The organism is Nitrosopumilus cobalaminigenes (genome assembly GCF_013407145.1).
GTDB lineage: Archaea > Thermoproteota > Nitrososphaeria > Nitrososphaerales > Nitrosopumilaceae > Nitrosopumilus > Nitrosopumilus cobalaminigenes.
On the sequence record NZ_CP026993.1, the window covers coordinates 230,687 to 287,307 of the forward strand.

Genomic DNA, 56,621 nt, shown 5'->3' on the forward strand with positions numbered 1-56,621 from the left:
ATAGTTTGACAATCTTGTTTTGATAACCATGGAGATACAATTGCGCCTTTATCATTTGCACAGATTACATTTCCAAGTGCGTTAAATTTAGTATCTAAAACTCCAACTTCTAAATCAGTTTCAGCTTTCAAATAGTCATATTCATTTTGATAAGCTGTAGTTGGAAGTAAAACTCCTTTGTTATTCATAACAGACAATGCCCCAATTAATCTTGTATTTGCAATTGCAGTATGATGAATTTCAATATCTAGATATTTTGCAAGCTTGTCAGCTTTGGTCTGAGCAAATCCCATTGGAACTAATCCAATACTATCATTTACACTAATGTAAACTCCTAGATTTGGACCCCTATACACATCATACTTGATAATATCCATATCCAGAGAATTGATCCTTGATCGTTATGAACGTAAGGAAATCTTTCGTTCCTAATTGATCGATAATTTACTTGTCTGTTCATTACACAGCTATCTAGCTTTAAATAATAACTCTAAGAAAATTGTATCATGCCAATAGCAGAAAATTTTCCTGAAGGCCTAAAGCCAACTGGAAAAATTAGCCTTGATGATGGAAATTTCCATATCATGTGGGGTCCAGGTAAAACTACAAACACTGATGGTTCAAAAGCTGAAACATTAGCAGATGCAGATGTTGTTGCAGCTTATACAGCAAGAGGTGAAGAACAAGTTCCTCTTGGTGTTAGTGGAACAATGGTTGCAGTTGATTGGGATTCTTGTGTTGCAGATGGTGCTTGCATTGAAGCTTGTCCTGTACAAGTATTCCAATGGTACAGAACCGAAAAAGATATTCCAGCAAAAGATGTTGTTGGTCAAACCTTTGCAGGAACTGGCAGTGATGTAAAAGATGAACGAAAAGATCTAACCGATAAAGCAGATCCAATCCGAGAACATGATTGTATCTGGTGTATGGCATGTGTTTCAGTTTGTCCGCCAGCAGCAATCAAAGTCGATCAGTCAAATGTTGAAAAACATGAAAGTGCTGCAAAAACTTTGTAAATCTGTAATTTAGAACCTAGAAATTTTTAATTTTTATATTATTTTTAAATTTAGTCTCCACTAATTTTATCTAGATTTAAATATTATTTCAAAACATTATTTTTCATGGTAGATCTACAAATACCTGAAGACTTTTGTCACAACGATGTTAAACCAAAAGGACAAACTAACCATTCCGATGGTGAAAATTTCCACTATATTTGGGGTGACGGAAGAACTGATGGTGCAGCATTCTCAAACGAAGATGTAAAAGCAGCCTATGCAGACCGAGGAGAAGAACAAGTTCCTCTTGGAATTCATGGTACTACTGTTGCAGTCGATTGGGATTCATGCGTTGCAGCTGGTTCATGCATGAGTGTATGTCCAGTTCAGACATTCCAATGGTACAGAACCGAAAAGGATATTCCTGCAGACAAAGTTATGGGGGAAACTTTTGATGGTACTGGCTTGACAGAACAAGACGAAAGATTAGATTATACAGACAAATCACAACCAATCAGAGAACACGATTGTACAGTTTGTATGGCTTGTCAAGAAATCTGTCCTGAAGGAGCTATTCGAATTGAATCAGCTAACCAAGAATGGCACGAGAAAGCAGCCGGAACATATGTAATTATGAAATCTGGTTCTGAAAACCCACACGCACACGATTAAAAAGAATTTTTTCTTTTTTCTTATTTTTCTATTTTACCTCAACAGATTTTAACCGCTATTATACAAGATTTTTTGCAGAGGTCGCCTAGCTCGGTAGGGCGCGGGCCTTGAGAGCCTGTGTGCGCAAGCATACGGGGGTTCAAATCCCTCTCTCTGCGTTTTTAATTTTCTATTTTTGCTAGTTCTGCTAACATTGCAGATAATTGAATTTCAGAATTTGCTCCTACTAGAACTCTATAATCATATTTTGCAATTACCTCTAGGATATCAGATAATTTATCATGTTTTGATTTGAACACTGCAGAGTTTAGATATTTTAGAAAATCTGATTCTGACATTCCATAAACTTTGATTAACTCAATCATTTTCTCTCTAGCTTCTGGAACTTTTCCAGAAAGTGCAATTTTTAGAACTTCATCAACATCACTAGTCTTTGTCAATCCAGCTGATGATTTCACATTCTCTTCGGTAATTCCACCAAGACTTGCAGTTGCTTGCAATAAATTAATTGCATGCCTCAAATCCCCTTCTGAATAATCATAAATTGCTTTGAGGCCTTTTTTGTCTGACTTTACCTTTTCTTTTTTGGCAATTTCTTCGAGTCTACCAATTACATCCTCTTCAGGAACTGAAGTGAATTTGAATGTGGCACATCTACTCTGAATTGGATCAATGATTTTTGAAATATTATTTGCTATGAAAATAAACCTACAAATTTTTGCAGTATCTTCTATAATTCTTCTTAATGCAGTTTGTGCATCATTTGTCATTTCATCAGCTTCATCTAATATGATAATCTTGAATGGTACTTCGGCCATTCCAGCAAACCTTGAGAATTTCTTTACTTTCTCTCTGACCATGCCTATTCCTCTTTCGTCTGATGCATTTAGCTCTAATGTGTAGTCTTTAGCGTAATCTCCTAAAATTTGTCTTGCAATACATAATGCGACTGTTGTTTTTCCTACTCCTGCAGAACCTGAAAACATCAAGTGTGGCATATCTGTTGGATCTTTGATTAAAGCCTCTAAACTACCAATAATTTCAGTTTGGTTTACAACTTCAGAAAGTTTCATTGGTCGATATTTTTCTACCCACATACCTGTTGCAGACATGAGTATCAAGGGCTAATTCCCATTAATAAATCCGAATTGGTTATTGTGTAATGCTATATGTTAAAATCAAAATCGTGCATAAACTATGCGCGATCAGCCTGTGATTAATTAGGATCAATTGATCTCACTAAATTGTTAACAGAATTGATCGATCCGGTACTTGAGGGTCCAAATCAGATTAAGTGATCTCAAATGGAAATAGACAAAATAGAAAAAGTACATTCAATAGGATATCGCCTAAAGGATGCTAAGATTACAATAAATCAAGATTTCAAATATAATGTTGCTGGAATGAAAATTGAAGGCACACAAGGTGATACCAATAACATGCCTCAGTGGGTAGGGAAGATTCTCTCTGAAAACAACATAGGAACACTCAATTCCCCCGATATGATCACCCAACTAAAACAAGCATTATCAAAAGAAAAAATGGTTGGTGAATATCAGATTTCCACACTTGATCCTCATTTTTACATCCGATTAAAAGAGTCTATGAAGGAATTAAACAATGACGATTTTGATAAAGTTGAAAGTATGATGTTAGAACTATTTAGAATGAGAAGAGGCAAACTAGTAAAGATTGCAGATTCTATCAAACTAAATTCTGAATTATACAATAAATTAACTGTCGAGGAAAGCATCTTCTATAAAACAATCCATGAAAACAGTGTAGAATTTGAAAAACAGATAAGAGGAGAAAGAAACGAAAATGGCACAAGCTAGTACATTTACAGATTCAGCATTATCTGATAAGGTAAAGGAATTCTTAACAAGATTCAAGGATAGAGATGGCAATTACAAGTATGTAGATGCAATAGATGAGATGATGCCAAAGAATGCAAAATACATCATTGTAGATTACAATGACTTGGTAATTGAACCACAAATTGAAATTATGTTTTCACAAAATCCTGATAGGATATTTGATGCATTTGCTAGAGCAATCAAAGAAGCATTACAAACAAGATTCCCTGAATATGCTGAAAAAATCAAAGATGAAGTACGTGTAAGATTAATCAATTTCCCACTAGAGCGTAGTCTAAGACAAATTAATGCTGAAACAATTGGAAAAATTACCAGTGTTTCAGGAATGGTAGTTCGTGCATCTGAAGTAAAACCACTTGCCAAAGAACTAGTCTTCGTATGTCCTGATGAACATCCAACCAAAGTAATCCAACTAAAAGGAATGGATGTCAAGATTCCTATAGTTTGTGATAATCCATCTTGTAAACATAGAGATTTTGAGCTAAAACCTGAAGCAAGCAAATTTATCGATTTTCAAATTCTAAGATTACAGGAACTTCCTGAAGATTTACCTCCTGGACAATTGCCTCACTATATTGATGTCACAACTAGGCAGGATTTAGTAGATAATTCCAGACCTGGAGACAGAATTATCCTTACTGGTGTAGTGCGAGTGGAACAAGAATCAGTTGCAGGAGTTCAAAGAGGACACAGTGGATTATACCGATTAAGAATTGAAGGAAACAATATCGAATTTTTGAGTGGTAGAGGTTCTAAAACTGATAGAAAAATAGGCAGAGAAGAAATTTCCCCTGAAGAAGAGAAATTAATCAAATCCCTTGCTCAAAGTTCTGATGTATATCAAAGATTGATAGATTCGTTTGCTCCACACATTCAAGGTCAATCATTAATCAAAGAAGCTATTTTATTACTTATTGTAGGTTCCAACCAAAGATTACTTGGTGATGGAAGTAAAATTAGAGGAGACATCAACGTATTTCTTGTAGGAGATCCTGGTACTGCAAAATCTGAAATGCTAAAGTTTTGTGCAAGAATTGCACCAAGAGGTTTGTATACTTCTGGTAGAGGTTCAACAGCTGCTGGTCTTACAGCTGCAGTTGTTAGAGACAAGACAGGAATTATGATGTTAGAAGCTGGTGCAGTTGTACTAGGCGATCAGGGTCTTGTAAGTATAGACGAATTTGATAAAATGAAACCAGAGGACAGAAGTGCATTACACGAAGTTATGGAACAACAATCTGCAAGTATTGCAAAAGGTGGTATTGTTGCTACACTAAATGCAAGAACATCAATTTTAGCTGCAGCAAACCCAATGTATGGAAAATATGACCCTTTCAAAAATATTACAGAAAATGTTAATTTGCCAATCCCATTACTTACAAGATTTGACTTGATCTTTGTTGTAAGAGATATTCCAACTAAAGAAAGAGATATGCAAATTGCAAAACACATCATTAGAAGAAACACTTCGCAAGGTACAGACAAAAAATCTGTTATTGAAGTTGATTTACTAACAAAATATCTTTCATATGCAAAACGTGGAACCCCTGAATTAACTAAAGAGGCTGAAGCCAAAATACTCGATTATTATCTACAAATGAGAAATGTAGAATCTGAAGAAATGATTACAGTTACTCCTAGACAATTAGAAGGAATTGTTAGACTTTCAACTGCTAGAGCAAGATTACTCATGAAAGACAAGGTAGAAGAAGAAGATGCCGAACGTGCAATTTTCCTAATTCAGAGTATGTTGCAAGATGCTGGTGTTGATGTCAATACCGGCAAAGTCGATCTTGGTGTATTACAAGGAAAACCAAGAAGTGAAGTTTCAAAAATGCAATTGTTTATGGATATACTCAAAGGTCTTGAGGGTGATAACAAAGTTCCAGTTGAAGAGAAAACATTTGTCAAAGAACTCGAAAAGAGTGAGAAATTCACAGAAGAAGAGGCAAGAAACTATATCCGAAGAATGCTCAGAGAAGCATCTATTTATGAATCAAAACCCGGTCACTATAACCGAGTATGAATATAGATAAACTAAAACTTCCTGAATCTGCAATTGAATTTCTAAAATCACAAGGTTTTACAAAATTATATCCCCCACAAGCAGATAGCATAAAGTCCGGACTGTTAGATGGAAAAAGCATACTAGTTTCAGCTCCTACTGCAAGTGGAAAAACTTTGATTGCCATGCTTGCAATGCTTAGTTTTCTATCAAAAAACAAGGGTAAGGTAATTTATCTCAGTCCACTAAGAGCATTAGCTGCTGAAAAGTTTACAGAATTTAAAAAATTAGAAAAAATTGCCATAGGAAATAAAATAAAGGTTGCAATATCTACTGGTGATTTTGAAAACATTGAAAAAAATCTAGAGAAAAGTAACGTGTTAATTTTAACAAATGAAAAAATGGATTCCATAATTAGACATGGATCTGAATGGGTTGATGAGATTGGTCTAGTAATTTCTGATGAAGTCCATTTGATTGGTGATGAAAGTAGGGGTCCAACACTTGAGATGATTCTTACACAACTCAAACTCTTAGAAACAAAACCTCAGATTGTAGGTCTTAGTGCAACAATTACAAATTCTGATGAGATTGCAGATTGGCTTGAATGCAAACTGGTAAAAAATGACTGGAGACCAGTCCCACTATCTGAAGGAGTATGTGATGAAGGGCAAGTTACAATGAGTGATGGTAAAACCTTTGAAGTTGAGCGTAGTTTGATGGGCACGCCGATAGATTTAGGCGTACAATCCGTAAGAGAAGGAGGTCAATCCCTGGTATTTGCAGAGACTAGAACCCGTTCAAAATCTCTTGCAACAAAAGCATCTGATACAATATCTAAAATTTTAGAAAAAAAAGAAATTACCGAACTAGAAAAAACATCAAAAAAACTTCTATCTGAAAATGAACATACTGAACTAGTCAAGACATTGGCATCACTGGTAAAAAAAGGAGTTGCGTTTCATCATGCAGGACTAAATCAAAAATGTAGAGAAACAATCGAAACTGAATTTCGTAAAGGAACAATTAAACTATTATCATCAACTCCTACTCTAGCTGCTGGTGTCAATCTTCCTGCAAGACGAGTAGTAATTTCTAATATCAATAGATATAATGCAAAAGTTGGAGCAAATAGACCAATTAGTATTCTAGAATACAAACAACTTTGTGGAAGAGCTGGAAGGCCCCAATACGATGATTTTGGAGAATCAATTATTGTTGGAAATGGAAATACTGAAGATCTTATAGAATATTACATTAATGGAGAACCTGAACCAATTGAATCAAAAATTACAGATGACAAATCTTTGCGTACTCATATTCTAAGTGTCATAGTTACACATCCTGGAATCAAAAAAGAAGAAATTTTAGAATTCTTTTTACAAACATTAGGTGGACTACAATCAAGAAAGCCTACAATAAAATTTGCTATTGATATATCATTACGTTTTCTTTCAAGTAAATTTCTTATAATTAAAAAAGGTGAACGATATGCAGCAACTGAATTTGGTAAAAAGACTTCAATGTTGTATATTGATCCGTTAACTGCAACATACTTTAGCGATTCAATTGAGAATGTCTCTGAAGAAAGAAAACATACGTTTGGATATTTACATCTGATTACAAATTGTGAAGAATTTTTCCCAAAATTTTCACTACGACAAAAAGACTATGAAACTGCAAGTTTAATGATTGAAAACAATTCATCACAGCTATTAGAACCAATTTCAGAGTATGATTGTTCAAGAAGTCTTTTAGCTTTACAGTCATGGATTACTGAATCTACTGAATTATCTCTATCTGACAGCCTTGGAATTGAGTCTGGTGACATGCATAGAATGACTGAGAATGCAAACTGGCTATCTTATTGCCTCAGAGAGATTTCCAAGCACGTAGAGAGAGCAGATTTACTTGAAGAATTAGGTGATTTGAGAAATAGAGTGGTTTATGGAATTAGAGAGGAATTACTTGATTTGGTAAGAGTAAAAGGAATTGGAAGGGTTAGGGCTCGAATTCTCTTTAAACATGGAATTAAGAATCTAGATGATTTGAGGAAAATTCCAGTGAATAAATTAGCAGAAATTGATAAAATTGGTTCAACCATTGCGGATAACATAAAGGCAGAGTTACGAAAGGTTAGATAATTGATTGATTTACTAATTCCTGCAATATTTTCGTGCATTGTAGCATTTGTTGTAGTGTTTGTAATGATTCCACCATTAATCAAAATTTTAGAAAAAAGAAATTTTGCAGTTAAAGACATGAACAAAAAAGAAGATGTTATGGTAGTTAGGCCTGGAGGCCCTGCAATTATTGCAGGGATTATTGCATCAGAAATTGCTCTCTATGCATTTTTACAGATGAATGAAATTCTTGCTATACTCATTACAACCACGGCTGCATTTCTAATTGGATATGTTGATGATAGAAAAGTCATGGGAGGATGGTTCAAACCTGTCGCACTTGCAATAGCTGCAATTCCTATTATTGCACTTGGAACGTATGATAGTAATCTTGCTTTTCCATTATTTGGAACTGTACAAATTCCTGCATTATATCTGGCATTAATTATTTTCATGATTCCAATCACTGGAAATACCATTAATTCTATTGATGTCCTAAATGGTGTTGCCAGTGGGTTTATGGTGATTGCTAGTTTTTCATTATCGATTTGTCTCTTTATTGTACAAAACTATGAGATTGCAATAGTTAGCTTGCCTCTTGGATTTGTATCATTGGCATTTTACAAATATCATAAAATTCCCAGTAGGATTTTCCCTGGAGATTCCGGCGCTCTTACTTTAGGTGCAATGTATGGTGCAATTGCAATTGTTGGTGGTGTGGAAATTATTGCAGCAGTTGCGCTATTACCTGCAGTAATCAACTCATTTTTGTTCCTATCAAGCGTAAAACGGGTTGTAGAACATAGACAAATCAAAGGAAAACCTGTAGATCATACAGAAGATTTCAGATTAAAGGCAACTAATGACAAGAAAGCTCCTGTTACGCTGGTAAGATTAATTCTTGCAGGCGGACCAATGTCTGAAAAACAAGTTGGTTTTGCAATTTTCAAATTAGCAATTTTTTCAGGAGTTTTAGCAGTAATTACTGCATTTATGATGGGAGTGTCACTTTGAAATCTGATCTCTTTGGATTTTTGTTTGCAATGTGGGGATTAATTATTGTTGGAGGTGGAATTGTAGTGACACTTCTTGGACCGATTTCAATTTCTGGATTTGGTGAATTTAATTGGTTTATTGCATCTATGATTAAAGCAGTAATTGCACTAATTCTAGTTGTAGTTTGGATTTTGATTTTATCAAAATTAAAGAATTGGATTTTCAAAAAAGAAATTAAACTCTAACTTTCTTTCCACTGTCTTTGTTTCTTGTCATATTCTTCTCTGGTGTATCTGATAGAAGCTGGTGATCCCATCACAACAGAATTTTCAGGAACATCTCTCGTTACAATCGCACCCATTGCCACTACACTATTTTTTCCAACTGTGACTCCTGCTTTGATTACTGCACGTGCACCAATTATTGCATTGTCTTCAATAGTTACTCCTATCATTTTGTTACACATTGGATAAGGATCATTTGTTAACACTGCAGCTGGACCAATGAAAGCATTCTTTCCAATTCTTGAAAGTGGGGGAATGTATGCTTGACCTTCAATCTTTGTATTTTCTCCAATCTTTACATCATAATCAATATGAACAAGTGAGCCAATCTTGACATTATTTCCAATCTCTACGTTATCTCCAACATATGAAAAATGCCAAATCTGAACATTTTTTCCAATCTTTGCTTTTTCTGAAATAAAATTAGTGACCATTATCTTACAAATGCCATGGGTTTGCCATTGTAATAATTTTTTCAGGTAATTGATCCTTGAATTTTTTCAGAAATTCTATCTCTTGTTTTTTATCTCGTAATTCGTCAGGTAGCATTATTGGAATTTCTTCAATTATTGGGTAGAATCTAGAACATTTTGGGCAAAAAATTACTCCCTCAGATATCACACTGTTTTTTTCCTTAATCTCAAATAATTCTAAAGGATTATTTTTGTCAATTGGACATGCCAATATATCCATCATTGTTTTGTTCATTTTAGATCCAGATAGATAGGAATTCCTTTTTGACTAGATAAAAGTGCAGCTTCAGCAATCTTAGTTACGTTGACTGCTTCTTGTGATTTGACTACTTGTTCATTATTCCCTTCAATAGCTCCTAGAAAGCTTTGAATTTCAAGTAACAATGGTTCTTGTTTTTCATTTTGAACTGTTTCTGACTCTTCATCTTTTTCTATAATTATCTCTTGGCTAATAAAATCAGATGAAATAATTGCATCAGTACATACTGCGTTGAATTTTCTTAATTTTTTCGGTGTTATCCAATTTGATGAAATTATCGCAACTTTGTCATTTTTGTATCCTAGCATAATACTTGCAAAATCTTCATGTTCATGTTTAATTTTCCCAGCTCTTGCAAATACAACTTGTGGCATATCATCAAACAACCAATTTGCAGTATCTATATCATGAACTGATGTATCATAGATTATTCCTACATCTTTGATATGAAGAGGCATTCTGTTTTCTCTGTGAAATTCAAGCATTACCAATTCGCCATATTTTTTATCTTTGACCATTTTTTTCACTACATCAACTGCAGGATTAAATCTCTCAATATATCCACAAGTTAGAATCACTTTGTTTTTGTCTGCTAGTTTTGCAAGATTTTGACCCTCTTCAGATTCGTAGGTCATTGGTTTTTCTACAAATACATGTTTTTTTGCTTCTAACAGTTTTCTTGCAATTGTAGAGTGAGTTGATGTGGGAGTTACAACAAAAGCTCCATCAAAATCTTCTCTGTTTAGTAATTCATCTAGTGATTCATAATGATTAACTGAATACTTTTCTCCATATTCTTTACTTTTTTGAGAATCTGCATCACATACTGCTACTAGCACTCCTAATTGAGATAGAATTCTGGTATGATTTTTCCCCCATCCGCCGGTTCCAATTTGAACAATTTTCATTTAATAAACCTCAGTTAACCAATGAGAATAGTCATCGTTTTTGTTCATTACTATCTCAGTATATTCTTGCATCATCTTTTTTGTAATATCTCCTGGTCTTCCATTCCCAATTTTCTTTGAATCCATTTTGATAATTGGCGTTATCTCAGCTGCAGTACCTGTAAGAAAGATTTCTTCAGAAATGATTAATTCACTTCTAGTAATGTCTCTTTCAATTACATCTAGATCCAAGTCTTTCCCAATTTTGATAATAGCATCACGAGTAATTCCTTCTAGTGCAGATGAAGCAAGTGATGGTGTAACTAACTGACCATTTCTTATAATGAAAATATTTTCACCAGGTGCCTCACTGACATTTCCGTTATGATCAAGCAATATGGCTTCATCAAATCCATTTCTTTTTGCCTCTTGAGTTGCAATAATTGAATTTAGATAATTTCCACCCATTTTTGCCTGTGGCGGTGTTGACATGTCTGAGAATTTTCTCCAAGATACTACCCCTGCAGTAATTCCATTTTTGTTGAATAAATCTCCGAATGGAAATGTAAAGATTGCAACATTGGTAGGTGCTTTTTCAGTTACATGTAGATTAATTCCATAATCTCCAACAAAATAAAATGGTCTGATGTAACAAGATTTTTTTATTTTATTTTTTTTACAAATACCAATGATTGCATTAGTAATTTCATCATCAGAAAAATTTAGTGAAATATTGTAAAATTGCCCCGATCTTCTAAATCGTTTTACATGTTCATCCAATCTAAACACATTGAGATTTTTCCCATTCCAATATGCCCTGATTCCCTCAAAAATTGATGTACCATAATGAATTGCATGTGTGGTTATTGGAACTTGTGCTTTTTCTGTAGGTACATACTTTCCATCAAACCATACGTATTTTGAAAGTGGAAGTCCCATGAAAAAATTCTATCAGATGTGTATTAATCTCTATTTATTTTGAATATCCTTCTTTGGGAAATTTCATTCCTACAATTCTTGTGGTTTGATCTTCTTGATTTGCAAATTCCTTTACTGTCTTCCACTCTTCTTCAATAATTTTTACTATCTCTTCCGGAACATCTTCTTTCCACGTAGATTTTTTTTTCAGTGCTGCATCATACAGTTTTTCTTTTACTGATGTTGCAGACAATGCTTTTCTTTCTCCAATTTTTGGTCTTAGTCTATACATTTTCAACATGTATCCTTCTGCTTTATCACCAGTGTAAGAAAAATAATCCCCTTCAACACCATCAAGTATTTGTTTTCTTAATTTCCATGATTTTCTTCTAACTAAAGGGGGGAGATATTTTTTAAATGGTGCAAGAAATGCATAATCTTCAGTAATTTTGATTGAATCTCCAAAAATGGATTCAAGCATCTTCTTTCTAGTTTCAAAATTAAATGGGAAACTTTTACTGTTTATTTCTCTACCTTCGTCCTTGAATACTACTGGCATTACCTTGACAACGTCTGCTTGTTTTTTCAATTCCTTAATGATTTCTACATGTGCGTTTGTTACTGGGTTTAGATGTGCAAGATAAAGTGCCGTAATCAATTACATCAACTAAATAATTCTCATATTTCAATGATTGATTTTAAAAAAGTTCTATCCGTATGATTCGTATTTAACTTCAAAGCTTCCATCTTCACGTTTATCGTGTTCTGTAACAAAGCCTTTAGGATTCAAAAAGTCCATTACGCCGTCAATGGTTCCTTGCCATCCACAAACATAGAATATTGTATTCTCTTTAGTAATTTTATCACCAATTAATTCCTCTAATGGTGAAAGTCCTCCATCTCTTGGTCTTAGGAATGTTTCAACTCTTCCTACTTGACCTGCCCATGATCTGTTAAACCATTCTTGTGGTCTACTGATTGCAGCTCTGTATCTAAAATTCCATTGATCTTTGCCTTTTGCAATACTCTCGTTTTCAAGATCAGTAAGCAAATCTTTGTAACTTAGTTCATCAACATAACTTGCTCCGTGCAAAACTACGATTTCTCGTTTATCTCCTGAATCATGAAGATGTTGTGCAAAGCTTACGAATGGGGCTAAACCTGTTCCTCCACCAATACAAACAATTCGTCTAGTATCTTTTTCACCATTTGTTAATTCCTCATTAATTAGTAATGCTCTACCTGTTGGTTTCAACCAAAGAATTTCATCCCCTTCTTTTACATTAAAAATTTGTGTGGTTAATCTTCCAGGAAGTGGTTTTCTTACCCATCTGATAACTAATTCAATATAATCTCTATTTTCTGGATGTGATGCAATTGAATATGCTCGTCTTACAATTTTTCCATTTTCTACCGGATTTGGCAATCCCAATGTGATGAATTGACCTGCTTTGTATTCCGGAACAGGACCCTCTTTTGGAACTAATCTAATAATTACAAGATCTTCTTTTAATAATTGAACATAAGTGACAGTTGCTTTGTTATCTACGACCATAACGATTGAATCAGCATTTGCACGGTTAAATATATTGTGTTAATTTCATAACGAGATTATCTTGTAGACCTCTAAACGTTAATAACCAAATTTGAAAAAGATATTTCGATCAGAATTCTGATTATTGGGCCGGTCGTCTAGTCCGGTAGGATATGTGCATGGCATGCATGGGATCGAGGGTTCAAATCCCTTCCGGTCCACTTATTTTTTTATTAAAGAAATCATTTTTTCAATTTCATGATCTTTTTCTTTTAAAATATCTCTGATTTTTTCATCTGAAATTGAAATTTTTAAATCAATTATTGCTTGCAAAGCACTTTTTTTTACTTCCAAATTAGTATCAGATAACCCTTCAAGGAAAATTTCTTTTGCTTCTTGAGCTTTTAGATGTCCTAAAGCTCCTAACGCACATGATCTAACCATAGAGCGTTCATCTTTTGCAAGTTTAATTATTTCAGGAATTGCATCAGTTTCATTTCTATTTGCTAATACTAGTGATGTAAAGCCTCTAATGTTTTTATTCGCAGCATCCAAACTAGTAATTAAAAAATCTGAAATTTTATTTTTATTTAAAATGAGAGAACTAAATGCTTCCCCCCTAACTTCAACATCGTCATCATCTAACTTAGAAATAATTTTTTCTAAAATTTCTGGATTATCGATATTATCTAACGTTTCTAAAATTTTGATTTTTTCTTTACTGCTTCCCAATTCTAAAACTTTTGAAATATTTTCCAAGTTCTGACTAATTTCCTTCTTTCTAGTTAATAATGGTTCAAATTTTTCAAAAATTTTTAATTTAATTAGAAAATCCCCTTTTAGCTTTAAATTATCGTTAAATACCAAAATCTGCATGTCAAATGAAACCAGAGACACCGTATTCATTGGTAAGAAACCATTGATGGCATATGTAACATCAACGCTAATTCAATTGGCAAACTTACCTTCCGTCAACATCAAAGCTAGAGGACTCAGCATTGGACGTGCTGTCGATGTAGCTCAAATCATTGCAAGAAAGACAGAAAATGCAGGCTACTCTATCGGAGAAATAAAAATTGGCTCAGAATCATTAGAGTCACAAGACGGTAGAACAAGAAACGTTTCAACTATAGAAATTGAAGTAAAGAGAAATACAAATTAACTGTACTTTACTTGAAATTTTTTATTTTATTATTTCTTAGATTTTTCGTATTTTTTTTCCATCTTTCTAAACTTTGGAAGTTCAACCAAGTCGTTAAACTGATCAAAATTCACCACTTTTTGTTTGTACTTTGATGTGTTTCCAGTTTTCTTTAATTCTAGTAAAATATTCATTGTTGCAAATGTATTTGCGTATAGAACTGACAATGGATATAGAACAATATTGAATCCCATTCCACTTAATATTTCAGCAGAACTCAATGGTGTAGCTCCACCCTCAATCATATTTGCAACAAGTGGTGCATTGATCTCTTTTCCAATTTTTTTCATTTCATCTATTGATCTTGGAGCTTCAACAAAAACTGCATCAGCACCTGTCTTTTTATTTTGTTTACCCCGTTCAATGGCTTCATCTAATCCTTTAGTTGCTCTAGCATCTGTTCTTGCAACAATGATGAAATCTTTACTTTCTCTAGCATCAATTGCAGCAGATAGTTTCTCTGTATATTCTTCTTGAGAAACTACGTCTTTTCCTTGCATGTGTCCACATCGCTTAGGCCATTTTTGATCCTCTAGGAAAATACCTGATGCTCCTGCTGATTCTAATTCTTTTACTAATTTCCATACGCTTAATGCATTTCCATATCCTGTATCTGAATCTACAATAACTGGAATTGATGCAGCTCTACAAATCCTTCTAGCATTATCTACAGTTTCAGTTGCTCCGATAAATCCATAGTCTGGCATTCCGAATAATGTTGCAGATGTTCCATATCCCGTTTGGAACATTGCATCAAATCCAACTTTTTGAGCAATTTTTGCACCTAGTGCATCATAAACACCTGGAATTACCAGTGGTTTTTTTGATTTTAACATACTCTTCAACTTTTTCATGATTTTGTACTTTTTACGAATTATTTATGATTTTAATCAATACGAATTTTAGAATGAAATAATTTTTAATTATTCGATCTTAATTTCTTTGCCTTTCTTCTTTACGTCTTTTTCTTGAACTTTTTTTAGTTCTGTTTCAAGAAATTGTTTGTATTTCTTTGTCTCTTCTTCAGTCATATTGGCAAAGTTAGAACTAAGAATAGATCCCATAGCAGAAATTTTCTCTAATAGATCTATGGCAACAAATCGTCCTACATTTCCTAGTCTGAACAAAACCTCTAATTGCTTCTTAACAATATCATTTACTTTATCAACATCTTCAGCTGTATCTTTTCCTTTTTTCGTTAACTGATACTTTCCATCTTTAGTTTCTTCAATCAGTCCTTCATCCAGTAATCTTCCTAACAATGGGTAGATTAATCCTGGTGATGGTTTCCAAATGCCGTTGCTTTGCTCAACTGCATAATCTATGATTTCTTTTCCTGTATGAGGAGTTTTTTTTAATAATTCTAAAATGAAATATCTTGAAAATCCTCTAGGAACTGAACTTCCTACTCTTTGAAACCATTCAGAAATCATCACTAGTGATATCACTAGTGATATATTTTAATATTTTGGATCATGCCTGGCAATTACTACATATTTATCTCGCCCAAAACAAGTTTGACTGAAAAATGGTAGATTCTCTTGAATTTGATCTGATTATTTGTGGTTCTGGCCTTGCAGGCTTGAGGGCTGCTATTGCGGCTGCTAAAAAAGGACCTAATCTCAAAATCGGAATTGTTTCTAAAGTCCAAGTGATGCGTTCTCATTCTGTTTCAGCAGAGGGTGGAACTGCAGCTGTTCTCTTTGAGGATGAAGGTGATACAATTGAATCCCATGTTTATGATACTGTGAAAGGAAGTGACTTTCTTGCAGACCAAGATGTTGCAGAAAGATTATGTGTTGAAATGCCACAAGAAATTCATCAATTAGATCATTGGGGAATGCCATGGTCTAGAAGAGATGATGGAAGAATTGATCAAAGAAATTTTGGTGGTTATAGTTTTCCTAGAGCTACTTATGCATCAGACAAAGTTGGTTTCTTTGAAATGCAAACATTGTATGACACTTGTCAAAAATTTGAAAATATTGAATATCTTAACGAATGGTTTGTAACATCAATTGTTCATGATGGAAAACGATTCATGGGAGTTACTGCAATTGAATTGGGTTCTGGAACATTTTACACGATTAAAGGAAAAGCGCTCATCATTGCAACTGGTGGTGCAGGAAGATTATACAGCTTTTCAACTTATGCCCTTTCTTCAACTCCTGATGGATTGGACATGGGGTTACGTGCTGGTATGGCACTCAAAGATATGGAATTTGTACAATTTCATCCAACAGGAATTTTACCATCTGGAATTTTAATTACTGAAGGTGCAAGAGGAGAAGGGGGTTATCTTCTAAACAACAAAGGTGAACGATTTATGAAAACATATGCAGCTGGTAAAATGGAGTTAGCTCCACGTGATATTGTATCGAGATCAATAATGACAGAAATTCAAGAAGGTCGTGGATTTAAACATGAAACTGGTGTAGATTGTATGAAACTTGATTTACGACATCTTGGAGATGAAAAAATTAAAGAAAAATTAGGTGGAATCCGAGAAATCTCAATTAAATTTTCAGGCCAAGATCCTTCCAAGGATTTACTGGATATTAGACCTGTTTGTCATTATATGATGGGAGGGCTTCATACTGATATTGATGGTGCAACGGAAATTCAAGGTGTTTGGGCAGCTGGAGAGGCTGCATGTAATAGTGTTCATGGCTCTAATCGTTTAGGTGCAAATTCTACCTCTGAATGTATTGTTTGGGGAAAAATTACAGGGGAATTGGCAATTGATTATATTCAAAAGAATGAATCTACAAATCCTTGGCCTCATCATTTGGTGGCAGCTGAAGAGAAGAGAATCTATGATGGAATTTTTAGAGGAAATGGAGATGTTAATCCATATGAAGTTAGACAACAACTTACTGACACAATGAATGAAAAAGCATATGTCTACAAAAATGAGAAAAATCTTGTTGAAGGTTTAAAGAAAATTCGAGAACTCAAACAACAAACTTGGAAACATGTTGATGATAAAGCAAAAGAATACAATACAAATTTTGCAAATGTAATGGAACTTGATTCAATGTTTAGAGTAGCAGAAATAGTGTTACTTGGTGCAATTAATAGAAAAGAATCAAGAGGTGCACATGCAAGAACTGATTTCCCAAAACGTGATGACGCCAACTTTTTACATCACACTCTTGCTTATTATGATCCAAACGGACCAATTATGAAAACCCATCCAGTTACAATTACTAAATATCAGCCAGTGGAGAGGAAATACTAGATGCCTAAAGATGATCATAGAGAAGGTATTGGTGGAATGATTAATCCACGTAGATATGGAATTGAACGTGTTGCATATTTGTTAATGAGAATAAGTGGATTGGGATTATTAGCATATTTTATTGGTCATATTTATGAAACAAGTAATATCCTAAGAGGAAAAGTTGGTTGGAATGAATTTATGGCAATGATATCCACCACTGAAGGACATATCATTATGTCCATTGTAATTGCAATGTGTGTATTTCATACTGTAAATGGTGTTAGAGTAATGTTGGGACATGGTGGAGTTGGCGTAGGTACACCTGCAAGACCTGATTATCCATATGATCCTGCATCCCAAAATTATAGACATAAAATAGGAATTTACTCTGCAATGGTTCTTGCAGCCATTGCAATGATGTATGGTATAGCGGTAATGTTTGGTGAATAAAATGAGAGAAAGCACAATTATGAAAATTCACTATGGGACTGCTTTAGCAGCTGTGGCTTTAGTTGCAGTTCATATTTTGATGCGTCTTACAATGAACTATGCTGAGTCTCTAGAATATGAGAATGTACTTGCTAATTACAAATTTATTCCATATGCTATCATGTTAGAACTAATTCTAATTTTATTATCTGTTCATGGATTTAATGGGCTAAGAGTAATCTTACTTGAACTAAAACAAGGAAGAATGTATGAAAAAGCAGTCTCTTATGGATGCCTTGCAGGAATGATTGGATTAATAGCCTACGGCTCAAGAACAATTATTATGACAAACATGGGGATGGTATAGGAATGGCACAAGTTTCTAGTATTTCAAATGAACAATCTCCCACAGCAAAATCTATCATTCTTAAAATTTCAAGATTCAATCCAGAACATGATGAGTCAAGTGGATTCATGGAATTTAATATAAAATATGAAAAATGGACAACTGTTCTAGAGGCTATTCTTGATGTGAAAAAACATTTTGATCATTCTGTTGCAGTTAGATATTCCTGTAGACAAGCTACATGCGGATCTTGTGGAATGATAATAAATGGAAAACCAAAATTAGCATGTTTTACAAAAATTAGTGAATTAGATTCTAATGTTGTTACAGTTGAACCAATGAATAATTTTCCAGTAATTCGTGATTTGGCTGTTAAATTTGAACAATTATTTGATACTCATCAAAAAATTAAACCATATTTGATTCGTGATGATACTGAATTAGTATCTGATGAAAAAGAATTTTTACAATCTCCAGAAGAAGTAGAACAATACATCCAATTTGCAAATTGTATCAAATGTGGTCTATGTAATTCTGCATGTCCTACAATGGCAACTGATTCTTCTTTTGTTGGGCCTCAAGCATTAGCTCAAGCATATCGTTACGTTGCTGATAGTAGAGATAAAGGTAAAGACTCTAGACTAAAAATAATTGATGACTCTCACGGTATTTGGAGATGTCATTTCGCTGGTTCTTGTAGTCAAGTGTGTCCAAAAGGTGTTGATCCTGCAATGGGAATTCAACTACTTAGAGGCTATATGCTAGGTTTTAGAAGTTAACCTAATTTTTTTGGATTAGGACTATTGTTTACTTGGTTGTTGATTTGTTCTGCCATAAAGTGATTTGACACATTCACTTTCACATCTTTCACTCCATCTACTTTCAATAGATTATCGTGAACATCTTGACAAATCTTAAAACCAAACACTGCTGGACAGAACGGACTGGTAAGATGTAAATCAACTTTGACATTACTATCGTTGATATCAACTTCATCAATTAATTCCAATTCCACGATTGATGTGTTAATTTCTGGATCTACAATCTTTGATAGCTCATCAAATATTTTCACTCTCATCAGTTTGATATCTTGGCTCATGTCGTGAAAACCATTGTTGCTATATATAACCATTATAGAACCTTAGGTAATGTATCGTTCTCGTCTTGGTACTGATTTGAGTGATATTACTTTGGATTATGTTTCATCAATTGATGATGATGCTGAAATAGCCATGTATGATATTCTTGGAAGTCAAGCGCATGCTTTGATGCTGTTTCAAAAAAACATTATCACAAAAAATGATGCAAAAAAAATCTTAACTGCTTTAGAGAATTTAAAAAATGAAAAATTTGATGCTTCTTCTGGAGCAGAAGATATTCACGAATTAATTGAAACATTGGTGATAAAGAAAGCTGGAATGGCAAGCGGTGGAAAAATGCATACTGCAAGATCACGAAATGATCAAGTTGTTTTAGATATTAGAATGAAAATTAGAGATGACATCAATATTCTATGTAATTGTCTTTTAGATACAATTGAAGCCTTGGTATCTGTGGCTAAAAATCATCAAAAAACCATCATGCCACTTTACACACATCTTCAACAAGCTCAAGCAGGGCTTTTTTCACATTATCTTTTAGCTCATGCTGATGTTTTAACTCGAGATTTTGAGAGACTGTATAATACGTTTGAACGAATTAACCATAGTCCCCTTGGAGCAGGACCTGTTGGAGGTACAAGTATTCCAATTGACAGACATAGCACAGCAAAGATGTTGGGTTTTGATGGCCTTGTTGAAAATTCTATTGATGCTACAAGTACACGTGATTTTGTAGCAGAGTATGTTGCAATGGTTGCTATTTTAATGACAAATCTTAGTAAGATTTCTGAAGATTTTGTAATTTGGTCTACATCTGAATTTTCTTTCATTGAACTTTCAGATGAATTTACGTCTCCATCAAGTGTAATGCCTCAAAAAAAGAATCCAGATATTTTAGAATTAACAAGAGGTAAAACTGCAGAAATTATTGGAAATCTAACTGCAATTCTAACAACTGTCAAAGGTTTAGCATCTGGATATGGACGTGATTTACAACAAATAAAATCCTCAATTTGGTCTACATCAAAAATTTCTATTAGTGCTTTGTTAATTTTAAAATCAATTCTTCTAACTTTAAAAGTCAATGAAAAACAAATGAAAAAAATAACTGAATCAAGTAATCTTATAGCTTTAGATATTGCTGAGAAATTAGTTCAAGAAGGAATTCCGTTTAGAGTAACACACAAAATCTCTGGAACTTTGGTTCAATTAGCTCATATTTCAAAAAAACCAATATCCAAATTAACTTTGTCAGAAATTAAAAAATCTGTGGCTGGAACTAAAGTTGATCCTAAAATTGTCTCAAAAATTATATCTACAACCACTGTTGTTTCTTCATTAAAAGACAGGACCTCACTGGGTTCTTCAGGATATGATGAACAAAAACGCATGATTTCTGATAGAACTCAAAAAATCAATCAGTATAGAAATGATGTATCTCAAAGAGAAAATAAGATCACTTTGTCAATTAGTGATTTAACAAAACAAATCAACATAATTCTTGAATGAATAAAGTAAAAGAGAGCGGGTCTAAAGGGATTCGGACCCTTGACAACCGGATTAAAAGTCCGGTGCGCTACCTGGCTGCGCCATAGACCCTCGTAAAAAATGCTTTAACTGTATAATTTAGTCTTTTACAAAATCTAATGTTGTGACAGAAACTTTTAATCTGGCAGTTTGACTCAATGAAATTGTGCCCTTGTAGTATAGCCCGGTCTAGAATTCGGCCCTGTCACGGCTGAGACGCGTGTTCAAATCCCGCCGAGGGCGCCATTATTTCTATTTCATTGATAGATGTTCATTTTACATCCGATCAAAATAAAATTCTCAGAAAATATTCTTGAATTAGGATAGTTTGAAGATGAATCTCACAAGAATATTAAAATTCAGGGAATTTTAGTGAAATTTGTTGTCTGAAGAGAAAAAAGAATCTGAAGTCGAAGTAAAACCTACTGAAGATTCAACATCTGAAAAACCATCTTCAGATGAAACTGTAAAAGCAGCTGAAGAAGCAAAAGCAGCTGAAGAAGCAAAAGCAGCTGAAGAAGCAACATTAAAAGCTGAAGCAGCAGCTAAAGCTGTTGAAGAAGCAGAACTTGCAGTAAAGGAGGCTCTTGCAAAAGCTGAAGCAGCTAAAGCTGAAGCAGAAGCAGCAGCTGAAGAAGAATACAAAGCAATAGCAGCTGAAGTAAAAGCAGATGCAGCAGCAAAATCAGATTATACATTTAAGAGACAAGGTGAAGAAATTTTTAGACGAGATATGGGGGAACCTGAATTCTGGTTAGAAAAGGAAGACCGATTCCCAAGACCAATTCTTTCAGCAGATGAACAAGAATCACTTACTAGAATCGCTGAAATTCCACAAGATCAAACTCCTGCATATATTCCTGAACATGTTCTTAGTCCTGAATTTGAAGGTGTTTCAAATTATGAACGTGGTGTTGATTCCTTTTTAGAAGAAACCAAACAAAAACTTGAACAATTAAAAAATAATCCTGATGCAACTGAAAAAGAAATTAAAGAAACTGAAAATGAAATTATTTACTTGGAATCCTTACATGAAAATTTCTATCTTGGAATGAATGTATTTAGAACTGCAAAAGGCGGACGTGACAAAATTAGTGCTTAATGGTGATATGATTGGGTGAAATTAGATTTGATGTATTGAATGCAAGAGTTACATTCAAGAATGTACCTTTACATACGTTATCTAAATTTACTTTCAAAGATGTGAATGCTGCATGTGCAGAATTTAAAAAAATTGATGGTGTTGATGAATGTATTATTATTCAAACTGCAAGTAGAGTTGAAATATTTACAGTAAGTAATGTTGAAATCGATGATTCTCCAGATGCAAGAAGAGTAGAAGGTAAAACACTTGTGTTAAACCAAATTAAAGACACTTGGGTATCTTTATCATCTTTAGAACAAATTGATATAGATCACTTTGATCAAACTCTTGAAGTTTACAAAGGTGATGATGTATATCTACATCTATTACGATTAGCATCTGGATTAGACTCTGTAGTTGTTGGAAAACAAGAAATTTTTGATGAAATAGTTCAATCTCTGTCAAATGCAAAAGATGCTGGTGTATCTGGAAATATTCTCAATAAATTATTTGATAGTGTAATTCGTTTAGCCATTAGAATGAGAGATACTACTGGAATTTCTAAAGATGTAATTTCATTAGGTGATATTGCAGTAAAATTAGTTGATGAAAAAGCCGGTCTTGATTCCAAGAAAAAAGTACTTGTGATAGGAACTGGTGAGCCTGCAGCCATGCTTGCAAAAACTCTAAACAAAAAAGGTATTGCATTTGATGTTACTAGTAGAAGTTTAGACCGTGCAACTGGTTTCACAACAATTCTTGGTGGAACTCCTGTTGATTTTGATGCTGTTTTAGCAGGATTTGATAAATATGATATTATCTTCGTTGCGACAACTTCTGATTATTTTTTAATCACATATGAAAGAATTAGATTGATAATGGAAGAAAAGAAAAAAGGAACTCTTATTCTTGATTTATCAGATCCAAGAACTGTTGATGAAGGAATAACTGCACTACCTGGAATCAAATTGTTGTTCAGAGATCAGATTGCAGAACTTTATGAAGAAAGTGTAAAAGCTAGAGTTGGAATTGTTCCTGCAGTAGAGAAAATCATTGAAAAAGAACTACCTGTTTTATCTGCTAGAATGAAAAGACTAGATGCTTAATTTACTATAATCCTTGTTTTCTTAAGAGAAACTGCATAACGGCTTCTTTAGAATAATCTATTCCGTGTTCGTCATCTGTATGGGCTCTAAAATTATCGATTACTTCTTCCATTTCTCCTTCAGCTACAAAATCACACTCAAATCCATAATCATTACACTTGAGTTTTGCCATAACTTGGTGAAAAATAATCAATATAAAAATCCACAGGTAAGTAATTAGAAATGACATACATTAGAAATTTCTAATTTAAAATGAACTAAAATTAATTGAATTTTCTATCCATATGATTCAAACTTGATCCCGAAACTTCCATCTGGTTTTTTCTCATGTTCAGTTACGAATCCTTTAGGACCAAGATACTCAATCACACCATCAATTGTTCCTTGATATCCACAAATGTAGATGATGGTGTTATCTGGAGTCAATTCCTCACCCACCATTTCTTCCACTGGTGACAATCCAGATTTTTTATCAGGCTTGAAAAATGATTCAACTCTGCCTACATGACCATTCCAAGATCTGTTGAAAAATTCTTTTGGTCTACTAATTGCAGCTCTATATCTGAAATTCCATTTGTCTCTTCCCTTTTTTTCACTTTCTAATTCTAGGTCAGTTAACAATCTCTTGTAACTTAATTCATCAACATAACTTGCGCCATGAAGAACAACTACTTCTCTTTTATCATTGGTATCGTGAAAATGTTTAGCAAATGCAATGAATGGTGCTAGTCCTGTACCTCCCCCAACACAAATCACTCTTCTGTTATCTTTTTGCCCATTAGGTAATTTGTCACTAATTTGTAGTGCAGCTCCTGTTGGATCTCCTAGAGATACTTCATCACCAACACTTAGATAAAATAATTCAGTTGTAACACGACCTGGAAGTGGTTTTCTAACCCATCTAATTACAAATTCAAAATAATCTCTATTTTCTGCATGCGATGCAATAGAATATGCTCTTCTCACAACTTTTTTCTCTGCTGGAATTGGAAGGCCTATTGTCAAAAATTGACCTGTTTTGTATTCTGGCATTCCATTTTCTGGAACCAATCTAATTATCACTAAATCTTCTTTGAGTAACTCCCTATAGACGACCTTTGCTTTCATCTCAGTTACCATACAAGAAGTTTTTTCCCGACTTTGGTTAAATATATTTCTCTTAGCATATACCTTGAAAGATCTATTGAAAATTCAAGAATGCTAAATAAATTATCAAACTATTGGCAAAAATTCAATTTTTTATTCTAAAAACTCATTTATTGATTTGTGACATTATTTCATCTAAAATTTCCTGATTTGCAGCTGCAATAAAAGAAACTCTTGTCTCATAACTAAGATCTGCATCAAGCGGATTCAGATCTGCATCTAATAGCATTCCTCCTGCTTCTTTTACAATTACATAACCTGCAGCAATATCTTGGATTCTGATTTTCCCTCGTAAATCAATAAAAATATCCATTAATCCTTTTGCAAACATTGCCATTTCAAGAGCATTTGCACCAAAATGTCTAGTGTGATTATGATTTTCAAAAATTGGATGTAGTTTATTCATTAATTCAATAGATGAACCAGATGTATTGATTCCAACTATTTTGTAAACTGGATCTTTTTTATGTACTTTGATTTGTTTATTGTTAAAAAATGAACCTTTGTTTTTTGATGCCCAATACATTTCACCATTTGAAAGATTTGTTATTACGCCATCTGTAATTGAGCTAAGTTTGTTTTCAGTTGCAAATGCTAATGAACTACAGAAAAAAGGAACCCCTCTTACTGCATTTGCAGAACCATCAATTGCATCCATAATTACAAATCCTTTTGGTTCATCTGATAATTCAACTCGTCCACATTCTTCACCTAATACTACACATTCAAAATTAATTTCTTTTAGATAATCTAAAACAGTTTTTTCAGCAACCATGTCTATGTTTCTTGAAATATCTCCTCCTGCTCCAACGCCAAAATCTCCTGCTGCATCATCTGTTCCAGCAAGATCCTTTACATTTTCATAAATCCTATTCGAAGCTTCACGAAGAATTTCTATAACTTCCATATTGCCAAACTAGTCATTCGTAATTTAAGTGAAGAAAATATTTCATTTGAAAGCATAAATAACAATAAAGAAGCTAAACGATTGTGAGTGGTAAAGATCAATCTGTAATTAGTAAAGAAGCTTTAATGAGTACAAAACCTGGAAAACAGATCATTAAACAAGCATTGTTCAAATCTAAAGGTTACAAATTATTTAACAAATACAAGGAAGAAACAGAAAAGCAATTTCCTAATTTTGCAGAGAGATTTGCAAAAGGTCTATTAGATGAGATTCAATCCGACACAAATCCTAATGCTACTCAACAAGCTTTTGGAAATGAAGTAGGTTCCACCGAAATTATCCTAAATGCGTCTGAAATTGAGCCTATCAAATCAAAATTAGACAATCTTGAAGTAATGCAAGATAGAGTTAATCGAATTCTAAATTCTAATTTTGTAAAAATGACTTTCCCTGTGTTTAACGGATTATTTGATGCTGCAGCAGAGTATTCTGGAAGAGATGATCCACAACTAAAACAAGATATGGTAGAAGGACATATTCTTGCAATTGATCTTAGTGAACCAATGGATAGAATTGTAGATAAGGATGAAGATTTAGAATTTTTAGATGATTACAAATTAATGAATCCGTACATTCTGAAACTAGCTAGAGATAAAATCTCAAAAGGTGGCGAGCAAGTTCTAAAAGAATTTGAAGCTGGATTTGAAGATGCTAGAATTGGACAATACTTGGACGAGAAATTAAAATCAAAACCAACGGAAATTACTGAAGAGGAAATGACCTTGTCCTACAAAAAATATCGTGCAGTAATGGGAACTGCTGGGAGAAATATGGCTTTGGCAGAAAGACCCTTGGGCGAAATTTTCTATTTGGGTATGGCAAGAGCTGCTGAAGGTGTTGGATGTGGAAATGAAATTGAAGATTCTATTAAAAATGGGTTTGTAAAAATACCTTCGTGGCCACTTTATTATTCATTATTGGCAGATGATGTGAAAAAAGGATTTGATGTTACTTTGGAAAAAAGTAATTTGTATTTACAAGATGCAAGACTTACCCTTGAATTACTACCTGAAAATTTTTCTCATAAAGAATTTTTAGAATTTTTATTTTTGACTGTAGAGCATTACAATCAATATTGGTTCAATAAACTACAAAAAGCCAATAAATGGTCAGAGTATCACTCTAAACTCCCTAAGTGATTACCTTGATGTGGTCTGAAAAATACCGACCTCAGATAATTTCTGACATGGTGGGAAATGAAGAAGCACGAGCAGCAATTACTGAATGGTTTGTCAAATGGAAAAAAGGCACAAAACCATTACTTTTAGTTGGTCCTCCTGGAATTGGAAAAACCACAATTGCATATCTTGTAGCAAAACAATTTGGATATGATATGATTGGGTTAAACGCCAGTGATGTCAGGAGTAAATCTCGAATAAATGAAATTCTTACGCCTGTCTTAGCTAATGTAAGTGTCATGGGAATTCCTATGATTTTTGTCGATGAAGTTGATGGAATTCATGGTCGTGGAGATTATGGTGGTGCTTCTGCACTTGTAGATATTTTAAAAGAACCAACAGTTCCAATTGTTCTGGCTGCAAATAGTGATACTTCTGATAAAATGAAAAGTATCAAAAAAGTTGTGAAAACAATTCAATTCAAAAAAATTCCCCCAAGATTATTGCGTGTATATCTTGAAAATATTTTACAAAAACAAAGTGCAAAACTAAGTCCTGGTTCATTAATTAAAGTAATTGATAAATCAAAAGGAGATATTCGTTCTATGATAAATCTTACACAATCTTTAGTGACTGGATTTAATCCTCAAACTGAAAAAACTTTTGAAAGTATTAATGTCGAAGATGGTGTAAATGCTTTCTTTAAAGCAAAATCTATTGATGAAGCAAGAAGTGTTCTATATTCAATGCAAATTGATCCAAGAGAAAAAATACACGCATTTTATTCCAGTATAATTACAAGCGAATTGGATAATCCTACACTTACAAAATATTTAGAAACAATATCTGAAGCTGACATGCTTTATGGAAGAATAATGAAAACACAAAATTGGAGATTACTTAGATATCTAAATGATATTTTAATTAAATTATATCAAAATGATGACAGAATTAGATATGCACAATACAATTTGTCTTGGCCATTACTAAATAGAATTCGTTGGGATGGTGCAAAAATTAAATCATTATCATCTGTTATGGCACGAAAATTACATTTGTCTTCAAGTTCTTTTGTTTCTATCTGTTTACCATTTGTTTTATTTTGTATCAAAAACAAATCTTTAGAATTAGAATTAGAGGAAACTTATGGTGATATTATTGAAAAGGAGATTGAACTATTACAATGAGCTGGAGAAAAATTCCTATGAAGTTCCCAGGTACCTGTATTGTTTGTAATGAAAAAATACCTGTTAACGAAATTGGCCTTTGGGCCAAAGGGTTAGGTGTTAAACATGAAAAATGTGCCCAGACAAATGAATTACAATGTATTGTATGTGGGGCTTCTGCTGGATGCGCTCAATGTGAATTTCAAGAAAACTGTGATATCCCAAATGTCTCTCAATTGTGTATCTGTAAGAAATGTAGTGAAGAAAAAGATACTTTTGGCTCTTATCAGAAATCCGTGAACAAGAAATTTCCAATTCTTAACACTTGATTTTCTAAAAAAAACATCAATCGTTGATATTTCTTAAAATTTTCATATTTTGATATTCTCAAACTAAATTAATATAGGAAACCATCTTGATTCAGAATACCGTGCATTCTGAAAAGATTGAAGGATATACTAAAAAAAATAATACATCATTACAAGGCGGAGGCCAAGATCGAATCAAGGCTCAGCATGATAAGGGGAAATTAACTGCTCGTGAGAGAATTAATCTTTTGCTTGATGAAGGTACTTTCACCGAAATTGATCCACTAACCACACATCATTATCATGAATATGATATGCAGAAAAAGAAATTCTTTACAGATGGTGTAGTTGGTGGTTATGGGAATGTTGATGGAAGGCAAGTCTTTGTCTTTGCATATGATTTCACAGTACTTGGTGGAACACTAAGTCAGATGGGAGCTAAAAAAATCTGTAAACTAATGGATCATGCTGTTCAAACAGGATGTCCAATTATAGGTGTCATGGATTCTGGTGGAGCTAGAATCCAAGAAGGCATCATGAGTCTTGATGGATTTGCAGATATCTTTTATCATAATCAATTAGCATCTGGTGTAATTCCACAAATTACAGCAAGTATTGGTCCATCAGCAGGTGGTTCTGTATATTCGCCAGCAATGACTGATTTTGTAATTATGGTTGAAAAAGTAGGAACTATGTTTGTCACAGGCCCTGATGTAGTCAAGACTGTATTGGGTGAGGAAATATCTTTTGATGATTTAGGAGGAGCAATGACACATGGTTCCAAAAGTGGTGTGGCCCATTTTGTTGCACAAAATGAATACGAATGTATGGATTATATCAAAAAATTAATTTCATATTTACCTCAAAATAATACTGAAGCACCACCTAAAATTAAAACTGATGATGATCCAAACAGAATGGATCATAACTTGATCAATATCATTCCTGAAAATCCTTTACAACCATATGATATGAAAGAAATCATAAATTCAATTGTTGATGATCATGAATTCTTTGAAGTCCATGAATTGTTTGCTGCAAACATTGTAGTTGGTTTTGGAAGAATGAATGGAAAGGTTGTTGGAATTGTCGCAAACCAACCTATTGTACTTGCTGGTGCACTTGACATTGATTCATCAAACAAAGCAGCACGTTTCATTCGATTCTGTGATTCATTCAATGTTCCAATAATTACTTTAGTTGATACTCCCGGATACATGCCAGGTTCTAATCAAGAACATAACGGTATCATTAGACATGGTAGTAAGTTACTTTATGCATACTGTGAAGCAACTGTTCCAAGAATTACTTTAGTTATTGGAAAGGCATATGGTGGTGCATACATTGCAATGGGAAGTAAAAATCTTAGAACTGACATTAACTATGCATGGCCAACTGCAAGATGTGCTGTTTTGGGTGGAGAAGCAGCTGTAAAAATTATGTATAGAAAAGACCTTGCTGAAGCTGATGATGCTGAAGCATTAAAGAAACAATTAATCGATGAGTTTACAGAAAAGTTCGAAAATCCATACGTTGCAGCATCTCATGGAACTGTAGATAATGTAATTGATCCTGCTGAAACAAGACCGATGTTAATTAAAGCACTTGAAATGCTCGAAAATAAAAGAGCAAAACAATTACCAAGAAAACATGGAAATATCAACCTGTGATTAAAGATGATTGAAAAAGTACTTATCGCAAACAGAGGAGAAATCGCTTTACGTGTTATTAGAACTTGCAAGGCACTAGGAATTAAGACAGTAGCAGTTTATTCTGATGAAGATTACAATTCAATGCATGTTAAACAAGCAACTGAAGCATATCATATTGGAGAAGCAGCTCCTGCAAAATCATATCTTAATCAAGATAAAATTCTTGAAGTGATGCTCAAATCAGGAACTGATGCAGTGCATCCAGGTTATGGTTTCCTTTCAGAAAATGATGACTTTGCAAACCTATGTCAGAAAAATAAAATTAATTTTATTGGCCCTACCGCAGAATCTATGAATCTCTGTGGAGATAAAATGAAATGTAAGGATGCAATGTTAAAGGCAAAAGTCCCAACAGTTCCTGGAAGTCCTGGATTAGTAAAAGATGCAGATGATGCAGAAAAGATTGCAAATGAAATTGGTTATCCTGTAATGCTAAAATCAGTTTATGGTGGTGGAGGTCGTGGAATTAGAATTGTAACTAATGATCAAGAATTACGTGATGGGTTTGAATCTGTTACTGGAGAATCTATTGCAGCTGTCGGTAAATCTGCAATTCTAGTAGAAAAATTCCTAGAAAAAACAAGACACATTGAATATCAATTTGCTAGAGATACCCACGGTAATACTGTTCATATCTTTGAAAGAGAATGTTCCATTCAAAGACGTAACCAAAAATTAATCGAACAAACCCCCTCACCAGTTGTAGATGAAGAGACAAGAGCTCGTGTAGGTGAATCTGTATGTAGAGCTGCTGATGCAGTAGGCTATACAAACATAGGAACTGCAGAATTCTTGAGGGCAGATAACGGAGAATTTTACTTTATTGAAATTAATGCTCGATTACAAGTAGAACATCCAATCACTGAATTTGTATCTGGATTAGACTTAGTTAAATTACAACTAGACATTGCAAATGGTGAACCAATTCCATTCAAACAAAGTGACCTCAAAATGAATGGCTATGCAATTGAGTGTAGGATTAATGCAGAAGATACTTTCTTAGACTTTGCTCCTTCTACAGGTCCTGTTCCTGACGTGACAATTCCTGCAGGACCAAGTGTAAGATGTGACACTTATCTTTACCCTGGATGTACTGTTTCTCCATTCTATGATTCACTAATGGCAAAACTTGTTACTTGGGGTCAAACATTTGAAGAATCACGAACTAGAATGCTTGCAGCACTTAATGACTTTTACATTCAAGGTGTTGAAACTTCAATTCCATTATACAAAACAATACTTGCGTCTGATGAATACAAAAATGGAGATCTTTCAACAGACTTTCTCAAACGTTATGGAATGATTGATAGACTTACTGAAGATCTTAAAAAAGAAAAAGAAGAAAAAAGTGAAGCCGCATTAGCAGCTGCCATTATTCATTCTGAGTACTTTAAGAGCAGAGCACAAAACAGTACTGCCAATAACTCTAATTGGAAATACAAACTGGATTGATGAAAAATGGATTATAAAATACAAGACTTAGAAAAATCATTTGATGGAAAGATTATAGAAAATCTTGGAAACAATGATTATGTAATTAAAATTAATGATAATGAACACAATCTAAAAATCATATCGATGAATTCTAATGGAATTGAATTTATTTTAGATCAAACTTATCATAAAGCTAAATATCTTGAACAATCAACAAATGAAATGAATATTGTAATTGACAATGTTCCTATCATACTTAATTTACATACTCACTTTGATGAAATTGTTTACAAAAATTCAGGTGGAGGTGGTGCAGGTAATGCACAACTAGCTTTGAAGAGTCAGATTCCTGGTAAAGTTGTTTCACTATCAGTTGCAGAAGGTGATGCTGTTAAAAAAGGAGATGTTGTTTGTACATTAGAATCTATGAAAATGCAAGTTGCAGTAAAATCTCACAAAGACGGTGTCATAAAAACAATCAAAATTAAAGAAACAGCAACTGTTGCAAAAGGCGACGTTATTGCAGAAATAGAATAAGTTTTTTATTTTAAGAAATTTTTAATTTCATCATAATTTGGTTCTTTTAGTGGATCTTCTGAGACCCATTTGTAACCAATTTTTCCATCTTCATTAATTATGAAAACAGAACGTTTTGCTGCATTGTAATCTTTTATGTGAAGTAAATCTGGCATTAAAACATCATAATCTCTAATTGTTTTACTTGTATAATCAGCTAACAATGGGAAGTTAAAATTGTGTTTTTCGGCAAATGCTTTGTTTGCAAATGGGCCATCATTGCTGATTGCTACTACTTGCACACCCAGCTTATTCATTTCTTCATAAGAGTCTCTAAATGTACAAAGTTCTACTTCACACACTGGAGAACCAGCTGCTACTATGAATGACAAGACTATTTTTCCGCCTTTAAATTCATCCAAAGTCCTCATCTTTAATTCAGTATCTGCAAGTTCAAAATCTGGGGCATTGTCTCCTACATTTAATGACATGATCGCGATTTGTCGTTATCCTATTAAGTTCTTTACAAAAAATATTTTTTTCAAATTTTGATCCAAAAACGAAACATACCTTTTTATACAAAAATTAGGGTGAAAAGCTAAATTGGTCGGGGAATTAGCGGGCAATTACAGTACCGTTGTATTGATGTTTGCGTTTGGCATAGTAGCTATGGCTCCAGCTTTAGTTATTTCAAGAATGATTTCTCCTAGAAAAAGAAGTAATCCAGTAAAATTTTTGCCAATGGAATGTGGCCAAGTCCCTTCAGGAGAAGGAAGAACGCATTTCATGATGCAATATTATCCGTATATTCTGATGTTTGTAATATTTGATGTAATGGCAATTTTCTTGTATGCATGGGGAAGTGTACTTTTAGAAATTCCAAAAGTAGCAACTTTACCAATGATGGGCTTTTTAGCTATAATGTTTGGTGCAATGGCATTTGCATTATATCAATCTGGGAGAAGAAGGATATGGTAGTTTTTTATATAAATCACATTTACGGGGATAGGAGATAAAATTGCTTAAAGACTTAGTAACACCAGAAAATGCAAATGTCTTTGTAGGAAAATTAGGGGATATTTTAGAAAAAGCAATTGATAAACCATTGGGCTATGCCATTAACTGGGGTAGAATTTGGTCACTCTGGCCTGTCCACATTGAGACAGCTTGTTGCAGTGTAGAATTTGGTGCAGCATCAAGTCCAAGATATGATGTTGAAAGATTTGGTATCATTGAAGCATTTGGTTCACTTAGACAATGTGATCTTGTTGTTGTTCAAGGAACCATTACAAGAAAAATGGCACCACGTCTCAGATTAGTTTATGATCAAATGCCAGAACCAAAATATGTAATTGCTATGGGAGCTTGTGCAATTACTGGAGGATTGTATTTTGATTCATACAATGTACTTCCAGGAATTGATGGAGTAATTCCAGTTGATGTCTATGTTCCAGGTTGCCCACCTAGACCTGAAACTCTTATTCAAGGATGTATGTTATTGCAAGAGAAAATCAAGAGAATGAAGGCTAGGAAGTTTGTATAATGAGTACTGAAACTGAAAATCCTCCTGCAGATGCTAAACCTGAAGTTAAATCTCCGCCTCCAAAACCTGAAACAGCACCTGTTGAGTTACCTGCATTTGAAAAAAGTATTTCTGATAAACTAGTTGAAAAGTTCGGTGATAAAATCGAAGTTGGATTTGTAAAAGAAGATAGAGTTCGAATTAATGTTGGCAGAGAAAATGTTCATGACGTTGCTGAATTCATTCGTGATGGACTAAATTATGACCACGTTGAATCTGTTTCAGGCGTAGATTACCCTCAAGATAATGAAATTGAAGTTGTTTATCATATAGGATCTTACACCGAATCATCATTGGCAAGACAAGTTCTTGTTTTGGCTACTAGAGCTCAGAGAGAAACAAATCCAATTCCTGGAAATGATGCAACTAAACTTCCAACTCTGAGAGATATCTTTTACAGTGTAGAATTTCATGAGAGAGAAGTTTTTGAAATGTTTGGAGTGTTCTTTGAAGGTCATCCTGATAATAGACGATTACTTTTGCCAGAAGATTGGGCAGATTTACCACCACTTAGAAAGGACTTTGCAATAAAGGGAAGATAGAGATGACTTTTACTTTACCTCCAGGATTAGCACTCCAAAAAGTTGATGAGAGAATCATGACTCTTAATGTCGGACCACAACATCCAGGTTCTGGCCACATGAGAATTGTTGTACAAATTGACGGTGACTATATTGTTGCATGTGATCCTGATCCAGGATATGTCCATCGTGGAGAAGAAAAAATGGCAGAGTATAGAAATTACATTACTAATATTCCTCACTTAGAAAGACCTGTAATTCACGATTCATGTAATGTTCTATACCCATATGTTTTGGGAGCTGAAGAACTACTTGGAATTGAAGTTCCTGAACGTGCAAAGTATGTTAGAGTAATTGCATCAGAACTTAACCGATGTATCTACATTATGTACTGGCTTGCAATTTACGGAATCTTTTTGGGACATTCTACAATGTTTATGTGGCCTGCAGGAGACCGTGAACTCTTAATTGATTTAATGGAAAAAATGACTGGTGCAAGAGTAACACATGCACACTTTATTCCAGGTGGAGTTAGAAATGATTTACCACCAAACTTTGAAGATGTTTGTTTAAGACAAGTAAACTATTTTGAGAAACGTATCAAAGAATATGCTGCAGTCTTTTACGATAATCCTATTCTAATTTCAAGAACTCAAGATACTGGTGTTCTATCAAGAGAAGATGCAATTCGATATGGAACAACTGGTTCTGTGCTTCGTGCAAGTGGAGTCGATTATGATCTTAGAGTAAAGGAACCATATGATGTCTATGATGAATTAGACGTCCATACCAATGTAATGAAAGAAGGTGACTCTTATGCAAGATCCAGAATTCCATGGCTTGATATGTTAGAAAGTTGTAATATTATCAGACAAGCATTACAAAAAATGCCAAAGTCCGGCTCTGTTAGAACTAAACTAAAACCAAATCCAAAAACCAAAGGACTTGAATCTGTCTACAAACGTGTAGAATCCGGTAGAGGTTCACTTGGTTGCTATATTGTATCTGATGCTAAAACAGAACCATATAGAGTAAAGTTGAGTGTTCCTTCCTTTAGAAATCTCATTGCTTTACCAAATCTTCTAAAAGGTGAAAAGCTTGGTAACATGCCATCAGTTTACTGGAGTCTAAATTATTGGCCAGTGGAGGCAGACCGATAAATGTCCGTCATTGCACCAAATTTCAAACTAAGTGAGTTTATCAAATCATTACTTGATAATATTTTTTGGATTATCTTCCTTGTAGTTTTAATTGGTCTTCCAGCAATTATGATGATTCTATTTGTAATTGAAATGCCAGTAATTGATGGAGAATTACTTACACCGTTCCTTGCATTTACTTGGATGGCTGATCCTACACGTATTCTTCCAGTTGTTCAAGCATTCATGGCAACTGATATTTTTAGAGTTATGGCATTTCCAGGATTTGGATTTGCTGCATTAATCGCTGCTGGTACTATCTTTATTGAAAGAAAGATGCTTGCAAAATTACAATTAAGAGTTGGACCTTTCTACTGTGGAAAGTTTGAAGGTATTTTACAATTAATGGGAGATGGCTTAAAATTAATCTCAAAAGAAATTATTATTCCAGCAAAAGCTGACAAACCTATTTTCTGGGCAGCACCTGTATTGTTTGTTGCAACTGCAGCAGCATTTGTTGCGTTTATCCCTGTAGCACCTGGTTGGGTTGTTGCAGATGTAGAAATGGGATTACTTGGTGTCTTTGCAGTAATTGGATTTTTCCCAATCGTTACAATTCTTTCAGCATGGTCTGCAAACAGTAAATTCCCATTCATTGGTGGTATCAGAGCATTATTCCAAATGGTCTCATTTGAAATTCCATTAATTTTGTCTTTGTTGGGTGCTGTAATGTTAACTGGTTCTCTTAATTTATCTGAAATTGCAGCTAGTCAATCCAGTTTCCCATGGATTGTATTTTTGCCAATTGGTGCAATAGTATTTTTCATTACTATGTTAGCTGAATTAGAAAGAATTCCATTTGATCTTCCAGAGGCAGAAAGTGAAATTGTAGCTGGATGGCTAACTGAATTATCTGGAATGATGTATGGTCTTGTTCAATTAGGAACTTATCTCAAACTTTATGCGTTTGCAGGATTGTTTGTTGTTATTTTCCTTGGTGGATGGAATGGCCCAATGGTTGTACCTCCATTCCCAGAAGAATTACTTACGGGAGTTGAAATGGGCCCTGTGGTAGTTGGACCTTTCCCTGGATTGCCATTATTTGATCAAGAAATGCTTAATGGCGCACTATGGTTTGTATTGAAAACTGTCGCTGTCATATTCTTCATATTGTTACCTAGAGGTGTATTCCCAAGAATTAGAGTTGACATGTTATTGAATCTTGGATGGACCAAATTAATTGGACTAGCTTTCGTTAACATCTTTATTGCACTTGGCCTGCTTTACGCTGGAGTGCTAGGACCAGGAGGATTACAATAATGGGAACTGCAACTGGAATTATTCGTGCACTTAACTCTGGAATTAAACATATTGCTACTAAACGATTTACCCTTCGATATCCTGAAGAAAAATTAAAGTTTGTAGGTGATGGGTATCAATTTGATCCATCCACTGGTGTTGGTATTGCTGGATTAAAAGGACGCCATATGCTATTCCATGATCACTGTACTGGTTGCCAATTATGTTCAATTGCATGTGAAGGAGTTGCAGAAGCAATTGCAATGGTAAAGGTTCCAGAAGAACAAAAACAAAATAAAAAATCAATTATGCCACAAATCGATTATGGAAAATGTGTTTTTTGTGGTCTTTGTGTTGATGCATGTCCATTTTATGCACTTTACATGACAAATGATTATGAATTATCTTCCTTTTCAAAAGAAGGTCTGATTTACACTCCTGCGCAACTACAGGTAAAACCATATGTTGCACAGGATAGTGAAATCCAAATATCTGATAGAGGTGCAACACATGGCTGATGCTGCGTTTCTTGCACTAGCAGTAATTACAATTGGTTCTGCAATTGCAGCACTTGAAATGAGATCATTGATTTATGGTTCTATTGCTTTGATGGGAACTTTGGGTGGTGTTGCCGGATTCTTTTTCCTACTTGATGCTCCATTTGTTGCATTATTCCAAATAGCAGTTTATGTTGGCTCTATCGCTGTTTTGATTTTGTTTACTGTAATGTTAGTAAAGAGAGAATTAATCTTCAAAAAAATTGAAGACAAACGTAGAAAATTTGCAGGCATTGGTTTGATGCTTATTATTATGATTTCATTAGGTGCAGTGTTCTTAGATTCTGGTATCAAAACAATAACTACTGATGAACCTGCTGCTGACTTTAAAGACATAGGTGTTGACTTTGTAACCTATTATTGGCCTGCATTAATTCTGATGGGATTACTTTTAGCAGGTTCTGTTACTGGAGCATTAGTTTTAGCCAAACGTGAGGATGTGGAGAATGACCAACGAGCTAATTGATTTTACTTTAGTATCTGTTGCCTTACTCGGCATAGGAATCTATGGCCTTGCAGTAAAACGTAATTTTATCCGAATGTTGTTTGCAGTTGAAATTATTATCAATGCAGCAAACTTGAACATTGTTGCTTTTGGCAGATTCTTACCTCATAGTGGTGGCCAAACTATGGCATTGTTCTCCATAGCTATTGCGGCAGCAGAAGTTGCAGTTGGTTTATCATTAATCATTGTCGCTTACCGTATGTATCAGAATGTCGATATTGCAGACTTTAGGAGCTTGAAGGGATAATGGAATACGCATTATTACAGGCAGTTTTCTTACCACTACTCTTGTCTCCGGTAGCTTACATTATTGGAAGAAAAGTAGGACCAACTCCTGCAATGTGGTTTACATTTGCAATTCTATTGTATACTACAATACTTGTAATCAATGCAGCCCTATCTGGTACCGTAGAGGAACACTATCCATGGACTGAACAGTTCGGTGAATTTGGTCTCTTGTTAGATGGATTGGCATCACCATTTGCAATAATGATTTATGTTTTGTCTACCATATTGGCAATTTACTCAAAACCATACATGATTCATAAATTCCATGAGCAGTTTGAAGAAGAACAGAAAATCAACACATCAAGTGGTGGTCAATCATCTGTCATCGAATCATCATCCCTTACGAATTATGTTAATGCAAAATCTGGACTTTACTTTGCACTATACCTTGTCTTTGCAATGGGTATGCTTGGTACAGTTCTTTCAACTAATCTAATTGAATTTTACATCTTCTTTGAAGTAATGCTAATTCCTGGTTTCTTTTTGGTAGCACTTTGGGGTGATGGTCCTAGAAGAAAAATTGGTTTAATGTTCTTGTTCTGGACTCATGCAGGTGCAGTAGTTTTACTATTGGGCTTTTTGATGATTGGACTCACACTTGGAAGCTTTGACTTTGCAGATATCAGAGAATCTGAAATTCCTCCAGATATTGCAATGTATTCTGCAGTTGCAATTGCAATTGGACTTGGAGTTAAACTGGCAGTCTTTATGTTCCATGTTTGGCTACCCTACGTTCACGGTTCAGCACCCACACCAATCAGTGCGCTGTTATCTCCTGCCATGATCGGAATTGGTGCTTATGGTGTTTTCAGATTAATTGTAGAATTCTTACCATTGACATTTGCAGAACTATCAATTTGGTTACACATCTGGGGTCTTGTTACTATGATTTATGGTGGTGCAATGGCTTTGATGCAAGATGATCTAAAACGTTTGCTTGCTTATTCTAGTATTAGTCAGATGGGTTACATCCTGTTTGGTATTGGTTCGATATCTGTACTTGGTCTTGCCGGTGCAGAAATGATGTATGTAACACACGCAATTGGAAAAGGCATTCTGTTTATGATGGCTGGAATTATTATTGTTAAAGTAGGAACTAGAAGCATTTCAAAATTAGGTGGATTGGCAGGAAAGATGCCAATCACTGCAGTATGTGCGGTAATTGGTGCATTAACAATCATGGGAGTTCCACCAACAGGTGGTTTCATGGGCGAATGGCCTCTATTCTTTGGTGCTTTAGAGACTGCTATTGAAGAAGGTTCCACTGTTAGAGCAGTAACATTTGGTTTGGGTCTTGTTGCAACTGCACTTACAATGTCATACATGCTTTGGATGCTAAAACGTGTATTCTTTGGAAAAACTCCTGAACATCTTGAAAAAGTGAAGGAAGGAAGTTGGTACATGACAGCACCAATGATGGTTTTAGCAGGATTCTCAATTGTAGTTGGTATTTATCCAGATATTTTCTTGAAGACAATAATTCCGTACATGAGTGGAGTGTTGGGAGTATAGATTATGGCAACTGAAGCTTTTGGATTACCATTTGAAGTTGGAACACTTAGTGCATGGTTAGTTTGGATTTTACCATTTGCCGCTGCAATGATTATTCCTGGTGTTGGAAAATTATCAAAACATGCAACTGGATATGTTGCAGTTGCTTTTGCTTTAATGAGTGCATTATCTGCTGCCACAATGATTCCTGTAGCTTTGGAAGCACACGAAATGCATCATCAAATTATGTGGATAGAAGCACTTGGTCTTAAAGGCGGTGTTTTAGCAGATCCTCTTTCAATTATAATGGCAAATGTAGTCGGTTGGATTTCCTTCTTGATTATGATTTACAGTACTGGTTACATGAAAGGTGACAAAGACATTACAAGATTCTGGTTCTGGATGATGTTCTTTATTGGTTCAATGCAATTAATTGTATTATCTGACAACTTGTTACAAGTATTCTTTGGATGGGAAGGTGTCGGACTTGCATCTTATGCTTTGATCAGCTTTTGGTATCGTGATAAAAAGAAAGATCATGTTGGTGTTGAAGGTAGAACTGTTCTTGGTATGTTAGATTACTATGCACCAACACATGCCGGTATGAAGGCATTCATCATGACCAAAGTCGGTGATGTGATGATGATTGCAGGTATGCTTTTGATATTCTTGTATGCAGGTACATTTGGATTTAAAGAACTGATGGATTCTACTGATTGGGCAATTGCAATGCAAGCTGAGGGACTATTAGTTCCTGCATTCGTTTTGCTATTTGGTGGTGCTATCGGAAAGTCAGCCCAATTCCCACTAAACGAATGGTTGTTAGAAGCAATGACTGGTCCTACCGCAGTTTCTGCATTGATTCACGCAGCAACAATGGTAAAAGCAGGTGTCTTCTTGGTAGCAAGAATTGGTCCACTTGTGTTTGCATTAGGTGCTGCTGGAATTATGGCAGACCAGTTCTTTGAAATTATTGCTTGGGTTGGTGCAATTACTGCATTATTACTTGCAACACAAGGTATGGTTAATCCTGAAATTAAGAAAGTTCTTGCATATTCTACTGGTTCTCAAATTGGTTACATGATGATGGCATTAGGTGTTGCAGGATTATCTCACCAATATGTTGATGGTTACACTGCAGGATTCTTCCATTTAATTTCTCACGCAATGTTCAAGGCTTCATTATTCATGGCAGCAGGTTCTCTGTTGCATATTGTTGGTTCTAGATTTATGACCGATATGGGAGGTTTGAGAAAACAGATGAAGAAAACTTATGCATTCATGTGGGCTGCAGGTCTTGGCTTGATGGGTGCACCATTTATCACAACAGGTTTCTGGAGTAAGGATGCAATCTTTGCCGCAGTTTATACCTCTGGAAACGAATGGGCAATGCCACTTTACATCATCGCTGTACTAACTGCCGTTATCACTGCATTTTACACAACAAGAATGATTGGAATGGTCTTCTTTGGAAAGAAGAGCAAACATATCGAAAAGATGGAGGAAGAAGGACATCATATTCATGAAGCATCATTATCAATGTGGATTCCATATGGAATTCTTGCAGTACTTACTATTGGAATTGGACTTATTGGATTATCTACAGAACAAGGACTACATCATTTGTTTGAAGAATATCTTGAACACTCCTTTGGAATTCATTCTTCACATGCAGCAGATGAAGCATCAATCTTACCTGAATTCTTACAAGGACTTAATCCAGTTGCACTTGGTTCATCATTAGTAGCATTTGCTACAGGAATAGGACTAGGTTACATATTCTACATTGGAAGATGGGTTGATCCAATCAAGTTTGTTAATTCAAATATTTTCTTTTACTCTCTTCATAAACTCATCTTAAACAGATGGTACCTAAACGCAATAATCTACTGGTGCTTTGTAGTAGCCCCACTATGGTTGGCAAGAGGTGTATTCCGATACTTTGAAAAGACCGCTATCGATTACGGTATGAATGCTGGAGTCCAAAAAGCAGTTGGATGGAGTGCTAAAGTTGTACAAGGAACTCAAACCGGTGTCTCACAATCTTATCTATTCGTATTTGGAGCAGGATTACTATTCGTAGTCTTGATATTGTTGATATAGGAGAAATGATGAAATGTTAGAAATTAGTTCAACTCCATTGGTATTAATTGCAATTTTGGGAACGGTTGGAATTTTACTTCCAATCATTAGCATAGCAAGAAAAGAACAAGGATCAAATTCATTTTATGCAGTCATTGCATTTGCAGCATTAATTGTATCCATGGGATATGTTGGATACCAATTTTATACCGAAAACATTGCTTCTTCTGCATTATTTTCTGAAGACGTAATTGTTGATGATGCATTTGGTGGATTCTTTGCAATTGCAATGCTTATTGTCGCTATTTTCACAACTGTAGGCTCTTTCAATTATATGCGAAAGCATAACTCTCCTGCTGTTTACTATTCACTAATTTTACTTGCCACTATTGGTATGGTGCTAGTTGCCTATTCTACTGATTTGATTATGTTATTTGTTGCATGGGAACTCATGAGTATTCCAACTTACATTTTGGTCGGATACATGAAAAAGAACCCAAGTTCAAATGAAGCCGCTCTAAAATACTTCCTCTTTGGTGCACTATCTTCTGCAATAATTGTTTACGGAATTTCAATCTCTTATGGATTAACAGGTTCTACAAATATTGGAGAAGTCATACAAGGTTATTCAACACTTGATCCTTCTATGTTGCCACTTGCATTACTTTCAGTTGGAATGTTTATTGCAGGATTTGGATTTAAAATGGGACTTGTTCCATTCCATCAATGGTTACCTGATACTTATGAGGGAGCTCCGCCTGCAATCACCGCACTATTAGCTGCTGCAACAAAGAAAGCAGGATTTGCAGCAACAATTAGAATTGTAGTTCTTGGAATGGTAGTTCTAAATCTTGATTGGACGTTGGCACTTGGAATTATTGCAGTTATGACCATGACGATAGGAAATGTTGCGGCAATTATGCAAAAGAACATTTCAAGAATGTTGGCATATTCTAGTATAGCCCATGCAGGATACATTTTGATTGGACTTGCAGTAGCACCACATAGTTCTCTAGGATTACAAGGTTCTTTGTATCAAATTATGAATCACGCAGTCATGAAAGGTGCTGCCTTTATTGCAATTACAGGAATTGTAACCACTCTTGCAGTCACTCACATTGACAAATTAAAAGGACTTGGAAGAAGAATGCCAATTACTGCTTTAGGTTTAGTTATTGCTCTATTTGCACTCGCTGGAGTTCCACCACTTTCTGGATTCTGGAGTAAATTGATGTTATTTGGCAGTGCATTAGATGCATCTTCTGCATTATGGTGGGCACCATGGCTTGCAATTGCTGGTGTCCTTAACAGTGCATTATCTCTTGCATACTATGGTTGGATTACAAGAAAGATGTACTTTGAAGGAGAAACCGAAAAGAGGATTGCAGAACCAAAATCTATTATCGCTGTAATGATCTTCTCGACAATCTTCTTGGTAGGATTTGGTGTTTATCCAGAACCACTACTAAAGTTTGTAGAGTTTGCAACACCAGTAATTAGTTTAGGACTTATGCCTTAAACGAAGTAAATTTAATTAAATTATCTAGATTTATCTTTGCATCACTGTCTGGCACTTTTCTTAAACTAGATCTAGCTTTTTCTGAATATTCTTTTAGTAATTCTTCCATTTTGTTAAAAACATCTCTAGGATCAGAACTTTTCTTAATTAACAAATTGAATAGCTTATCTTCATTTTTCCAATCTAACAAATCATCTCTGATTTGGTATGCAATCCCAAGATTAATTCCATATTCGGATAATGCCTCAATTTGTTCTTCGCTCCCATTTGCAATTATCGCACCTGTTCTAGCTGCAACTTGAAATGCAGTAGCTGTTTTGTATTCAATTACTTTTAGATAATCATCAAATGTAACATCTTCACTAGTTTCTAATCTGCCTTCAATCATTTCTCCTTCACTCATGAGCATTGCAGTTGTAGCCAAATCTTTTGTTATTCTAGCATTGTCTAATCTAGATGATATTGCAAGAATCAACCCCAAAACAAAATCCCCTGTTAACACACTTGTATTGTATCCGTATTTTACATGAAATGGTTCTTTTTGTCTTCTCATGGTTTCTTCATCAATAATATCATCGTGGATAATTGATTCCATGTGGAGAAATTCAACAGCACATGATGCAGATAATACATTTTCATCAATTTTACCCACACTCTCAGCTGCTAAATTCAAAATAATAGGTCTAATTCGCTTCCCACCTTCAAGGGAATATTTTAGAGGTTCAATAAATTCAGATTCAGAATAAATTGCAAGTTCATTGTCCAACGCCTGATCTATTCGTTGAATGTACTTTCCATAGGTTTCAAGCAGAGGATTAATCTCGATATTTTTCCTGTCCAAGATGGGCCTGATCAAAAAACTTTCCCATAAGTAAATAAATCTTGGTGCTCCAGCCGGGATTTGAACCCGGGATCTTTGCCTTGAAAGGGCAAAATGCTTGACCGGTCTACACCACTGGAACCCATGAAAATTCTGCATTATCATCATAAAATCTTTTGTAAACCACAAAGATTTTTTTATTGGCAGTATTGGAGATGAATCATGAATATTATACAGAAAATTGATGAAATGATTGAAGAAAGAAGTTTACTAAAACATCCGTTTTACCAAATGTGGTCTGATGGAAAATTAACACAGGAATCTCTTGCAGGTTATTCAAAAGAATATTTTCAACTTGTAAAATCTGTTCCTTCTTTCATGACTCCAATTATTGCAAAGTCTCCAGAGTCAGTAGTTGGTGAATTAGTTGAAAACCAACAAGAAGAATCTGATCATATTAAACCATGGATTGCTTTTGCTGGAGAACTAGGAATTCCTGAAGATGAATTAATTTCATATTCTGGAACAGCTAAAACACAAAAAGCTGTATCTGATTTGAATCAACTAATGGATACTTTTGATGGAGGGGCATGTGCAATGTATGCCTTTGAAAAAGAAATTCCTAAAATCAGTCAAACAAAACTTGATGGATTGGCTGAATTCTATGGAATGACAAGTAATGAAGCTACAGAATATTTCAAACTTCATACTGAAGCTGACATTAGACATGCTGCATCCTGGAGAAATATCCTTGAAAAATCCTCCGTTGACTCTAGCAACTTAATTGAAATTGCAGACAAATCAATTTCAGCACAAAATTTGTTGCTTGATAGTTGTTACAAAGAATACTGTTAATCTCATAACATTTTATACCTGAGAAAAAATTCCTTTGCTTAGGGCCCGTAACTCAGCTTGGTAGAGTAACCGGCTCATAACCGGTGAGCCAAGGGATCGAAGCCCTTCGGGCCCATTATTTTCAATTAGTTTTAAAATGAGCCCATTCAAAATTATTTGGCCGCAATGAAGAATCAGAGTTATATCTGAATTGATGATTGGAAGGCATTTGACTGAGCTGCCAAAATTTACTTGTTGATTTGTTTTTTCACTTTTTCTAATATGTCTTCGCCAATTAGATTTTGTTCAAACAAGGCTTCTGTGATTTGTAAAATGTTTAGAATTGAATGCATTTTCACTCCTAATTCTAAAAGTGCTTCATCAGCTCCCTCCATTCTATTTACAATAACATATGCGTCTTTTACTGAAATGTTAACTTCTTTTAGAGATTTCACTGCATTTACAACTGAACCTCCTGTTGTAGCTACATCATCAATCATAACGACTTTCATATTGTCGTGGATTTTTCCTTCTACAGACTTTGATGTACCATAATCTTTTGGTTTGCTTCTGACATAGATTAGTGGTTTGACTGTTTCAATTGCTAGTGCAGATGCAATTACTAAACCTCCTGTTGGAACTGAGACAATTGAATCAAAATTATCTAATCCAACATCTTCACCAATCTGATTTTCAAGATATTTTACCATTTTTCTAAATTCAATAGGATAACTTGGTACTAATCTTAAATCTACATAATACGAACTGTGTTTTCCACTTGCTAGTGTAAAATCACCGAATTTTATAATGCCTTTTTGATGCAAAAATGTTGCAAACTCTTTTACAAATTCCATACAAAAGTTAACTACACTGGATTTATTTTGTTTTGTATTGAGTGATAATTATGCCTGAAATTTGGTTAAATTATGGAATTACAGATGTAGTTTTGGATATAAAGGCAGAAAATCTTGAGCAAAAAATTGATTCTGAAGGCAAAATTTTAGATGATTCCGCGATCAATGAAAAACTAAACACTCTTGATTTGTCAAAACCTATGGAACTTGTAGTATTACATAATTCTAAAACTATTCTAAAAATCATCTCTTCCTTGTTTACTCTATGTGAACAAAAATCTAAACCATTCCCAAAAATATTAACTGATAAAAAAATTCTCAATCTGGTAAAGTCTGGATTACCTGAAGGAAGTTCAATCAATGAATTTGATGATGTTGGTATTGAAAACTCTAATCTTGTATTTATGGGAGAGATGGAATTTAATGGATTATTTGGATATGAGACTATTTCTACACGTCTAATCAAAAAATTTGGTCAAGAATCAATGCTTGCAGCATATGCTAAAAGACAAGGAAATATTCCAACTCCAGGACAATATTCTGAAAGTCTAACTGAAGCAAAAAAATTTACTGATAATTTTGAAATTCAAGGAATTGAAATAGTTGCAAATTCAGAAGGCATTTTAGATTTTACCATTGGTCATCCTTCAGAAACAACATCTTCAACAAAAATTTTGGAATCTAATTCTATCAAAGATGTAGGTGAACATAAAACAATGGTGATTAGTACTGGAAAAGATGCAAGTAATGACAACCTTGGAAATTCATTTTCTTCTCTTTGGAATTGCTCTAATGCTATCAAAAAAGATGGTCTTGCTATCTTGGTTGCAGAATGTAAGGGTGGATTAGGATCTGATGCTCTACAACAATACATTGAAGATAGATTAACCATTGAACAATTAAAAAATCCTACCAAGTACATTAACGGAATGGAGGATTTGTTATTCCTCTCTGAAATACAAAAGAAATTCCAAGTTGGCCTAGTTTCAATTTTACCTGAATTTTACGCAAAAAAACTCAACATGGTTTCTATGCAAGGGATAAAATATTCTATGGATTATATTCTCAAAACTCAAGGTGCACGACAAAAAGTTGCAGTAGTAACTGATGGCGCTAGATTATTGTTAAGGTAAAATCCCTGGCAAAAAACTTGATGGCAGTGGTGCACACAAAACTGCTAACACAATTATTCCAATGTATGCAATTTTTCTATTTCTTGATAGTGGTGAGACATCATCTAATGGAGATGCACTAGGATTTCTCGAACTCATGAAGAGAATCAAAAGTGCCATTAACCAATAGTTCAGCAAAACAAGAATTAGCATACTTCCATAGGTTGCATATTTGTGAATCTTTACACCAAGTAATGTTCTTGCCATATGCCCACCATCCAATTGCCATGCTGGAAGTAAATTCAAAAATGTGATCAAAAATCCAATCCACGCGGCAAACATTACGGGAGTTAGAATTACTTCATGACCTGTTCCACCTTTACCAAATAATGCTAAACTAGCACTCATGAGTAAAGGCTCACCTTGATTCCATTCAATTAATTTAGATTCTTCAAATAACCCTGCTGCAATTTCTGGATCTAAAACTGGTGCAGTATATGCGCCATAAATTGAAACTATGACTGCAATTACCAAACCTGCAATAGGACCTGCAATTGCAACATCAAATAAAATTTCTCGATTAATTGTTAATCCTTTTGACTGAATAAATGCACCAAATGTCGGAATGCCAATTACTGGAAGTCCTGGAATAAAATAAGGCCAAGTCGTTTTTAGTCCATGTGCTTTTGCTGCAACAATGTGACCAAGTTCATGAACGCCTAAAATTCCTAATAATGATAGAGTGTAAACTGCTGCCATTTCAAGAGGATCGCCAATCTCTACAATTGAATTTGTACCTGATGTTCTATAGTATCCGTCAATCATTACAAATGAAATAACTATTGCAAACAATATTCTTGGAGTCCATGAAGTACTCATCCATTTTCTTTGTTTTTTTGGAGAAAATTTTTGAATAATTACATAAAGACCCTCATCCTCCATCTTTTCTAATTTACAAACATAACTCATATTTTCTAATTTTCTTGCTAAACTCTCAAACTTTGATTTAAAATCAGTGTCATCTATTTGAAACTCTAGTGAAAATTCAGTTTTTGTAAAGTCACTCACCTGGAAAATCGAATTAACTATAGAAATTATCTCTTCTTGTGAGGGGTCGTCCACTCTTTAAGACTAGATTTTTCCATTAAATGGTCTTTTGGTTTAAAATTAAATATTGACAATATCATATACTATCATGCAAGTAATTCTTCGACAATTGGGGGATTGTAATATTAGAAGAGCAGAACCAAGCGATCTAATCTCTGTCATGGAAATAAATCTAAAAACTCTACCTGAACATTATTCTGATTATTTCTATGAAAGCTTACTTTCTGAACTACCTGAAGCTTTCTTAGTGGCTGAAATTGGAAGAAAACATGTTGGATACATTATGTGTAAAACTGAATTTGGGTTTTCAAATTTTAAGAAATTAGGTTTTGTCAAAAAAGGTCATGTTGTTTCAATTGCGGTAGTTGAAGAACACAGAAAAAAAGGTATTGGAAATGCACTAGTTGAAGAATCAGTTAATGGTGTAAAATTACGAAAATGTGATGAATTCTATTTAGAAGTACGATGTAGTAATACTGAGGCTGTTCGATTATATGAAAAACAAGGATTTGTAATTCGACAACAACTAAACGCCTATTATCGAGATGGCGAAGATGCATATCTTATGGCTATTGAATTACAATAGTTCAAACCAATAAATAACTCACAAAAAATTCCTCGCCATGGACAAACGAAAAGGAATGGGCATTACAATTTTTGTACTTTGTATTGGTGGCTTTTTCCTTTATGCATATTTGTTGATGTTGTCTGAATGGAGTCCAATTGTATTACAATTATCAGTATTGATGATTGCTGGAGGAATTTTGGGAGTAGTTGCATGGATTGGATATGTAATGGCAACAACAAAACCATCCCCTGCTTCAATAACCTCTGACGATTAATTCATTTAGAAATTTTTACATCTACAACTGTTTGATAGTATCTTGGACCAACTGCTCGTACAATTTTTGAATCTAAAATTTCTGATTTTACAGGTGTAACACTAAGATAATGTTCTTCAGAGAGTTTTCCAGCATCTGTTTTTTTATCTGCATGAATATGTGAATAATAATGAATGATCCCTCCATTTTTTGTTGTATCTATTGCAGATTGTAAAAATTCATCAGATCTTTCTGGCAACAACATCAATGTTCTATCTGATTTGTCTATTAATTGCTCTCTAACAATCTCAGAAGCATCACCGTTGATGGAAATTACCTTTCCTGTAAGTTTGTTTAGTTCAATATTGGTCTCACATAATTTTGAAGCCACTGGATTGATATCTAGACTATACACTGTACATTCCTTTTTCTTTGCAGCCATGATGGAAAACATGCCAATTCCCGCAAACATGTTTGTCATTATTTCGCCATTTTGAATCAAATTTGCAATTCTCTCCCTTTCAGTAGATAATCTGGGTGAAAAAAACGCATTTTTTACATCTACCCTGAATCTACATCCAAATTCTTTGTATTCCGTTTCAGTATTGTCTTCCCCCGCAAGAATTTCTAGATCTCGCGTTCTAAAATTCCCCTCTACGGCTGAAGCTTGATAAAACACGCTTCTTACAATTTTTACCTCATCTAACAAGGCTTGTCCTATAATTTTCTTTTTTGAAAGCAAAGAATCTGGAATTCTAACAATAATTATTTCGCCTATCTGGTCAAACGCTGAAATTAATTCATCACTTTCTTTTTCTGTAAGCACATTTTCTAGTGCTTTTTTTAACATTCGAGTCAATGCTTGTAATAGAAGTTTCCAGTTGTTTTTTGATCCTTATCTAATCTACTTTCTAATTTATTTACACGTGGTCTTAGACTTTTTTCATCTCTTCTAAACGACATGTCTAGTGATTTTAGAAATCTGTTCATGGCATCAGCCTTTGGCATTGGTGATGTTGCTTTACCTGCAGCACCCGACTCTCCTTCAAATATTACCATTGTGTCTGAAACTAAATCCATTAATTGTAAATCATGATCAATTATGATTGCGGATTTTCCAAAAGAGCGAACAAATTTTTGTAAGAACTTTGCAACTGCAATTCTATCCTCTACATCCAAAAATGCTGAAGGTTCATCTAATGCATACAAATCAACTTTTTGTAACAGGCATGATGCAACTGCTATTTTTTGAAGTTCTCCTCCGGAAAGATTTTTGATAGATTTATTGTAGAGTTTTTTAATTTTTAATGGATCAAGAATTTGTTCTTCTTCCATACTTCCTTCTACTGGATCTCCATTTGCTTTATCTAGAACTGAAATTACTTCCACGTCAAGATCATTTTGAAGATATTGCGGTTTGTAAGCAATCTTAATTTTTTTATCCACACTACCAGAATCTGGTTTTTCAACACCAGCTATCATTTTCATCATTGTAGTTTTACCTAGTGCATTTGCACCCATTATACCCACAACCTCTCCTTTTCTTACCCTTCCAGGCTCAATTTCTACTGAAAATGAAGGATATTTTTTTACTAATTTTGGATATGAAACAATATCGCTACCTTCTTGGAAAATGTCTGTAGTTGAAGATGATACGTCCATTGAAAATTTCTTATCTCTAAATCTTACATTTTCAGTTGGTAAATATCCATCTAAAAACACATTGATTCCAATTTTGGTTGATAAAATATTTGAAACAATTCCATATGCTGTTGGTTCACCATACAATACCTCTATGTAATCACTTAGAAAATCTAATAATGTTAAATCATGTTCTACTACCATCACACTTTTTCCTATCTTTGCTAAATTTTGTATAACTCGTGCAACTCCTGTTCTTTGAAAAACATCGTTGTAAGATGATGGTTCATCGAAAAAATAAAATTCTGTATCTTTTGATGCAGATGCAGCAACTGCAATTCTTTGTAATTCACCACCACTTAATTCCTTCAAACTCTGTTCCATTGAATTTTCTAATCCTAATTCTTTGATTAGTTCTCTTGAAACTCCTCGTTCATCATATTTGTCAAGAAGTTCTTTTCCGGTACCATCAAATGCTTGAGCAATATGATGGACTTGTTGTGGTTTAATTGATGCACGAATTTGATTTTGTTTAATTTTTTCAAAATGTTGTTTTAATTCAGTTCCACTATAATGTTTTAAAATTTCATCCCATTCAGGAGGATTTTCATATCTGCCCAAATTTGGTTTAAGATTCCCTGACAGAATATTTACAACAGTACTTTTACCCATTCCATTTCTTCCTAATAATCCTACAACTTCACCTTTCTTTGGTGTAGGCAATTTGTAAAGTCTAAATGAGTTCATTCCATATTGATGAATTTTGTCAGTAGCTAATTCACTTGCTAGATTCACAATTGTAATTGCATCAAATGGACATACTTTGACACAAATTCCACAACCATTACAAATGTCTTCATCAATCTGGGCTTTCTTTGACTCTTCGTTGATAGTAACACATTCTGAGCCTGATTTATTGACTGGACAGTATTTGATACACTCTAGGCCACATTTTTGTGGTTGACACAGATCTTGATCTAAAACGGCTACTCTATGAGTCATGTTGTAAACCGGTATTTTCTTTGCTTTATACCTATTTTGAGCATATTTCAAATCTGGCGTTACGTTAATAGATGAGAATTTGACATCAATTTTCAAGCCGGCCATAGCGTTAGGGTGCGACCCAATCCCGTTCCGAACTTGGAAGTCAAACCTGATGTCGCTGTTGTGCTACTAAGATGCGAGAGCTCTTGGGAAGCAACAGTGCTGGCATTTTCTACTTTACAATCAATCTTTTAATATTCAATTAATTGGATTGATGTGAATTAAATGCCTAATTGTAGTGTTTGTGGAGAACTATGTGACAATGATATTAGATTGTTAAATCACATGATGGAAAAACATGGTTGGAGAAATCCAAATGTTGGAACTCCTGATAGAAATAGTCGTGGTTACTAACTCTACAAATTTTGTAAATAATCTAAAATTAATCTTACACCAAAGCCTGTAGCACCTTTTGGATTGTATGATTTTTCTTTTGTAGCTCCCTGCGTCCATGCAACTCCTGCTATATCGATATGTGTCCAAGGTGTTTTTTCAATTGCATTTTTTAAAAATGCAGCAGCAGTAATTGTTCCAGCTGCTCTTCCAATACCTACATTTTTCATATCTGCAACATCTGATTTTATCATATCCATATAGTCTTGATTCAATGGTAGCTCCCAAACTTCTTCAGTTGTTCTTTTAGAAGAATCGTTGATTTTCTTTGTTAGTTTTTCATCATTTGATATAATTGCTGCTACATTGGTTCCAAGTGCTACAATACATGCACCTGTAAGAGTGGCAAAATCAATAATTGCCTTTGGAGAATAATGTTTTTCTCCATATGATAAAGCATCAGCTAAAATCAATCTACCTTCTGCATCTGTATTTAGAATTTCAGCAGTTTTTCCACTGTATAGTTTTATGATATCTCCAGGTCTATATGATTCTCCACCTGGCATATTTTCAACTGAAGGAACAATCCCTACAACATTGATTGGTAACTTTAGTTCAGAAATTGATTTCATTATACCTAGAACTGTACAACCTCCACATTTGTCAAATTTCATTTCATCCATGGCTGCACCAGGTTTTAATGAAATGCCACCTGTGTCAAATGTTACTGCTTTTCCTACAAGAACAGTTGGTTTGTCATTTTTTCTACCACCATTATGTTCAAGAATAATCAATTTTGGGTGATTACTACTTCCTTGACCTACTGCTGATATTCCTCCAAATCCTCTCTTCTTTAATTCAGGCTCTGAAATAATATTACATTTCATTTTATTTTTCTTTGACATACTTTTTGCAAAGTTAGCTAATGTAGTAGGGGTACATTCGTTTGGAGGCAAATTGGCAATATTTTTTGTAAATATTACTCCATCTGCAACAATTTCAGCTGTTTTGATAGCTTTTGAAATTTTATTTGATTTTGAAACAATGATGGTGAGATTTGGTGAAGTTTCTATTTTTTCGGTCTTGAATTTTTCAAATTTGTAGAGAGCCATTTTTGCACCTTCAATGATCTGAGACACTGAAGAAATTGGTTCAATAACAAAACTTGGAGGAGATATAATTGAAAATTCAGATAGTTTTAACTCCCTTGCTTTTTGAGCAATTTTTCCTGAGACAAATCTAATGGTATCTTTTGTTAGATTTTCTTTTTTTCCTATGCCTGCAAGCAGGACTCTTTGTATGGGTTTTCCAGGTATTGGAACTAGACTAAGTTTTCCTAATTTCCCTTCCATATCTTTTAGAGACTGGTTAATTGCCAATGTAGTTTTAGTGTCAAATTTTGGTAATCCTAGAACTTTGTTTGAATTTTCTAATACAAATCCACACAGAAGACTCGTTTTCTTTTTTGTAGAACTTTGAGTTTTAATTTTCATAATGAAATTCTCTTTTTTGAAGTATTATTTAGATTTATTATAGATCTATTGTCTTACTATTCGTAATTAGACTTGCTGATCTTACAAAAACTGCTTTGACTGTTTTGCAATCATACTCACACCCATCATTAATTTTTGACATTGATGATTTTTTTGTTTTTGTAGATAAAATTGATTTTATTAATGGCAGTAAAGCGGCTCTTCCTCCACAAGCTCGTTTTTTATTAATAAACCAAAACATTTCCAATGCCGATTCATCTAAAATGTCATTTCTAATTTTTTCCCCAAATTCTGAATAATGTCCTACCATTGCAATTTTACCTCTAGCAAAAAAATTAATTGCACTTGCAAATTTCATACACAAATAACATTGATTATCAAACAATACGATGGGAAAATTTTCTTTTATTTCCATAACAATACATAGAAACGATCAAATTAAAATTTTACAAACTTAATACCTGAAATCTATTTTGATAATTTATGACATTAATTGTAGATAGTCATGATTCTAGTCATAATAAAACTGGAGAATTCCCTTGTGTTTCATGTCATACTGATTGTTGTAAAGAATATGTGATATTTGTAAATGCTCATGATGTTTACAGATTGTCTAAAGGATTACAAATGGCTCCTGAAAAATTCTTAGAAATTTATGGTGCAAAAGATTATTCTCTTGGAATAAATCTGGAAGAAGGTTTGATTGATCTTGCCTTGAAACAAAAAAATGGTGGATGTCAATTCCTTGAAGAAACCAAAGATGTTTTTAGATGCACAGTTAATGATTTCAAGCCTGGAGTGTGCAAATCATATCCTTTTGCAATGAAAAATGGAAAATTAATTCAGATGGATAAGATAATGTGTCCCGTAGATTGGGATCTTGCCGAATTTGAGAAAATGATGGTAACTCATCTTAAAAAAGATGAATTTGAGTGGAAGTTCTATGATGAACTTGTTAAGGAATGGAATGCAAAACATGGGGAAAAAAAGTCTCTGTCTGAGTTTTTGAAATTTATGTTGGATAAAGTAGAATCTTCTTTATTCTCTTGAGAATTTGATTTGTATTTTTAAGATCTCACACGTTATAATTTTCAAATTTGCTCTTTTCTTTAGAAGTAGATTTTTATTCAATTTGTAAGGATGATGTTGCAGATGGGGCTTAACTATTACCAAATTAAGAAAAATATTCTTCGAGCTCGTAAATTGGTAATTAAAGGAACCAATATTGCAGGATCTGGCCATCCTGGAGGTTCATTTTCAATGGCAGAAATTTTGGGATGTTTATTCAACAAATATCTAAAATTTGATCCTAAAAATCCACAATGGGAAGATCGAGATAGATTAGTTTTGTCAAAAGGTCATGCAGCTCCTGGATTATTTTCAAACATGGCTGTTGCAGGATATTTTCCAGAATCTGAAATTGAAACACTAAGAAAATTTGGAAGTAAATTACAAGGTCATCCTGACCTCAAGTGTCCTGGTGTAGAATTTTGTGGAGGCTCTTTGGGTACTGGGTTATCGTACTCCGTTGGAATTGCACTAGCTGCAAAAATTGATTCCAAAGATCATCATGTCTATACAATTATTGGAGATGGAGAGTCTGATGAAGGACAAGTTTGGGAGGCTGCAATGACTGCTTCAAAATACAAAGTAGATAATCTAACTGCATTTTTAGATAGAAATTTCATTCAACAGGATTCATACACTGAAAAAATAATGCCTCTTGATGAAAAATTAGAAGGTGACAATCTATCTGAAATGTGGAAGGATGCATCTCGTTGGAAAACAGGTGACAAATGGAGATCTTTTGGATGGAATGTTATTGAAATCGATGGACACAGGGTTGAACAAATTGATGCAGCTATTGCAAAAGCAAATGCAACAAAAGGAGTACCCACTATGATAATTTCAAGAACAATTAAAGGAAAATCTGTAGAACACATGGAAGATAATCCCCAATGGCATGGAAAAGCTCCTGATAATGATGTTGTTCCAATAATTAATCTTGAATTAGATTCACAATTCATGATATCCCCATCTATCATTGCTGGTGATATGACAAATTTAGAAAATGAAGTTAAGCGATGTGTAACTGGTAGAGCTGATTACATTCATCTTGATGTTATGGATGGACAATTTGTTCCCACAAAAACTTTTGATCATACCAAAATTAAAGAACTTAGACCCCTAACCGTAATTCCATTTGATACTCATTTGATGATTAATGAACCTGTAAAATATGTCAAAGACTACATTGATGCTGGTAGTGATATAATTACAGTTCATGCTGAAGTAACTGATGAATCCAGTTTTGGTGAAATCCATGATTTGTTAAAACAAAATCAAGTCGGTGTTGGATTTTCAATAAATCCTGACACTGAATTACCTGAATGGTCTTACAAATTTTTAGCATCTCTTGATCAATTAATTGTAATGTCTGTAGTACCGGGAAAATCTGGTCAAAAATACATTGAAGAAACTCATACAAAAATGACCAGGTTGAATTCTATTCTAAAAGAACATGATTTTACAGGTTATATTGAGGCTGACGGAGGAGTAAATCTTGAAAATATTGGATCTGTGTTTACTGATGGTGCACGTGCTTTTGTTGGAGGTGGTGCAATTATTGGACAACAAGATGTTAGAGCAGCAATTAGAGATTTTAGAACTGAGGTTTTAAAATCTCGAAGACGAAGTCTACTTGATAAAGCAAATGAATTGGGTGGATCTGAATTAGTAAACAAATGGATTGGTTTGCATGTAGTTGGAGAAAAACAAGAACAACTTAAAAAAATTGCACAGGAGGCAGGATACCTTTGAATGATCCTGTGATGACTGACATGCGTTCAGAATATTCTAAATCATTAATTCAAGTGGGAAAAGATGATCCAAATGTTGTTGTTTTGGGTGCAGATACAACTGACTCTCTAAAAACTTCTGGATTTGGAAAAGAATTTCCTAATAGATTTTTTAATGTGGGAATTGCTGAAGCTAATCTTGTAACTGTTTCAGCAGGATTGGCAGTATCTGGAAAAATTTCATTTGCCAGTACTTATGCGATATTTTTACCTGGACGAGCAGTTGATCAAATTCGAAATAATATTGCTTATCCTTCACCTCCAGGAAAAAAAGGCCTTAATGTAAAACTGGTAACATCTCATGGTGGTCTATCTGTAGGACCTGATGGAGGTTCCCATCAAACTATAGAAGATATTGCAATAATGAGAGTAATTCCAAATTTTCGAGTTTTCATTCCTGCTGACACTGTTGCAGTTTCAAAATTAACTCACTTAATGGCAAGAGAATATGGCCCATTTTACATGAGAATGGCAAGATCTAAAACACCTCTTGTACATTCAGAGTCTCAAGAATTTCAAATTGGAAAAGGAATTACATTGCGAGATGGATCAGATTGCACCATTGCTGCATGTGGCATTACTGTAAGAATGGCTTTGGAAGCTGCTGAATCGTTACAACAAGAAGGAATTTCTTGTAGAGTGTTAGACATGTTCTCGATTAAACCCATTGATGATGAAATTTTAGAAAAAGCTGCAAGAGAGACTGGATGCATTGTAACTACTGAAGAACATAATATTGTAGGTGGAATGGGCTCAGCAGTAGCAGAATCTGTTTCTGAATCTTACCCTGTACCAATTAAGAGAATTGGAGCCCAAGATATGTTTGGAGAATCTGCTCGTGATAATGAAGTTCCACTACTCTTGGAAAAACATGGAATAACATCTTTTAATATGGCAAAACAAGTCAAAGAAATTAGGAGTAAAAAATTATGAAAATTTTTCTAGATACTGCTAATCTTGAATCAATTAGAAAATTTAACGATATGGGATTGCTTGATGGAATTACAACCAATCCCTCATTGATGTCAAAAGAAGGAGGAAATCCTAAAGATGCAATGGAGGAAATTACAAAAATTATCAAAGGCGATGTAAGTTTAGAAGTTGTTAGTACTGAATATTCTGGAATGATGGAAGAAGGTAAACGTCTTCGTCAATATGGAGAAAATGTTGTTGTAAAAGTTCCCATGACTCCAGATGGTCTTAAAGCATGTAAATCACTTTCTTCTGAAGGTATTCCAGTAAATGTTACATTGATCTTTTCTGCAAATCAAGCTTTACTTGCAGCAAAATCTGGTGCAAAATATGTTAGTCC

At 34.3% G+C, this 56,621-nt stretch carries 64 protein-coding genes, 6 tRNA genes and 1 rRNA gene (2 of these 71 running past the window's edge); 46 read left to right on the forward strand and 25 right to left on the reverse strand.

Translation table 11 applies throughout. The features are described from left to right. Positions 1-377, reverse strand: partial view of a translation initiation factor IF-6 gene (locus tag C5F47_RS01305; RefSeq protein ID WP_179361129.1) — the 5' portion only. It extends 289 nt beyond the left edge of the window; 377 of the gene's 666 nt are visible here — the first part of the coding sequence; it begins with the start codon at positions 375-377; its stop codon lies beyond the left edge, outside the window. 129 nt (positions 378-506) lie between these two features. Here C5F47_RS01305 and C5F47_RS01310 point away from each other — a divergent pair, with 129 nt between their 5' ends. The 3 genes from C5F47_RS01310 (at position 507) to C5F47_RS01320 (ending at position 1,828) form a co-directional block, all read left to right on the forward strand. Further along, positions 507-1,016 (forward strand): 4Fe-4S dicluster domain-containing protein, encoded by a 510-nt coding sequence (locus C5F47_RS01310; protein WP_179361130.1) that lies wholly within the window; start codon positions 507-509, stop codon positions 1,014-1,016. Positions 1,017-1,121: 105 nt separating this feature from the next. Further along, entirely contained in the window at positions 1,122-1,670 is a 549-nt protein-coding gene (locus C5F47_RS01315) for a 4Fe-4S dicluster domain-containing protein (RefSeq protein ID WP_179361131.1), read from the forward strand. 74 nt (positions 1,671-1,744) lie between these two features. Further along, positions 1,745-1,828 (forward strand) — tRNA-Ser (locus tag C5F47_RS01320). A 3-nt stretch (positions 1,829-1,831) separates the two neighbouring features. Here C5F47_RS01320 and C5F47_RS01325 read toward each other — a convergent pair. Beyond that, positions 1,832-2,782 carry a replication factor C small subunit gene (locus tag C5F47_RS01325; protein ID WP_179361132.1) on the reverse strand — a complete coding sequence of 317 codons (951 nt, stop codon included), beginning with the start codon at positions 2,780-2,782 and terminating at the stop codon, positions 1,832-1,834. Positions 2,783-2,974: 192 nt separating this feature from the next. Between C5F47_RS01325 and gins23 the strand changes: the two genes are divergently transcribed. The 5 genes from gins23 to C5F47_RS01350 are packed head-to-tail and all read left to right on the forward strand — an operon-like array spanning position 2,975 to position 8,916. Further along, positions 2,975-3,505 (forward strand): DNA replication protein Gins23, encoded by a 531-nt coding sequence (gene gins23, locus C5F47_RS01330; RefSeq protein ID WP_179361133.1) that lies wholly within the window; start codon positions 2,975-2,977, stop codon positions 3,503-3,505. After that, positions 3,492-5,573, forward strand: a complete 2,082-nt coding sequence (locus C5F47_RS01335) for a minichromosome maintenance protein MCM (RefSeq protein ID WP_179361134.1) — start codon at positions 3,492-3,494, stop codon at positions 5,571-5,573. The genes gins23 and C5F47_RS01335 overlap by 14 nt, the downstream gene beginning before the upstream one ends. Further along, positions 5,570-7,696, forward strand: coding sequence for a DEAD/DEAH box helicase (locus C5F47_RS01340; protein WP_179361135.1), 2,127 nt, complete (start codon positions 5,570-5,572; stop codon positions 7,694-7,696). Before C5F47_RS01335 ends, C5F47_RS01340 begins: the two co-directional genes overlap by 4 nt. Further along, the gene (locus C5F47_RS01345) at positions 7,697-8,689 is read left to right on the forward strand and encodes an MraY family glycosyltransferase (protein ID WP_179361136.1); all 993 of its coding nucleotides are present in this window, start codon (positions 7,697-7,699) and stop codon (positions 8,687-8,689) included. Then, positions 8,686-8,916, forward strand: coding sequence for a hypothetical protein (locus tag C5F47_RS01350; RefSeq protein WP_179361137.1), 231 nt, complete (start codon positions 8,686-8,688; stop codon positions 8,914-8,916). The genes C5F47_RS01345 and C5F47_RS01350 overlap by 4 nt, the downstream gene beginning before the upstream one ends. Here the strand turns inward: C5F47_RS01350 and C5F47_RS01355 are convergent. The 6 genes from C5F47_RS01355 to C5F47_RS01380 are packed head-to-tail and all read right to left on the reverse strand — an operon-like array spanning position 8,913 to position 13,047. Further along, a complete protein-coding gene (locus C5F47_RS01355; RefSeq protein WP_179361138.1) occupies positions 8,913-9,389 on the reverse strand; it encodes an acyltransferase in 477 nt (158 codons plus the stop codon). The genes C5F47_RS01350 and C5F47_RS01355 overlap by 4 nt on opposite strands. A gap of 4 nt (positions 9,390-9,393) precedes the next feature. Further along, positions 9,394-9,663, reverse strand: a complete 270-nt coding sequence (locus C5F47_RS01360) for a Trm112 family protein (protein WP_179361139.1) — start codon at positions 9,661-9,663, stop codon at positions 9,394-9,396. After that, positions 9,660-10,595, reverse strand: coding sequence for a Gfo/Idh/MocA family protein (locus tag C5F47_RS01365; RefSeq protein WP_179361140.1), 936 nt, complete (start codon positions 10,593-10,595; stop codon positions 9,660-9,662). The genes C5F47_RS01360 and C5F47_RS01365 overlap by 4 nt, the downstream gene beginning before the upstream one ends. Continuing rightward, positions 10,596-11,513: a branched-chain amino acid transaminase gene (locus tag C5F47_RS01370; RefSeq protein WP_179361141.1), complete on the reverse strand. Its 918-nt coding sequence runs from the start codon at positions 11,511-11,513 to the stop codon at positions 10,596-10,598. A gap of 34 nt (positions 11,514-11,547) precedes the next feature. Continuing rightward, complete coding sequence (locus tag C5F47_RS01375) at positions 11,548-12,150, reverse strand: nucleotidyl transferase family protein (RefSeq protein WP_179361142.1); 603 nt, start codon at positions 12,148-12,150, stop codon at positions 11,548-11,550. Between the two features lie 51 nt (positions 12,151-12,201). Beyond that, positions 12,202-13,047 carry an FAD-binding oxidoreductase gene (locus C5F47_RS01380; protein ID WP_179361143.1) on the reverse strand — a complete coding sequence of 282 codons (846 nt, stop codon included), beginning with the start codon at positions 13,045-13,047 and terminating at the stop codon, positions 12,202-12,204. A 126-nt stretch (positions 13,048-13,173) separates the two neighbouring features. On the opposite strand from C5F47_RS01380, the gene C5F47_RS01385 reads away from it, so the two are divergent. Beyond that, positions 13,174-13,247, forward strand: a tRNA-Ala gene (locus C5F47_RS01385). A 1-nt stretch (position 13,248) separates the two neighbouring features. Here the strand turns inward: C5F47_RS01385 and C5F47_RS01390 are convergent. Next, the gene (locus C5F47_RS01390) at positions 13,249-13,902 is read right to left on the reverse strand and encodes a HEAT repeat domain-containing protein (RefSeq protein ID WP_246271142.1); all 654 of its coding nucleotides are present in this window, start codon (positions 13,900-13,902) and stop codon (positions 13,249-13,251) included. On the opposite strand from C5F47_RS01390, the gene C5F47_RS01395 reads away from it, so the two are divergent. Then, a complete protein-coding gene (locus tag C5F47_RS01395) occupies positions 13,901-14,188 on the forward strand; it encodes an AlbA family DNA/RNA-binding protein (protein ID WP_026090010.1) in 288 nt (95 codons plus the stop codon). The genes C5F47_RS01390 and C5F47_RS01395 overlap by 2 nt on opposite strands. Positions 14,189-14,217: 29 nt before the next feature. On the opposite strand, the gene C5F47_RS01400 is transcribed toward C5F47_RS01395, so the two are convergent. Both C5F47_RS01400 and C5F47_RS01405 read right to left on the reverse strand, forming a co-directional pair. Continuing rightward, on the reverse strand, positions 14,218-15,063 hold the full coding sequence (locus C5F47_RS01400) for an isocitrate lyase/PEP mutase family protein (RefSeq protein WP_179361744.1): 846 nt from the start codon (positions 15,061-15,063) through the stop codon (positions 14,218-14,220). Positions 15,064-15,150: 87 nt separating this feature from the next. Continuing rightward, positions 15,151-15,660 (reverse strand): PadR family transcriptional regulator, encoded by a 510-nt coding sequence (locus C5F47_RS01405; RefSeq protein ID WP_179361745.1) that lies wholly within the window; start codon positions 15,658-15,660, stop codon positions 15,151-15,153. Between the two features lie 95 nt (positions 15,661-15,755). Here C5F47_RS01405 and C5F47_RS01410 point away from each other — a divergent pair, with 95 nt between their 5' ends. The 4 genes from C5F47_RS01410 to C5F47_RS01425 are packed head-to-tail and all read left to right on the forward strand — an operon-like array spanning position 15,756 to position 19,004. Beyond that, positions 15,756-17,468, forward strand: coding sequence for a succinate dehydrogenase/fumarate reductase flavoprotein subunit (locus C5F47_RS01410; protein WP_179361144.1), 1,713 nt, complete (start codon positions 15,756-15,758; stop codon positions 17,466-17,468). Then, complete coding sequence (locus tag C5F47_RS01415) at positions 17,469-17,900, forward strand: succinate dehydrogenase/fumarate reductase transmembrane subunit (protein ID WP_179361145.1); 432 nt, start codon at positions 17,469-17,471, stop codon at positions 17,898-17,900. A 1-nt stretch (position 17,901) separates the two neighbouring features. After that, positions 17,902-18,246, forward strand: a complete 345-nt coding sequence (locus C5F47_RS01420; protein WP_179361146.1) for a succinate dehydrogenase/fumarate reductase transmembrane subunit — start codon at positions 17,902-17,904, stop codon at positions 18,244-18,246. A 2-nt stretch (positions 18,247-18,248) separates the two neighbouring features. Then, positions 18,249-19,004, forward strand: a complete 756-nt coding sequence (locus C5F47_RS01425; RefSeq protein ID WP_179361147.1) for a succinate dehydrogenase/fumarate reductase iron-sulfur subunit — start codon at positions 18,249-18,251, stop codon at positions 19,002-19,004. On the opposite strand, the gene C5F47_RS01430 is transcribed toward C5F47_RS01425, so the two are convergent. After that, entirely contained in the window at positions 19,001-19,324 is a 324-nt protein-coding gene (locus tag C5F47_RS01430) for a metal-sulfur cluster assembly factor (RefSeq protein ID WP_179361148.1), read from the reverse strand. The genes C5F47_RS01425 and C5F47_RS01430 overlap by 4 nt on opposite strands. Positions 19,325-19,373: 49 nt before the next feature. Here C5F47_RS01430 and argH point away from each other — a divergent pair, with 49 nt between their 5' ends. Then, positions 19,374-20,834, forward strand: coding sequence for an argininosuccinate lyase (gene argH / locus C5F47_RS01435; protein ID WP_179361149.1), 1,461 nt, complete (start codon positions 19,374-19,376; stop codon positions 20,832-20,834). Positions 20,835-20,850: 16 nt separating this feature from the next. On the opposite strand, the gene C5F47_RS01440 is transcribed toward argH, so the two are convergent. Further along, a tRNA-Lys gene (locus C5F47_RS01440) sits at positions 20,851-20,924 on the reverse strand. A 96-nt stretch (positions 20,925-21,020) separates the two neighbouring features. On the opposite strand from C5F47_RS01440, the gene C5F47_RS01445 reads away from it, so the two are divergent. The 3 genes from C5F47_RS01445 (at position 21,021) to C5F47_RS01455 (ending at position 23,042) form a co-directional block, all read left to right on the forward strand. Then, positions 21,021-21,098: transfer RNA gene (locus tag C5F47_RS01445), tRNA-Asp, on the forward strand. Positions 21,099-21,234: 136 nt separating this feature from the next. After that, on the forward strand, positions 21,235-21,954 hold the full coding sequence (locus C5F47_RS01450) for a hypothetical protein (RefSeq protein WP_179361150.1): 720 nt from the start codon (positions 21,235-21,237) through the stop codon (positions 21,952-21,954). Positions 21,955-21,965: 11 nt separating this feature from the next. Next, positions 21,966-23,042 carry a glutamyl-tRNA reductase gene (locus C5F47_RS01455; RefSeq protein ID WP_179361151.1) on the forward strand — a complete coding sequence of 359 codons (1,077 nt, stop codon included), beginning with the start codon at positions 21,966-21,968 and terminating at the stop codon, positions 23,040-23,042. A gap of 4 nt (positions 23,043-23,046) precedes the next feature. On the opposite strand, the gene C5F47_RS01460 is transcribed toward C5F47_RS01455, so the two are convergent. The 3 genes from C5F47_RS01460 to C5F47_RS01470 form a co-directional block, all read right to left on the reverse strand. Further along, positions 23,047-23,214, reverse strand: coding sequence for a DUF1059 domain-containing protein (locus tag C5F47_RS01460; protein WP_179361152.1), 168 nt, complete (start codon positions 23,212-23,214; stop codon positions 23,047-23,049). Positions 23,215-23,318: 104 nt separating this feature from the next. Beyond that, entirely contained in the window at positions 23,319-24,161 is an 843-nt protein-coding gene (locus tag C5F47_RS01465) for an FAD-binding oxidoreductase (protein ID WP_179361153.1), read from the reverse strand. A gap of 133 nt (positions 24,162-24,294) precedes the next feature. Further along, positions 24,295-25,095, reverse strand: coding sequence for an inositol monophosphatase family protein (locus C5F47_RS01470; RefSeq protein ID WP_179361154.1), 801 nt, complete (start codon positions 25,093-25,095; stop codon positions 24,295-24,297). A gap of 83 nt (positions 25,096-25,178) precedes the next feature. Between C5F47_RS01470 and C5F47_RS09630 the strand changes: the two genes are divergently transcribed. From C5F47_RS09630 to C5F47_RS01500, 6 genes are all read left to right on the forward strand, one after another. Then, complete coding sequence (locus tag C5F47_RS09630; protein WP_246271145.1) at positions 25,179-26,294, forward strand: hypothetical protein; 1,116 nt, start codon at positions 25,179-25,181, stop codon at positions 26,292-26,294. An 8-nt stretch (positions 26,295-26,302) separates the two neighbouring features. Beyond that, entirely contained in the window at positions 26,303-27,460 is a 1,158-nt protein-coding gene (locus C5F47_RS01480) for an AAA family ATPase (protein WP_179361155.1), read from the forward strand. Then, on the forward strand, positions 27,457-27,768 hold the full coding sequence (locus C5F47_RS01485) for a hypothetical protein (protein ID WP_179361156.1): 312 nt from the start codon (positions 27,457-27,459) through the stop codon (positions 27,766-27,768). The genes C5F47_RS01480 and C5F47_RS01485 overlap by 4 nt, the downstream gene beginning before the upstream one ends. Before the next feature lie 101 nt (positions 27,769-27,869). Beyond that, positions 27,870-29,417 carry an acyl-CoA carboxylase subunit beta gene (locus tag C5F47_RS01490; protein WP_179361157.1) on the forward strand — a complete coding sequence of 516 codons (1,548 nt, stop codon included), beginning with the start codon at positions 27,870-27,872 and terminating at the stop codon, positions 29,415-29,417. A gap of 6 nt (positions 29,418-29,423) precedes the next feature. Further along, positions 29,424-30,911: an acetyl-CoA carboxylase biotin carboxylase subunit gene (locus tag C5F47_RS01495; RefSeq protein WP_179361158.1), complete on the forward strand. Its 1,488-nt coding sequence runs from the start codon at positions 29,424-29,426 to the stop codon at positions 30,909-30,911. 6 nt (positions 30,912-30,917) lie between these two features. Continuing rightward, positions 30,918-31,430 carry an acyl-CoA carboxylase biotin carboxyl carrier protein subunit gene (locus tag C5F47_RS01500; RefSeq protein WP_179361159.1) on the forward strand — a complete coding sequence of 171 codons (513 nt, stop codon included), beginning with the start codon at positions 30,918-30,920 and terminating at the stop codon, positions 31,428-31,430. A 5-nt stretch (positions 31,431-31,435) separates the two neighbouring features. Here C5F47_RS01500 and C5F47_RS01505 read toward each other — a convergent pair whose 3' ends face one another. Then, the gene (locus tag C5F47_RS01505; protein ID WP_179361160.1) at positions 31,436-31,900 is read right to left on the reverse strand and encodes a redoxin domain-containing protein; all 465 of its coding nucleotides are present in this window, start codon (positions 31,898-31,900) and stop codon (positions 31,436-31,438) included. A 154-nt stretch (positions 31,901-32,054) separates the two neighbouring features. On the opposite strand from C5F47_RS01505, the gene C5F47_RS01510 reads away from it, so the two are divergent. Genes C5F47_RS01510 through C5F47_RS01560 form a run of 11 tightly spaced genes read left to right on the forward strand, consistent with a single transcriptional unit; the run spans position 32,055 to position 42,392 of the window. Then, positions 32,055-32,387 carry an NADH-quinone oxidoreductase subunit A gene (locus C5F47_RS01510; RefSeq protein ID WP_179361746.1) on the forward strand — a complete coding sequence of 111 codons (333 nt, stop codon included), beginning with the start codon at positions 32,055-32,057 and terminating at the stop codon, positions 32,385-32,387. A gap of 40 nt (positions 32,388-32,427) precedes the next feature. After that, the gene (locus C5F47_RS01515; protein WP_014964441.1) at positions 32,428-32,952 is read left to right on the forward strand and encodes an NADH-quinone oxidoreductase subunit B; all 525 of its coding nucleotides are present in this window, start codon (positions 32,428-32,430) and stop codon (positions 32,950-32,952) included. After that, positions 32,952-33,533 carry an NADH-quinone oxidoreductase subunit C gene (locus tag C5F47_RS01520; protein WP_179361161.1) on the forward strand — a complete coding sequence of 194 codons (582 nt, stop codon included), beginning with the start codon at positions 32,952-32,954 and terminating at the stop codon, positions 33,531-33,533. The genes C5F47_RS01515 and C5F47_RS01520 overlap by 1 nt, the downstream gene beginning before the upstream one ends. Positions 33,534-33,535: 2 nt before the next feature. After that, positions 33,536-34,672, forward strand: coding sequence for an NADH-quinone oxidoreductase subunit D (locus C5F47_RS01525; RefSeq protein ID WP_179361162.1), 1,137 nt, complete (start codon positions 33,536-33,538; stop codon positions 34,670-34,672). After that, the gene (nuoH, locus tag C5F47_RS01530) at positions 34,673-35,971 is read left to right on the forward strand and encodes an NADH-quinone oxidoreductase subunit NuoH (protein ID WP_179361163.1); all 1,299 of its coding nucleotides are present in this window, start codon (positions 34,673-34,675) and stop codon (positions 35,969-35,971) included. Then, positions 35,971-36,468, forward strand: a complete 498-nt coding sequence (locus C5F47_RS01535) for an NADH-quinone oxidoreductase subunit I (RefSeq protein WP_014964445.1) — start codon at positions 35,971-35,973, stop codon at positions 36,466-36,468. The genes nuoH and C5F47_RS01535 overlap by 1 nt, the downstream gene beginning before the upstream one ends. After that, positions 36,461-36,973: an NADH-quinone oxidoreductase subunit J family protein gene (locus C5F47_RS01540; protein ID WP_179361164.1), complete on the forward strand. Its 513-nt coding sequence runs from the start codon at positions 36,461-36,463 to the stop codon at positions 36,971-36,973. Before C5F47_RS01535 ends, C5F47_RS01540 begins: the two co-directional genes overlap by 8 nt. Then, a complete protein-coding gene (gene nuoK / locus C5F47_RS01545; RefSeq protein ID WP_179361165.1) occupies positions 36,954-37,259 on the forward strand; it encodes an NADH-quinone oxidoreductase subunit NuoK in 306 nt (101 codons plus the stop codon). Before C5F47_RS01540 ends, nuoK begins: the two co-directional genes overlap by 20 nt. Beyond that, a complete protein-coding gene (locus C5F47_RS01550) occupies positions 37,259-38,812 on the forward strand; it encodes a complex I subunit 4 family protein (protein WP_179361166.1) in 1,554 nt (517 codons plus the stop codon). The genes nuoK and C5F47_RS01550 overlap by 1 nt, the downstream gene beginning before the upstream one ends. Before the next feature lie 3 nt (positions 38,813-38,815). Further along, entirely contained in the window at positions 38,816-40,894 is a 2,079-nt protein-coding gene (locus tag C5F47_RS01555) for an NADH-quinone oxidoreductase subunit 5 family protein (RefSeq protein WP_179361167.1), read from the forward strand. A 13-nt stretch (positions 40,895-40,907) separates the two neighbouring features. Next, complete coding sequence (locus C5F47_RS01560) at positions 40,908-42,392, forward strand: NADH-quinone oxidoreductase subunit N (protein ID WP_179361168.1); 1,485 nt, start codon at positions 40,908-40,910, stop codon at positions 42,390-42,392. Here the strand turns inward: C5F47_RS01560 and C5F47_RS01565 are convergent. Together C5F47_RS01565 and C5F47_RS01570 are read right to left on the reverse strand one after the other, a co-directional pair. Continuing rightward, a complete protein-coding gene (locus C5F47_RS01565; protein ID WP_246271147.1) occupies positions 42,382-43,158 on the reverse strand; it encodes a polyprenyl synthetase family protein in 777 nt (258 codons plus the stop codon). The two genes, C5F47_RS01560 and C5F47_RS01565, sit on opposite strands and share 11 nt — an antisense overlap. 117 nt (positions 43,159-43,275) lie before the next feature. Next, positions 43,276-43,354: transfer RNA gene (locus C5F47_RS01570), tRNA-Glu, on the reverse strand. Between the two features lie 80 nt (positions 43,355-43,434). Here C5F47_RS01570 and C5F47_RS01575 point away from each other — a divergent pair. Together C5F47_RS01575 and C5F47_RS01580 are read left to right on the forward strand one after the other, a co-directional pair. Further along, a complete protein-coding gene (locus C5F47_RS01575; RefSeq protein WP_179361170.1) occupies positions 43,435-44,067 on the forward strand; it encodes an iron-containing redox enzyme family protein in 633 nt (210 codons plus the stop codon). A 41-nt stretch (positions 44,068-44,108) separates the two neighbouring features. Continuing rightward, positions 44,109-44,182: transfer RNA gene (locus C5F47_RS01580), tRNA-Ile, on the forward strand. A gap of 112 nt (positions 44,183-44,294) precedes the next feature. Here C5F47_RS01580 and pyrE read toward each other — a convergent pair. Beyond that, on the reverse strand, positions 44,295-44,900 hold the full coding sequence (pyrE, locus tag C5F47_RS01585; RefSeq protein WP_179361171.1) for an orotate phosphoribosyltransferase: 606 nt from the start codon (positions 44,898-44,900) through the stop codon (positions 44,295-44,297). Positions 44,901-44,950: 50 nt separating this feature from the next. Here pyrE and C5F47_RS01590 point away from each other — a divergent pair, with 50 nt between their 5' ends. After that, a complete protein-coding gene (locus tag C5F47_RS01590) occupies positions 44,951-46,033 on the forward strand; it encodes a nickel-dependent lactate racemase family protein (protein WP_179361172.1) in 1,083 nt (360 codons plus the stop codon). On the opposite strand, the gene C5F47_RS01595 is transcribed toward C5F47_RS01590, so the two are convergent. Then, positions 46,025-47,134, reverse strand: a complete 1,110-nt coding sequence (locus tag C5F47_RS01595) for a site-2 protease family protein (protein ID WP_179361173.1) — start codon at positions 47,132-47,134, stop codon at positions 46,025-46,027. The two genes, C5F47_RS01590 and C5F47_RS01595, sit on opposite strands and share 9 nt — an antisense overlap. 73 nt (positions 47,135-47,207) lie before the next feature. Between C5F47_RS01595 and rimI the strand changes: the two genes are divergently transcribed. Together rimI and C5F47_RS01605 are read left to right on the forward strand one after the other, a co-directional pair. After that, positions 47,208-47,705: a ribosomal protein S18-alanine N-acetyltransferase gene (gene rimI, locus C5F47_RS01600; protein ID WP_179361174.1), complete on the forward strand. Its 498-nt coding sequence runs from the start codon at positions 47,208-47,210 to the stop codon at positions 47,703-47,705. 37 nt (positions 47,706-47,742) lie between these two features. Then, positions 47,743-47,961, forward strand: coding sequence for a hypothetical protein (locus tag C5F47_RS01605; RefSeq protein WP_012214676.1), 219 nt, complete (start codon positions 47,743-47,745; stop codon positions 47,959-47,961). A 1-nt stretch (position 47,962) separates the two neighbouring features. On the opposite strand, the gene C5F47_RS01610 is transcribed toward C5F47_RS01605, so the two are convergent. Further along, positions 47,963-48,790 (reverse strand): class I SAM-dependent methyltransferase, encoded by an 828-nt coding sequence (locus C5F47_RS01610; protein ID WP_179361747.1) that lies wholly within the window; start codon positions 48,788-48,790, stop codon positions 47,963-47,965. Between the two features lie 5 nt (positions 48,791-48,795). Beyond that, a complete protein-coding gene (locus tag C5F47_RS01615) occupies positions 48,796-50,583 on the reverse strand; it encodes a ribosome biogenesis/translation initiation ATPase RLI (protein ID WP_179361175.1) in 1,788 nt (595 codons plus the stop codon). Positions 50,584-50,676: 93 nt separating this feature from the next. Here C5F47_RS01615 and rrf point away from each other — a divergent pair. Beyond that, positions 50,677-50,796: ribosomal RNA gene (gene rrf / locus C5F47_RS01620) — 5S ribosomal RNA — on the forward strand. A gap of 54 nt (positions 50,797-50,850) precedes the next feature. Beyond that, positions 50,851-50,979 (forward strand): hypothetical protein, encoded by a 129-nt coding sequence (locus C5F47_RS09705; protein WP_281361085.1) that lies wholly within the window; start codon positions 50,851-50,853, stop codon positions 50,977-50,979. Positions 50,980-50,981: 2 nt separating this feature from the next. Here the strand turns inward: C5F47_RS09705 and C5F47_RS01625 are convergent, their stop codons facing one another. Together C5F47_RS01625 and C5F47_RS01630 are read right to left on the reverse strand one after the other, a co-directional pair. Then, positions 50,982-52,451, reverse strand: coding sequence for a leucyl aminopeptidase (locus C5F47_RS01625; protein ID WP_179361176.1), 1,470 nt, complete (start codon positions 52,449-52,451; stop codon positions 50,982-50,984). A 37-nt stretch (positions 52,452-52,488) separates the two neighbouring features. After that, positions 52,489-52,866 (reverse strand): hypothetical protein, encoded by a 378-nt coding sequence (locus tag C5F47_RS01630; protein ID WP_179361177.1) that lies wholly within the window; start codon positions 52,864-52,866, stop codon positions 52,489-52,491. A gap of 68 nt (positions 52,867-52,934) precedes the next feature. Between C5F47_RS01630 and C5F47_RS01635 the strand changes: the two genes are divergently transcribed. The 4 genes from C5F47_RS01635 to fsa all read left to right on the forward strand — a co-directional run. After that, positions 52,935-53,501 carry a YkgJ family cysteine cluster protein gene (locus C5F47_RS01635; protein WP_179361178.1) on the forward strand — a complete coding sequence of 189 codons (567 nt, stop codon included), beginning with the start codon at positions 52,935-52,937 and terminating at the stop codon, positions 53,499-53,501. Positions 53,502-53,603: 102 nt separating this feature from the next. Further along, complete coding sequence (locus C5F47_RS01640; protein WP_179361179.1) at positions 53,604-55,271, forward strand: ribulose-phosphate 3-epimerase; 1,668 nt, start codon at positions 53,604-53,606, stop codon at positions 55,269-55,271. Beyond that, the gene (locus C5F47_RS01645; RefSeq protein WP_179361180.1) at positions 55,268-56,242 is read left to right on the forward strand and encodes a transketolase family protein; all 975 of its coding nucleotides are present in this window, start codon (positions 55,268-55,270) and stop codon (positions 56,240-56,242) included. Before C5F47_RS01640 ends, C5F47_RS01645 begins: the two co-directional genes overlap by 4 nt. Next, a protein-coding gene (gene fsa, locus C5F47_RS01650) for a fructose-6-phosphate aldolase (RefSeq protein ID WP_179361181.1) crosses the window boundary here: on the forward strand, positions 56,239-56,621 show its 5' portion. It continues 283 nt past the right edge of the window; the window shows 383 of its 666 coding nt (coding positions 1-383); it begins with the start codon at positions 56,239-56,241; its stop codon lies beyond the right edge, outside the window. Before C5F47_RS01645 ends, fsa begins: the two co-directional genes overlap by 4 nt.

Coding starts and splice junctions, on each gene's coding strand:
- C5F47_RS01630 (WP_179361177.1), bottom strand. CDS start 52,866: ATGGAAATAAAAGAAAATTTTCCCATCGTATTGTTTGATAATCAATGT.
- C5F47_RS01370 (WP_179361141.1), bottom strand. CDS start 11,513: ATGGGACTTCCACTTTCAAAATACGTATGGTTTGATGGAAAGTATGTA.
- C5F47_RS01500 (WP_179361159.1), top strand. CDS start 30,918: ATGGATTATAAAATACAAGACTTAGAAAAATCATTTGATGGAAAGATT.
- C5F47_RS01590 (WP_179361172.1), top strand. CDS start 44,951: ATGCCTGAAATTTGGTTAAATTATGGAATTACAGATGTAGTTTTGGAT.
- C5F47_RS01425 (WP_179361147.1), top strand. CDS start 18,249: ATGGCACAAGTTTCTAGTATTTCAAATGAACAATCTCCCACAGCAAAA.
- pyrE (WP_179361171.1), bottom strand. CDS start 44,900: ATGGAATTTGTAAAAGAGTTTGCAACATTTTTGCATCAAAAAGGCATT.
- C5F47_RS01465 (WP_179361153.1), bottom strand. CDS start 24,161: ATGGTAACTGAGATGAAAGCAAAGGTCGTCTATAGGGAGTTACTCAAA.
- C5F47_RS01310 (WP_179361130.1), top strand. CDS start 507: ATGCCAATAGCAGAAAATTTTCCTGAAGGCCTAAAGCCAACTGGAAAA.
- C5F47_RS01410 (WP_179361144.1), top strand. CDS start 15,756: ATGGTAGATTCTCTTGAATTTGATCTGATTATTTGTGGTTCTGGCCTT.
- C5F47_RS01460 (WP_179361152.1), bottom strand. CDS start 23,214: ATGGCAAAACTCAAGTGTAATGATTATGGATTTGAGTGTGATTTTGTA.
- C5F47_RS01555 (WP_179361167.1), top strand. CDS start 38,816: ATGGCAACTGAAGCTTTTGGATTACCATTTGAAGTTGGAACACTTAGT.
- C5F47_RS01415 (WP_179361145.1), top strand. CDS start 17,469: ATGCCTAAAGATGATCATAGAGAAGGTATTGGTGGAATGATTAATCCA.
- C5F47_RS01615 (WP_179361175.1), bottom strand. CDS start 50,583: ATGACTCATAGAGTAGCCGTTTTAGATCAAGATCTGTGTCAACCACAA.
- C5F47_RS01315 (WP_179361131.1), top strand. CDS start 1,122: ATGGTAGATCTACAAATACCTGAAGACTTTTGTCACAACGATGTTAAA.
- C5F47_RS01355 (WP_179361138.1), bottom strand. CDS start 9,389: ATGGTCACTAATTTTATTTCAGAAAAAGCAAAGATTGGAAAAAATGTT.
- C5F47_RS01550 (WP_179361166.1), top strand. CDS start 37,259: ATGGAATACGCATTATTACAGGCAGTTTTCTTACCACTACTCTTGTCT.
- C5F47_RS01360 (WP_179361139.1), bottom strand. CDS start 9,663: ATGAACAAAACAATGATGGATATATTGGCATGTCCAATTGACAAAAAT.
- C5F47_RS01380 (WP_179361143.1), bottom strand. CDS start 13,047: ATGGTCGTAGATAACAAAGCAACTGTCACTTATGTTCAATTATTAAAA.
- C5F47_RS01525 (WP_179361162.1), top strand. CDS start 33,536: ATGACTTTTACTTTACCTCCAGGATTAGCACTCCAAAAAGTTGATGAG.
- C5F47_RS01420 (WP_179361146.1), top strand. CDS start 17,902: ATGAGAGAAAGCACAATTATGAAAATTCACTATGGGACTGCTTTAGCA.
- C5F47_RS01340 (WP_179361135.1), top strand. CDS start 5,570: ATGAATATAGATAAACTAAAACTTCCTGAATCTGCAATTGAATTTCTA.
- C5F47_RS01495 (WP_179361158.1), top strand. CDS start 29,424: ATGATTGAAAAAGTACTTATCGCAAACAGAGGAGAAATCGCTTTACGT.
- C5F47_RS01540 (WP_179361164.1), top strand. CDS start 36,461: ATGGCTGATGCTGCGTTTCTTGCACTAGCAGTAATTACAATTGGTTCT.
- rimI (WP_179361174.1), top strand. CDS start 47,208: ATGCAAGTAATTCTTCGACAATTGGGGGATTGTAATATTAGAAGAGCA.
- C5F47_RS01365 (WP_179361140.1), bottom strand. CDS start 10,595: ATGAAAATTGTTCAAATTGGAACCGGCGGATGGGGGAAAAATCATACC.
- C5F47_RS01470 (WP_179361154.1), bottom strand. CDS start 25,095: ATGGAAGTTATAGAAATTCTTCGTGAAGCTTCGAATAGGATTTATGAA.
- gins23 (WP_179361133.1), top strand. CDS start 2,975: ATGGAAATAGACAAAATAGAAAAAGTACATTCAATAGGATATCGCCTA.
- C5F47_RS01610 (WP_179361747.1), bottom strand. CDS start 48,790: ATGTTAAAAAAAGCACTAGAAAATGTGCTTACAGAAAAAGAAAGTGAT.
- C5F47_RS01640 (WP_179361179.1), top strand. CDS start 53,604: ATGGGGCTTAACTATTACCAAATTAAGAAAAATATTCTTCGAGCTCGT.
- C5F47_RS01335 (WP_179361134.1), top strand. CDS start 3,492: ATGGCACAAGCTAGTACATTTACAGATTCAGCATTATCTGATAAGGTA.
- C5F47_RS01505 (WP_179361160.1), bottom strand. CDS start 31,900: ATGTCATTAAATGTAGGAGACAATGCCCCAGATTTTGAACTTGCAGAT.
- C5F47_RS01510 (WP_179361746.1), top strand. CDS start 32,055: ATGTTTGCGTTTGGCATAGTAGCTATGGCTCCAGCTTTAGTTATTTCA.
- C5F47_RS01625 (WP_179361176.1), bottom strand. CDS start 52,451: ATGAAAATTAAAACTCAAAGTTCTACAAAAAAGAAAACGAGTCTTCTG.
- C5F47_RS01635 (WP_179361178.1), top strand. CDS start 52,935: ATGACATTAATTGTAGATAGTCATGATTCTAGTCATAATAAAACTGGA.
- C5F47_RS01390 (WP_246271142.1), bottom strand. CDS start 13,902: ATGCAGATTTTGGTATTTAACGATAATTTAAAGCTAAAAGGGGATTTT.
- C5F47_RS01325 (WP_179361132.1), bottom strand. CDS start 2,782: ATGTCTGCAACAGGTATGTGGGTAGAAAAATATCGACCAATGAAACTT.
- C5F47_RS01535 (WP_014964445.1), top strand. CDS start 35,971: ATGGGAACTGCAACTGGAATTATTCGTGCACTTAACTCTGGAATTAAA.
- nuoK (WP_179361165.1), top strand. CDS start 36,954: ATGACCAACGAGCTAATTGATTTTACTTTAGTATCTGTTGCCTTACTC.
- argH (WP_179361149.1), top strand. CDS start 19,374: ATGTATCGTTCTCGTCTTGGTACTGATTTGAGTGATATTACTTTGGAT.
- C5F47_RS01395 (WP_026090010.1), top strand. CDS start 13,901: ATGTCAAATGAAACCAGAGACACCGTATTCATTGGTAAGAAACCATTG.
- C5F47_RS01485 (WP_179361156.1), top strand. CDS start 27,457: ATGAGCTGGAGAAAAATTCCTATGAAGTTCCCAGGTACCTGTATTGTT.
- C5F47_RS01480 (WP_179361155.1), top strand. CDS start 26,303: ATGTGGTCTGAAAAATACCGACCTCAGATAATTTCTGACATGGTGGGA.
- C5F47_RS01430 (WP_179361148.1), bottom strand. CDS start 19,324: ATGAGCCAAGATATCAAACTGATGAGAGTGAAAATATTTGATGAGCTA.
- C5F47_RS01405 (WP_179361745.1), bottom strand. CDS start 15,660: ATGATTTCTGAATGGTTTCAAAGAGTAGGAAGTTCAGTTCCTAGAGGA.
- C5F47_RS01605 (WP_012214676.1), top strand. CDS start 47,743: ATGGACAAACGAAAAGGAATGGGCATTACAATTTTTGTACTTTGTATT.
- nuoH (WP_179361163.1), top strand. CDS start 34,673: ATGTCCGTCATTGCACCAAATTTCAAACTAAGTGAGTTTATCAAATCA.
- C5F47_RS09705 (WP_281361085.1), top strand. CDS start 50,851: ATGCCTAATTGTAGTGTTTGTGGAGAACTATGTGACAATGATATTAGA.
- C5F47_RS01560 (WP_179361168.1), top strand. CDS start 40,908: ATGTTAGAAATTAGTTCAACTCCATTGGTATTAATTGCAATTTTGGGA.
- C5F47_RS01575 (WP_179361170.1), top strand. CDS start 43,435: ATGAATATTATACAGAAAATTGATGAAATGATTGAAGAAAGAAGTTTA.
- C5F47_RS01520 (WP_179361161.1), top strand. CDS start 32,952: ATGAGTACTGAAACTGAAAATCCTCCTGCAGATGCTAAACCTGAAGTT.
- C5F47_RS01400 (WP_179361744.1), bottom strand. CDS start 15,063: ATGTTAAAATCAAAAAAACCACTGGTAATTCCAGGTGTTTATGATGCA.